The sequence below is a fragment of the Vicinamibacterales bacterium genome, assembly GCA_036504215.1.
GTDB lineage: Bacteria > Acidobacteriota > Vicinamibacteria > Vicinamibacterales > Fen-181 > FEN-299.
On the sequence record DASXVO010000059.1, the window covers coordinates 173,015 to 230,685 of the forward strand.

The following is a 57,671-nucleotide window of genomic DNA, read 5'->3' on the forward strand; positions in this document are numbered from 1 at the left end:
ACCGGGAAATCGAGCCGAACTGCGACTCGTTGTAGAGGTAGCGGTTCGTGACCGTGTCAACGACGTTGAATTGTCCGTCACCGCCGCCGACGGTCTGCCAGTCCTCGAACGCGATCGGCCGGCCGCCGCGCTTGCTGCTGGGTCCCCGCACCGACCCGTTGTCCTGGAGGCCGCCGTAGACGTTGTACGGCACCTGGTTGTCGTAGCCGACCGCGTAGAGTTGCGCGAGCGGCAATTCGTCCGGGTGATACCAGTTCTTGCCGCCGTCGTAGGTGATCCCCATGCCATGGTCGTAGCCCAGGATCATGTGGAGGGAGTTCGCAGGGTCGATCCACATCGCGTGATTGTCGCCGCCGAAGCGGAACGCCGGGTTCCAGGTCTTGCCGCCGTCCTTCGATTCGAGCACGCCCACGCTCAGCACGTAGACGTGATTCGCGTCGTTCGGGTCGACGCGGATGTCCATGTAGTAGTAGCCGGGGCCGCCGCCAATCTTCTGCTTGTCGGGGCTCACCTTCTTCCACGTCTTCCCGCCGTCGTCGGTGCGCCATACTTCCTCGCCGATCATCCCGTCGCTCGACTTGCCCTCGCGAAGCTCTTTCTCCCGGTCGGCGTCCGACATGCCGGGCTTGTTGGCGTTCTCGATGTTCGCGTAGAGGATGAGCGGGTTCTTCGCGTAGATGTCGAGGCCGATGCGGCCAACCATGCCGCCCGGGAGGCCGCCGGTGAGCTTCGTCCAGGTCTTGCCGGCATCGATCGTCTTGTAGATGGCGCTGCCTGGCCCCGCGAGATTGAACGTCCACGGCTTGCGTTCCTTGTCGTAGGTCGCGGCGTAGAGCGTCTCGGGTTTCTTCGAGTCCATCACGATGTCAACCGCGCCAATCGCCCGGTCGCCGATCTTCACGTCGAGTGACTTCGTCCAGGTCTTGCCCCCGTCGATGGTCTTGAACACGCCGCGTTCGGCGTTCTCGCTGTAGAGGTGGCCCAGCGCCGCCACGTAGACGATGTCCGGGTTCTTCGGATGAATGACAATCCGTCCGATGTGGTGCGTGTCCTTGAGGCCCATGTTGGTCCACGTCTTGCCGGCATCGGTGGACTTGTACATGCCGTCGCCCCAGTAGGTGCTCCGAGAGGAGTTGGCCTCGCCCGTGCCCACCCAGACGATGCTGGGGTTCGACGCGGCGACCGCGACGTCACCAATGGAGATGACGGGCTGGTTGTCGAAGATCGACGCCCAGCTCACGCCGTTGTTCACCGACTTCCACAAGCCGCCTGAGCCGGTGGCCATGTAGATCGTCCACGGCTCGAGCGCCGGGACCGCCCCGTCCACGAATCGGCCGCTCTGCCTGGTCGGCCCGATGGCCCGGAAGCTGAACGCCTTCAGAATCTCAGGTGAAAGGGTCTGCGCCGCGATGTCGTTGGCGCACAGCGTGAGAGCCAGGATGATGGCGGACACCAGACCGAGAGTCCGAACCGCCGCACGTGCCTTCCTCATAGAACGCTCCTTGAACGGGAACTCCGAGCCGCGAGTGTACTTCCGGAAGCCAGGGGGAGGGAGCCGCACCGGCCGACACCGATGCTGACGGCACACAGTATCGTCGGGCCGGTCCGGCGTCAAGCCGCTGTCTTGTCGGCCTACACTTCGGTCGCATGCCGCGTCAGAACCTCATGCACTACAGTGCCAATTACGAGGGCCGCCGGGCGATCACGGGCCATTCCCGGCTGGTGCCGCTTTTGCTTACGCAAGGATGGACCTTTCGGAGTCGGCCCGCATCGGAATCGCCCCTCGGCGGCGGCGACTTGCCACGGGCGCTGGACCGACCGCCAGCCCGACAGGAGCGGCCGAAACCCTGTTGTCGGTGTTGGTCGAACGCCCCTTCGTGCGGGTCTGAACGCCATGGCCCATACCGTCTTGATCGTGGACGACTACCCGGACACGTTGGAGCTGTTGGAGCTGACGCTCAGGCTCGAAGGCTACGGGACCATCCTGGCCTCGACCGGGTTCGACGCCGTGCGGCTCGCCCAGGCCGACCACCCCGACATCGTCATCATGGACATCTTCCTGCCGCAGATGGACGGCATCGCGGCCTCCCTGGCGATCAAGGCGACCGTAGGGCTGGAACACGTACCCATCATCGGCTACACGGCGCGCACCGGACTCCCTGGCAACGACACAGCCGTGTTCGACGCGGTTCTTCCAAAACCATGCTCGCCCGACGTCCTCCTTGGCACACTCTCGAAGTTGCTCGCGGGTAGACGACCGGTTGCGGCTTCCTGAGGCCGGACGCGCCTGCGCGGCTCCACGCGTCGCGCTCCTGCGAGGTTGCGCCGAAGTCCGCCGTGAGATGGCGGCGGGCGCAGGCAGGACGAGAGCCGACCGAAGGTTCTCGCCCTCCGCGCGAGCGTGGCTCCCCTGGTTGTCGGAGCGGCAGGACCGGTCTATGCTTCGACGATGATCGCCGTCGGCCTGGCGCTCGTGTTCCTGCTTGCCGGTGCGGTCGGGCCTGGTTCACTCTCGGTCCACGACCAGCAGCCGCCGCGGCACGCCGAGCGTGTCGATGTGGCACGGGTGCTCATCGACGCTCGCGTGGTAGACGATGCGGGTCGGGTGGTGCACGGCCTGGTGGCGTCGGACTTCCGCGTGCGCATCGACGGGAGGCCGGCCAGAATCGAGTCGGCCGAATGGGTGGGCGAGCAGACCCGAGCCGCCGAATCGGTCGCCCCGGCGCCCGGGGCCAGCGCCGTCGATCCCGTGCGCGGCCGCCTCATCGTGTTCCTGTTCCAGAAGGATCTCGAAGCGTCGCGAATCGTCGGCCTGATGAGGATGCTGATCGAGACGCGCACGTTCCTCGACTCTCTGGGACCTCGCGACCGGGTGGCCGTCCTGTCGTTCGACTCGCACCTGAAGATCTGGCTCGACTTCACGAACCGAATCGACAGGGTCCGCGACGTGTTCGCCCACGGGATCCTGTTCGAGAATCCTCCGCCGATCGAACCCGTGCTGCCGCCCTCGTTGATGGCGACGCTCGACGTCGTCCGCGCGCACCGGGCGTATTCGATGGAGGATGCGCTGGCACTGCTCGGGCGGGCGCTCGAGCCGCTGCCGGGGTCCAAGTCTGTGGTGCTGGTCGGGTACGGATTCGGACGCCTCACCGGGAATACGCTGTTCTTCGACCGCTCGTACGGCGAGGCGCGGCGCGCGCTCCAGGCCGCGCGGGCGTCGGTCTTCTGTCTCGACGTCACCGATGCCGACCGCCACACGCTCGAAGCGGGCCTCGAGATGACGGCAGAGGACACCGGCGGGTTCTTCGCGCGGACCCACCTGTTCTCGACGCAGGCCCTCGACCGCCTCGCGGCGGCCCTGTCCGGTCACTACGTGCTGTTTGTCGAGGCGCCCGCGCCGGGAAAGCGGGGGCGCCACGAGATCGAGGTCGATCTGCCCGTGAAGAAGGGAACCGTCCTCGCGAAGCGGGCCTACGCGGACTGACCGAACCCGCCCCTCTGTGGCCACCGTGGCTTCGGTCGTGGTAGATTCGCCAGTTGCAATGGGCTCCTGAAGGGCGCCCCATCCAAGCCCGGTCCACTTCCTATTTCGTTCCAGCCGAAAGGCGAGTGATATGTCGAGACGGATTGCATTGTTCCTGATCGTGCTGATGGCGTTCGTCGCGCCCGTGTGGGCGCAGGCGGCGGCGCCAGCGCCAGCGCCGGCCCAGGCGGCCGTGCCGGCCGACAACCCGTTGCTCGAGGAATGGAAGACGCCGTTCCAGGTGCCGCCGTTCCAGGAGATCAAGCCGGAGCACTTCCTGCCGGCGTTCAAGGCAGCCGTGGCGCAGAGCCGCAAGGAGCTTGCGGTCATCGTCGACAACCCGCAGCCTCCGACCTTCGTGAACACCATCGAGGCGCTCGAGAACGCCGGCGAGCTGCTCTCGAAGGTGCAGGGAGTCTTCGGCGCGCTGCAGGGAGCCGAGACCAACCCGCAGCTCCAGGCGGTGAACCGCGAGGTGACGCCGATTCTGTCGGCGCTCCGTGACGAGACGCGCCTCAACCCGAAGCTGTTCGAGCGCGTGAAGGCGATCTACGACCAGCGGGCGAGCCTGAAGCTGACGCCCATCCAGAAGAAGCTGGTGGAGGACACCTTCAAGGGCTACGTCCGAAGCGGAGCCAACCTCGACCCGGCCAAGAAGGAGCAGCTCAAGAAGATCAACGGTGAGCTGTCGATGCTGAGCGTGAAGTTCGGCGACAACCTGCTCCGCGACACGAACGCCTACCGGCTCGTGATCGACAAGCAGGAAGACCTGAAGGGCCTGCCGCCGTCGGTCGTGGCCTCGGGAGCCGACGCGGCCAAGGCCGCCGGCATGGCCGGCAAGTGGGTCTATACGCTCCAGGCGCCGAGCATCTGGCCGTTCCTGCAGTATGCCGACAACCGCGAGCTGCGGCGGCAGATCATCGAGGCCTACACCACGCGTTGCGACCACAACGACCAGTGGGACAACAAGAAGACGCTCACGCGGCTCGCGACGCTGCGCGCCGAGCGGGCGCAGTTGATGGGCTACAAGACGTTCGCGGACTACGTCCTCGAAGAGAACATGGCGAAGACGCCGGCCGGCGTGTACGGCCTGCTGAACCAGCTCTGGACGCCGGCGCGCGCCGTGGCGCTCAAGGAAGCGGCCGACCTGCAGGGGGCCATCGACAAGGAAGGCGGCAAGTTCAAGCTCGAGGCGGGCGACTGGCGCTACTACACCGAGAAGGTGCGGAAGGCGCGCTTCGACCTCGACGAGCAGGCGCTGCGGCCCTACTTCAAGCTCGACAACGTCGTGCAGGGCGCGTTCGCCGTGGCGAACAAGCTCTATGGCATCACCTTCACGCCGCGAACGGACCTCCCGGTCTACAACCCCGAGGTGAAGACGTACGAAGTGAAGGATGCGGACGGCTCGCTGCTGGCCGTGTTCTACACCGACTATCATCCGCGGCCCGGCAAGCGCGTCGGCGCGTGGACTGGCGGCATGCGCGGCGGCTACGTGCGAAGCGGCAAGGTCGTGCGCCCGATCGTCACCAACGTCTGCAACTTCTCGCGGCCGTCCGGCGACGAGCCCGCGCTGCTGACGCTCGAGGAAGTGAACACGCTCTTCCACGAGTTCGGCCACGCGCTCGCGTCGTTCCTGGGCAAGGTGCCGTACTCGTCGATCTCGCGGTTCCCGCGCGACTTCGTCGAGGTGCCGTCGCAGATCATGGAGAACTGGTGCCTCGAGCCCGAGGTGCTGAAGATGTACGCGAAACACTACAAGACGGGCGAGGTCATCCCGCTGGCGCTCGTCGAGAAGATCGAGAAGTCGGCGCAGTTCAACCAGGGCTTCATCACCGTGGAGTACCTCGCGGCGTCGATGCTCGACATGGACTGGCACACGCTGACGACGACGCAGGAGCCGGACGCGACAGCGTTCGAGAAGGCGTCGATGGAGAAGATCAAGAACCTGCCGGAGATCCCGCCGCGCTACCGCAGCCCGTACTACAGCCACATCTTCTCGGGCGGCTATTCGGCCGGGTACTACGCCTACATCTGGAGCGAGGTGCTGGACAAGGACGCGTTCCAGGCGTTCAAGGAGGCCGGCAACCTGTTCGACCAGAAGACGGCCAGGGCGTTCCGGATGCTCCTCGAGCAGGGCGGCACCGAGGAGGCGATGACGGCCTACAAGAAGTTCCGCGGCCGTGAGCCGAGTGTCGAGCCGTTGCTCAAGGCGAGGGGACTGAAGTAGGTCCTGGATTGCCGGTGGCCAGTGTTCGGTGCGATCCCGAGATCCACCGAGGGCTGGCCACCTCCCGCCTTCCGCTTCATCCGTTCATTTTTCATCCTTCATCCTTCAGCTTTTGTTCTTCATCCTTCATCCTTCATCCTTTATCTTCTATATGTCCGTCTACCAGGCGACCCGCCTCGCATCCGCGTATGACGGCATCGACCGGCTGCCCGTGGTCGTGCTGCTCGACAACGTTCGCAGTCTCTACAACGTCGGGTCGTTCTTCCGCACGTGCGACGCGGTGCGGGTGCAGAAGCTGTTGCTCGCCGGCATCACCGCGACGCCGCCGAACGCGCAGATCGGCAAGACCGCGCTCGGCGCGGAGCAGTCGGTCGCGTGGGAGGCCTGTGCCGACCCGGCCGCGGCGCTCGAGGATCTCCGCGAACGAGGCGTCCAGCTTGCCGCGATCGAAACCAGCCTTCACGCCGTCGATCTGTTCGACTGGCAGCCCGCCTTTCCCGTCTGCGTCGTCTTCGGCCATGAGGTGGACGGCGTGCAGCCGGCCCTGCTCGACCGCTGCGACACGCACGTGCGAATTCCGACGCTGGGCCTGAAGCAGTCGCTGAACGTGGCGACCGCAGGCGGCGTGGTGCTGTACGAGCTGCTGAGGAAGTACCGGCAGTTGGGGGCCGGGCGGTGACCTATGCGACGGCCAACGAGACGGCGCTGGCCGGCCAGGATTACACGGCGACGGCAGGCACGCTGACGATTCCGCCCAACAGCGCGTCGGCGACGATCCCGGTCCCGATCCTGATCAATCTCACCACCGAACTCGCCGAGACCTTCTCCGTGACCCTGAGCCTTGCGATGCCCCATGACGGTGCCGTCGGGATGCCCTCAGGGCTCAGGGTGAGCGAGCGTGACGAGTGCAGGCGCGAGTCGAAGCCCGCACTTCGGCGAGCTCTCGCGGTGCGGTGAGCGAAGCCGAGCCTCGAAGGGCGAATGGCAACGCCATTCGGCTCGGTGCGCCTCGTCTTCGATGCGCAGGGGAACGTGAAAGGCCGCTCGGACTACCTGCCGTTCGGCGAGACGTTCAACCAGTCCGGCGGACTGCCCAGGCAACGGTTCACGGGACAGCCGCCTTCGCCTCCATCTTGACCGTGTTGACCCGTCGGCTTCGGCGGGCCAAGGGAGCGCGACGGCGAAGCGGGCATGGACTACTTCAACGCGCGGTCGCTGCAACTGCGCACCGGGCGATTCAACCGGCCGGACCCGCTGGCCGCGGGGGCGATGGGGAACCCGCAGGGGTGGAATCGATATACGTACGTCGGGAACAGTCCGTTGGTGTTCACCGATCCCACGGGTCTGACAAACGAAGATCCGGTCAGACAGAGTCCACTGCCGGCCTATCACACTCACACCATCGCCAGTGGTCTTCTCGGCTACACCCACATGTCGGGCTTGAACGGCTCAGACGATTCAGGTGATCACAACGCTTGGGCTGTCGCCCTAGCCCTGGGCATAGGCTCTGCTGTCGGGCGGGCGGGCGCTGCCGGGGTCCACGCCTTCGCGCGTGCCGGGCGGCCTTCAAGCAATACCACAGATGGCGGTGATACGGATGACCCCGGCGAGTCGGGAGGTGGCGACGACCGCGGCGACGATGGACAACAGAAGAAGAAGGAAGACCCGTGTGCAAAGCCACCCTATCCCGCCGGAACGAGCTTGGATCGCAACATTCGAGTGAGTTCAATCGCCATTCTGCCGGGGCAGCGGCTGTCGAACTTCGCCAGTTGGTTGGTGGCCGTCGCCCCACACAGCAGTTCGGACTACAAGAACCAATGTAAGACTCCGACAGGTACCTACGAAGCAGCCGGAAACCACAACTTCGGAGCGACGGGGGCTGCCATGGGCTTCTCCGCTGCTACCTTGCATGCCGCAGCTGGAATGGTGGCTCTGATGAGCGACTGGACAAGGGTGTTCACACAGTCGCCTCATTACTTCTGGGACAGTCCAGAGGACTGGGGCCAAATCCAGCGCGGCATTGACTACTACTCGAAAGGATGCAGTGCAAAATGAAACTGCTCCACCGCACGATGCTCCTTCCGCTCCTTTTGGTAACGGCCGTCGTGGCCTGTGTCGAGCTGAAGAGTCGGAGAGAGGTAGTTTCCCCCGACGGTAGCTACGTTGCGACGTGGTCCACTGCAGATGGGGGAGCGATGACGTCAACACAGACGTTCGTGAACATTCGCACGGTCGGGTCTCTGCACAGTCGGTACCTTGGACGCGTGTTTGCGGTTCATCGAGGCTGCGAAATCGGCCTGCAATGGCGCGGAACGACGTTGCAGATAGTCTGTGAGTACTGTGGTCCGGACGAGGCAAGCGTCAGGGAGACGCGGTGGCGGGATGTTGAGATCGTGTATCCCCGCTACGGCGCGAGATACGAACCCGTTGTGTACTCCCGCGTTCCGTAGAACGGAACACTCCAGTGCTCATTTTGACAGCAGGGTGCCTCGTACGTGGCGTCCGCGTGGGTACGCGGCGCGCCGAGGCGAGATCCCACTCGCGCTGGTGCGCGGATAGCGCCCTGTCGGAAGGGCGAATTGATGTCGATAGGATTCTCTCGTCCAGCCAGGGTCAGCGCGGGTGGTTGAAGATTCCGCCCCCGGTTGGAGACGCAAATGTTGTTCGCCGTCTTGCGCGCATGCACCCCCTTCGGCTTCCCAAGCCGACAGGCAGCAGTTGAGAATTCGATGGCACGATAAACTCGAACGGTAACCTCACGCTGGCGGCGTGGCGCTGCTCCGGCGAGTGATGCCGCACGTCGAACGCGGGCGCGTCGCCGGGTTTCTTGTTTCGGCTCGGCCAACCGCGAGCAAATACTCGTGCGCCTGGGATAATTGACCCAGACATCCAGAGCAGCAGCCCCTCGCGGGCGGCTCGCAACCTGGGACGGACAACCCGAGGTGCCAGGCGCAATCCAGCGCCGATGTGGCCGTCACGGACGGCAAGTAAGTGCCCAACCGGGCCGACCCCGATCCTCTGGATGTCCTCCGACGGGAGGGCACTGTGTCCGACGTATTCCGCGACCACAGACAATCTCTCGAAACAGGATTCGGTGGTCAGTTCATCTCGCCAGCGTAGAGGCGGAACAGATGCGCGCAGGAATCAATGCGCGTGTGAGCACTCTCGACCAGTAGCCCGAGAACCAGTTACGTGGGCTTCGGCGTTACGCTGAAGCCCGGGCCTGGAAGGCGATCGACTACGTTGATCGGGGCGTCTCTGGTACGAAGGACTCCCGGCCGACGCTCGACGCGATGATCAAGGACGCGCGACAGCGCGGGTTCGACGTCGTGGCCGTCTGCCGGCTCGATCGCCTCGGCCAGGATCTGCGCCGCCTCGCGGACAACGAGGAGGCGCTCGCGCTGTCGGTCGCGGATCTGGGCGTCCACGAGACGGACGGCATGGCGTCATTCGTCGTGTCGGTGTCACCGCAGAGCGAGCATGACGAATCGTGTCCGGAGTGCGCTCCATTCCCCTCGGGTGACGGCCCTCCGGGCCTTGAAGGGACCGGATCACAAACGGCTGCCTCGCGCCGCACGGATCGGAGACGAGGGATCATAATTCGGTGCGTGGTGTTCGTGACGTCGGGTCTCGTTACGCCGTACCCAACCACGACAGGCCTGTGACGGAACGGCCGATCAGGCGTGCGATGCTCGCTTGCAAGAAATTGCAAGCGGTTCCACAACAGGCGTCCACGACTGGCTGCGGACCACCGACAGGCGGGACAGCCGACCCCGATATTCCGGGGTCGGCTGCGTTCGACTATCTCTTCGTCGAGCCTCAGGAGCTAGTGGGCGCAAGCTCATCGGGGTTCAAATCCCCGCTTCCACCATTCGACTCGCTCCCCTGCAATCCTGCTCGCTCATGGCAGGCTCATTCGACGCGGTCGCTCACTTCGCCAACTCCCTCGCCAGACCCCCAGTTCGAGGAACTGTCTCAGTACGGCGAGCGGCTGTTCAGCGAGAATCCGCCGACGCCTGAGGGCGAGGCCGACATGGAAGCGGGGATCGACCGGAAACTGGCGCCCGTCCAGTTCAGCAGCGCCCACCCAGGATCCGCAGTCGACTCGCTGATCGTGTCCGTCCACACGAAGTCGCTGGCGCTGCCGGCCGGGCAGGTGCTGTGTCACGGCTGGCTAATGCCGCGGGCTGGTCCGTACGCGCCTGTCTGATAACGGGTCTTCTGCTGCCGCCCCGCGGGCCGATCACTCTAATGCGTCCTCAATGCGTCCTTGCTATCGTCTGCGAGAGTGCAAGCCGTGCGTGAAAGGCACTCGGCTGAGCGTTGAGTTCCTGCTGGAACTGGCGGCCGGCGGCGCAACGCAGCCTGACATTCTGGCGCGCTGCCCCCAACTGACGGCCGAGGGCTTGGCGGCCGCTTTTCGATTCGCCGCTCAGCGGGCAGGCGGCGAGCGCTCTTGCCGATGACCGTTTCGAGAGGACCGGGGTCAGCTGCGGCTGGACCACCGCGCTTCCTGGGCATCCCGAGCCGCACTCCACAGGCGCGTGAGCTATCACGGGCCCCAGAGGTCGAGCGATGAGTCACAACCTGCCGATCGATCCGGAGGCGGTGTCGGCGTTCTGCAGACGGCATCACATCGCGCGCCTCGCGCTGTTCGGATCGGTGTTGAGGGACGACTTCCGACCCGATAGCGACGTGGATGTCCTCGTGGAGTTCCTGCCCGGCCATGTCCCCGGACTGCGTTTCGTCACGAACGAGCGCGAATTTTCGGCACTTCTGCACGGCCGACGGGTCGACCTGGTCACACCGAAGTTCCTGAACGCGCGAATTCGGGAGCACGTCCTGAGCACCGCCGAGTCGCTGTATGTCGCCGCGTGATCTCGTCTTCGTCGGACATACTCGACACGGCGAGGAAGGCCGTTGGCAAGACGTCCGGCCTTTCGCACGACGCCTTCGACGCCGACGAGAACGTGCGCCTCGCGCTGACCCATCTGGTTCAAGTCGTTGGCGAGGCGGGACGTCGCGTTTCCCCTGAGTTCAGCGCGCGGCATCCGGAGATCCCGTGGCAGGAAATCGTCGGCATGCGCCACAAGGTGGTCCTCGACTACCTGCGTGTCGACGAAGACATCGTCTGGCAGGTGGTCACCGAGGATCTGCCGCCTCTCGTCGTCCTGCTCGAGAAAATCCTCGCGACTGCTCCCGGCAGCAACAGGTAGGCGTCCGCACCACACCACCTTGAGCAGCGTGGCGGGGTTCTGTGCCGCCACCAGGTTCGGCGTCGTGTAGCACGAGCCTGCCGAGCGCGGCCCGTCGGAACGCACCGTTGAACGTGGTGCACAGTTGTGCATATAATGTCCAAACCGATGTCCATCGAGTGGGATGGCCGAAAGGCCGCCTTGAATCTGCAGAAGCACGGCGTCGACTTCGCCGATGCGGTGACCGCGCTCGATGACGACCATGCGATCACGGTTCAGGACACGCTGAGCGGCGGTGAGATTCGCTACATCACCGTTGGCATGGATGCCATGGGCCGGGTTCTGACGGTGGTTTACACCTGGCGCGGCCAGAGCGTCCGGTTGATCTCCGCGCGTCCGGCGACGCCGGGAGAACGCCGCCAGTACGGAGACAGATCATGAAGCGAGAATACGACTTCAGTCATGGGAAGCGGGGCTCGGTCCTGAAGCCGGCGCCCGGCAAGACCCGGATCACGATTCGCCTCGACAACGAAGTGCTCGACTGGTTCAAGGCGCAGGTCCACCAGGCCGGCGGCGGCAACTACCAGTCCCTCGTCAATGCGGCGCTCCTGGAGCACATTCGCGCCAGCCGCGAGCCGCTCGAACAGACGATTCGACGCGTCCTGCGGGAGGAACTGCCGACTCGGCTGAAGCGCGCTGCGAACGAGTAACAGCGAACCTCCTCCTGGCGGTTGTGTGCGCCCTGAGCGAGTCTTCGAGTCGAAGGGCCCTCACCGCACGCGTCGACTGGGCAGGCCAGACTCGGTCGCCTGCGACCCAACTCCCTCGCTCATGGCAGGCTCATTCGACTCGGTCGCTCACTTCGCCAACTCCCTCGCTCATGGCAGGCCGGGCGGAGGGCGAATTCAGGTCGCCGCCCGACATCACCGCACCGCATCGGCAAATGCCGGTGCCCGGGATGTGGTTCGTGATTCGAAGGGCCGTGGACGACCCCACCAGGCTGGCGGCCGTCATCCGAATGGAGATCGCTGCCATCGAACCCACCCTGCCGCTCACCGACGTCACGACGGTGGACGAGATGGTGCCGGGTTCGATGGCGTAGCCGAAGTTCGTGTCGGCGTTGATTTCGCTGTTCGCGGTCCTTGCAGCCGCGCTGGCCCTCGTCGGAGTCGACGGTCTGACGACCTGCACAACGAGCCGGCAGCGGTGCGAACTCGGCATCCGGCTGCCGCCTGCGCGGCGATCCTGTTGGCGGCGTGGGCCGCCTGCTTCGCACCGGCCTCCCACCGCCTCGCGCGTGAACCCGATCGACACGCTGCCTCGTCTCGCCGAGCAATCGCTACCAGCTCTGCTACCAGACCGACTGCAACCTGGTGCTGAAGCGCGTCAGCGACCAGGTCGTGACGTGGCAGACGGGTACGGTGTGTACGCCGGGCTTCGCACAACTGGCGCCAGTGCCCACGGGGCGTTTCAACATCATGGACCGCTCGTCGAACTTCATCTGGTATGCCGGCTGGGCCACGCCCAACCAGACGCTGACCGTGGCGGACGATGGGCTCGTCCGGCTGGTCCACGCCAGCGGATTCACGATGTGGTCAGCCGGTCAGCAGGTGACGCCGCCGCCGCCAGTGACCGACCTCCCGGTGCCCGCGGACTACGACGGGGACGGCAAGCTCGATCTGGCCGTCTACCGGCCGACGACGGGGACGTGGTACGTGCTGACCTCCCGCTCGAACTACGCCCCTGGGTCGGCGCTGATGTGGACGTGGGGCACGTCGGGCGATGTGCCGGTGCCGGCGGACTACGACGGGGATGGGCGGGCGGATCCGACGGTGTGGCGGCCGGGCACGCCGGCGACCTGGTACGTGCGGCTGTCGAGCACGGACTACTGGGAGTCGGGGACGATCACGCACGGCCAGACGAGCGACGTGCCGGTGCCGGGCGACTACGACGGGGACGGCAAGGCGGACCTGGTCGACTGGCGCCCCGCGAACGGGACGTGGTACGGGCTGACGGCGAGCAGTGGGTTCGCGCCGGGGTCGCTGTGGTCGACGCCGTGGGGCGGGGAGGTGCCGGGGGATGTGGTGGTGCCCGGCGAGTACGACGGGGACGGGAAGATGGACCCGACGATCTGGCGATCGGCGAACGGGTACTACTACGTCCGGCCGTCGAGTACGGGCTATGTCGGGTGGATCACGTGGCCGCTCGGCAACAGCACCCAGGGCTGGGTGCCGGTGAGGGTGCGATGAGGGCGCGGGGCTGGACGGCACAGGAGCAAGCGTCGGTCCGTCAACCACTGCGCATCCCGATGGGGCACCCGATGAACAGGCACGACACCCGGACGGCGGGAGAGACGGATCAGAGGCGCGGCGACGGGCGGCGGGGGCTGTCTTGGCTGGTGTGCATGGTCGCGCTGACCGCCCTGCTCTGCCCTGCGATCGTGCAGGCGCAGACGAGTGAGGAGATCGAGTACTATGCGACCGATGCGCTGGCCCATTCGCCACGGCTCCATGAAACAGACCGGAGCCGGCTCAGGGCCACCCTGAGCGAGCGCCGCGATCGCCCGCGCGAGCCGAAGCCCGAAGGGCGAATGGCAACGCCATTCGGGTCGGGTCGGTGCGCCTCGTCTTCGATGCACAGGGCAACGTGAAAGGGCGCTCCGACTACCTGCCGTTCGGCGAGACCTTCAACCAGACCGGCGCGCTGCCCCGCCAGCGGTTCACGGGACAGCCGCCTTCGCCTCCATCTTGACCGTGTTGACCCGTCGGCTTCGGCGGGCCAAGGGAACGCGACGGCGAAGCGGGGATGGACTACTTCAACGCGCGGTCGCTCCAACTGCGGACAGGCCGCTTCAATCGGCCGGATCCGCTCTTCGCGGGGGCGATGGGGAACCCGCAGGGGTGGAATCGGTACGCGTATGTCGGGAACAATCCACTGAAGTACGTTGATCCGACCGGCAACAACCTTGAAATCGTCGTCAATGTTGTGGGGAGGATGCCGCCACCGGATCCCACGGCTACCCTGGACCCCACGAATCAGTGGGCAAGCTGGGCCGGGTACAAGGCGTGTGGGACGGACTGCGACTTGGCTGGCGGATCCTACGACGCGACACCAATTGAGGAATCTGCCGGAAGCAGTGGCGGCGGTGTCCTGCCGTCAAAGCCAGTCATCCCGCTGGTGACCCCGCCGGTGATGCCGCCGACGCTGCCGGGCGGTGACACTGTTCAGAAGAACGTGGAGTTGACGATGGCGAGAGTCCGCGAAGTCGGCCAGGTGAAGGCATTCCTATGGTGGAAGAGCATGGTGCAGTCCGGAGGGAGATGGGACTGGTAGTGGACATCCATCCTCCGAGTGCCAGACCGACACTGTGGGAGAGAGCGCTTCAGCTCAGAAAGGCTGATGAAGTGTGTCTGCGTTGGCGGTCGCCGCGTCACCTGGAGATTACGTATCCGTCGAGCGCCTCCCTCATGCAGTCGAGCACGAAGGTGTCGGTTGGGGATGAGATCAAGATCACGGTCAAGACAGCGCCAGGTCGAAATGGGGTGTTCATTAGCGATCAGTGTCAAGGTTGCCGAGCCACGATGGACGGGCTCCAGTCCCCATGGCGTTGGTGCGACTCGACTAAGTAGCCTGTGCACCGGCTGACAGAGATGAGTGCCTGTCAGCTGAAGGTGACTCAGACGACGTGGAGTCTGGCCACGCTCATCATGCACGCCACCACGGTGGTGGCGTCGTCTCCTGGCGCCCAGCCCCTCGCACCAAGCATGGACCCGGCACGGCCAGCCGAGGTGCTCTCCGCGCGATTGACGCTCGCAACGCTTGGTGGATTTCCTTTGATTGTGGTCGTGCTGCTGTTTGCGGCTCTCAATCTGCTCGCCGCCAGATTTGGCAAGCGGTCGCCTGTACTCGACAGATTCTCGCGGGCCGTGGTCGCGATGGTCGGCATTCTCGGCGTTTCGGCCATGGTCGCGATCGCGCTCAGCACGTGAATCTGGACGCGTTCGATTCCCATCTGCAGGACGCTGTCTGGATTCGAGAGATCCTCCGGCCGGAGATCACCGGTGGGGAATCCGAAGGCGACAAGCGCGGTGAGCAGGTGCTCGGCGTTGTCCGCGGTGGGCCGGATGAACACGCCGATGTCGCCCGTGAAGCGCGGCGCACCGTGATAGGCAAGGGCGTACGCGCCGACGATCAGGAACTCAACGTCGTGGGCGATCAACGAGCCGAAGAACTCGTCGAAGTCTGGCGCCAGTTCCATTTTGTTGCCTCCGCAAGAACTCGACAGCAGCCAGGCGTTCCTCGACGGGCCGGGTCAGCCAGTATCGATGCGCCTCGCCCGCCGACGCGTGCGATGCCGCGCTCGTCACCCGGAGCAGCCGCTGGAGCTTGAATTCCACAGGCGCAGTCTACCGCGTCGACAGCGCTATTCGAGCCGACCTGGTGTGCGACGCAACGGCGCTCAGGGTTTAGAATCCCCCAATGCCGATCCGCCTCATCGGTCGCGTCTGCCTTGCAGTCGTCATCGCACTCTTGTTCAGCGACCGCGGCGAGGCCGCCAAGGTGATTGCCCTCGACAATGGACGACTGTTCGCCCGGTTCGGCGACCGCGGCCTGACACGCATCTCGACGAGCACTGCCGGCTCGATTCAGTTCCAGCAGGACGACTTCCTCGTCGTCATCGGCGGAACGACGTACGACAGCGCGAAGCTGCCCGCACCCGCCAGGATCGCGACGCCGGGCCGCGTGATCTACACGTGGACTGCGCCGCCGTATCGCCTGGTCGTCGCGTACGAACTGGCCCGGGACTGGCGATTCGTCAGCAAGCAGATCTCGATCGCGGCATCAGCGCCGCGCTTCCACGTGGACGACATCGTCGTGTTCCAGGCGCGCATCGCCGAGCCGATCTCGGGCCACGTCGTGCCGACGAGCGCCCGGCCGAACCTGGCCACCGGCGACTACGGCGCCTGCCTGCGCCTCGATGGCCAGCGGAGCCTGCTGGCCGTCGCCCAGAATCCGTTCCTCGATTTCACGCGCGATGGGCAGACGTTCTCGCTTCGCTACAAGCCGGACATGGACTGGTCGAGCGCCGACGGGCCATTTGTCGCCGACCGCGGCCTGCTCGCGACCGCGCACCTGACCGGCCGCGTGCTGCCGGCGCGCATGCAGCCGGAGTGGAAACTCGGGCCGGCCGACGCGACGCCGGGCATGGACGAGGCGGAGATCGCAGCCTTCACCGACATGGTGCGCGCGTTCCTGCTGGTGAAGCCGGCCAAGCCGTCCAACGTGTTCGTGCCCTGGTGCCTCAACGACTACCAGATCGATATCGCCACGCCCGAGGGTCGTGCCGAGTACAAGCGCATGCTCGACAGCGCGGCCGAACTGGGCGCCGAGCACGTGATTTTCGCCCCGACGAACTCGGACCTCGCCAGGCGAGAGGACAGCGCCGACGACTGGAGCTGGGAGAACCTGCTGTGGATCGGATTTGGCCAGAAGATTCGGAAGAACGAGTGGAGTCCGAAGACGGGAGCCATTCCCCCCTCCGTGCAGGAAATGCTGGACCACGCAAAACAGAAGCACCTCACACTCCTCGCATACGTTTACCCCGTGCTGGCGTTCTCACAGAACCCGTCGTGGCTCGTCTCGCGCAAGGACCGTCCGAACCGACAGTACGCGAACCTGGGCTTCCGCAGCCTGCAGGATTGGCTGATCGACACGCTCGTCACGTTCCACGATCGGCTCGGCCTGGGCGGCTACTCGTTCGACCACACGTTCCTCAACTTCGATGGAACGAGCCGCTATGCGCAGTGGTTTGGCTGGCGCCGCGTGATGGAAGAACTCCGCCGCCGCATCCCGGACATCGTCATCGACGGCCGACAGGCGTATCACCTCTACGGGCCGTGGGGATGGCTGGCGGGCACCTACCCGCATCCGACGTTCAACGACGAGCAGCCGGAGAGCTTCGTGCCGTTTCCGGACCTGCACTTCGACCGCGTGTCGGCCGACCGCGAGCGATTCACCGCGTATCGCTATCGGAACTACGAGTTCGCGCCAAGCGAAATCGTCCCGGGCTTCATCACCCACCAGACGTCACGCGGCGACGACACGGGCGACATGCCGCAGAAGAAGACCGATCGCGGCGTGATGCTGCTGCCCTTGCGAACGCGCGACTGGGACTATCTCGGCTGGCGATACTCGCTTCTCTCGTCGATCGCGATCGCGGGCTGGAACAACGTGATCGACATGATTCCCGCGCGCGACATCGAGGAGCACCGAAACTTCTCGGAGGCCGATCGGCGCTGGTTTCGCCGGTGGATCGACTGGACGGCGACCAACAAGGAGTACCTGCGCCACACCCGCACGATCCTCGGCCAGCCGGCCATCGGCAAGATCGACGGGACCTCGGCGATTGTCGGGAACCGTGGCTTCATCTTCCTGTTCAACCCGAATGGCCGGCGTCTCGACGCGGAGTTCGCCCTCGACGCCACGATCGGCCTCGACGCGACCGGTCGATTCCTCCTCAGGGAACTGCACCCGTTCGAAGGGCGGCTCGTCGGCAAGGCAGGTGCGGGCCCCTGGTCGTCCGACGATCGCGTGCGCGTCACACTCGACGGCGGCTCGGCCTTGGTGCTCGAACTCCAGCCGGCGCCGACCGCGATCGTCGAGCCCCTGCTCTTCAATTCGCCTGGCACCGTGGCGCTCGTCCAGGGGGCGCTCACGCTCGACAACGTGCTCGGCTCGGCCGGCACCGCAACCGAGTTGCTCGTCGTCATACCCGCCGGGCAGGCGGTGACATCGGCCGCGGTCAACGGGCAGGCGGTGGCGCCGCGGCATGTCGGTCCATCGCTGTGGTCGCTCGACGTGACCTTCGACGGCGCGGCGTTCGGCCCGTACCACCCCGTCGGTCCGGTCGATCCGGCGTTTGCCGGCGGCACGTTCGCCGCGCGGTTCACGGTGCCTCGCCGCGTGTTCGACCAACTGGCGGCGCGTCGTCTGGCGTGGCCGATTCCCTGGACGGCCGAGGATTACCGAACGACCTGGCTCGCGCCCGAACGGCTGCTGCTCTTCGTTCAGATTGCCGAACCGGATAGTCGCTGGGAGGCCAGCCTGAGGATCGACGGCCGATCGATCGAATTCAGGAAGGCCTACTCGGCCGTGCGATCCGAGCCGGGCACGTTCGTTGGTTTCTACGCCGACCTGTCGCTACTCTCCGCCGACGTCGAACACACGCTGGAACTCGAGTTGCCCGCACTCAGGCCCGGCCAGCTCCAGGGTGTCTTCCTCGAGAACATCGAGCCCGAGTACACGCGTCTGTGCCGCCCGACCGTCGCGAAGCGGTGACGCTCGAGTTGACCCACTTCGCGGGCCGGAGTATCGTGCCTACCCGGCCCTCATCTCGCCCCTCCGTTCGACTCCTGCATCCAAGGAGAATGGCCGTGCTGAAGAGACTGCTCATCGCCTGCGCGCTGGCGGTGCTGGCGTTCCCGACCTCGGTCCTGGCGCAGAGACCGCAACAGGAAGTACCGTACCTGTTCGACGCGCCCGCACGAGTGGCCGGCGCGTCGGGCCGGGCCGAGGCACCGAAGGACACCTACGTCGATCGCACGTCGGACACGACGCACGTGACCCGCATCGGTGGACAGGAGATTCGCTACACCGCCACCGCCGGATCGCTGCCGCTCGTGGACAGGGCCGGCACCGTGAAGGCGCACATGTTCTTCGTCGCCTACACGAAGGACGGCGTGACCGACCCTGCCACGCGGCCGGTGACCTTCGCGTACAACGGCGGACCCGGATCGGCGTCGGTGTGGCTGCACATGGGCACGCTCGGTCCCAAGCGGGTTCAGATGGCCGATGATGGATTCCAGCCGGCCCCGCCCTTCAAGCTCGTGGACAACGAAGAGTCGCTGCTCGACGTGACCGACATCGTGATGATCGACGCGATGTCCACCGGCTACAGCCGGCCGGCGGCGGGTGAGGACCCGCGGCAGTTCCACGGCTCGGCCGCGGACATCCAGACGTTCGGCGAGTTCATCCGGTGCTACATCACGAAGTTCAAGCGCTGGCCGTCGCCGAAGTTCCTGTTCGGCGAGAGCTACGGCACCACGCGGTCAGCCGGCCTCTCGGCCGAGTTGCAGCAGCGCCACGGCATCGAGCTGAGCGGCATCGTCCTGGTGTCGGCCGTGGTGGATTTCGGATCGCAGGAGTACGCGCCGGGTCATGACCTCGCCTACGCAACCTATCTGCCCACGTTGACCGCCACCGCGTGGTACCACAAGAAGCTCGCGCCCGAGCTGCAGGCCGATCTGAAGAAGACCGTCGCGGAGGCGAAGGGCTTCGCGCTCGGCGAGTACCTGACCGCGCTCGCGAAGGGCAACCGGCTGACCGAGGTCGAGCGGAAGGCCCTGGCGAAGAAGCTGTCGCGCTATCTCGGCGTGTCGGAGAGCTTCATCCTCAGCTGTCACCTGCGCGTGACCGACGCGCGCTTCCGCAAGGAGTTGCTCCGCGACCGCGGGCTGATGGTGGGACGCCTCGACGGCCGCTTCACCGGCCTCGACGCCGACTACGCCGGCGAGCGCCAGGAATTCGACCCGGCGAACACGGCGCTCCAGGGCGCGTGGACCGCGATGTTCAGCGACTACGTGCGCCGCGATCTGAAGTACGAGAACGACATCAAGTACGACACCTCGGGCAACGTGCGGCCGTGGAGCTACGCCGAGTTCCAGAACCGGTACGTGAACATGACCGAGCCGCTGCGGTCGGCCATGGCGCGCAATCCGTTCCTCAAGGTGTTCGTGGCCAACGGGTACTACGACATGGCCACGCCGTTCTTCTCGACGGAGTTCACGTTCGATCACCTCGGCTTCGAGCAGACCTATCGCGACCGCGTCAGCATGGGCTTCTACGAGGCCGGCCACATGATGTACATCCGTCCGAGCGCCCACAAGGAACTGAAACGCGACGTCGCGGCGTTCATCAGGAGTTGTACGAAGTAATCAACCGGTGCTGGAGGTGCCAGGGGTGCTGAAGGTGCCCAGCACTGGCACCTGAAGCACCCATAGCACCCGTGGCACCATCAGCACCGACATGGATCCAATATCCTCCGTTCTCTCCTCTCTCGAGTCCGACGCCTCGATCGAAACCGCCCAGGCGTTCGCTCGCCTGGTCGTCGACTACCTGGCCGCGACCCGCACGTCAGAGGGTCGCGTCTCCACCGGCCTGTCCCCGTCCGAACTCGCCCGCCGATTCGACGAACCGCTGCCGGCTGGCGGGCATCCGATCGATGAGATCCTCGCCCGCCTCGAACGCGACGTGCTGCCCGATTGCAACCGCCTCACACACCCTCGCTCGATGGGGCACCAGGTGTCGGCGCCGGTGCCGGTCGCGGTGTGGACCGAGGCGCTGACGGCGGCGTTGAACCAGTCGGGCGCGGTCTGGGAAATGTCACCGGTCGGCACGGTCATCGAAGCACGGGTGATTCGGTGGATGTGCGATCTGGCCGGGCTCGGTCCGGCGGCCGGCGGCACGTTCACCTCCGGCGGAACCGAAGCGACGTTCGCGGGCCTGCTGGCCGCGCGTCAGGCCGCCCTGCCAGATGCCTGGAAGCGGGGCGTTGGCGGTCGCCCGCCGGTCGTCGTCTGCGGAGAGCACTCCCACTACGGTGTGGCGCGGGCGATCGGCGAACTTGGTATCGGGACCGACAATGCCGTCATCGTGCCTTCGGCCGATTTCCGCATGGACGTTGCGGCCCTCGGACGGCACCTCGACCGTCTGCGTGCCGAATCACGTGCGGTCATGGCCGTCGTCGCGACGGCCGGCACGACGGCAACCGGGTCGTTCGACGACATCGACGCGATCGGCCGCCTGTGCGAGGCGCGAGACCTTTGGCTCCACGTCGATGGGGCGCACGGGGCCTCGGCGCTGTTCTCGCCCTCGCACCGCCACCGCCTGTCCGGAATCGAGCGGGCGCGCTCGATCGCGTGGGACCCTCACAAGATGATGCTCATGCCGCTGACGGCCAGCGTCGTCCTGGTCCGCGACGAGCAGGACCTCGAGGCCGCATTCAGCCAGCGCGCACCGTACCTCTTCCACGCGAGGGAAGGCGAGCGAAACTGGGATCAGGGGCTGCGGAGCTTCACCTGCTCACGGCGAATCGACGCGCTGAAGGTGTGGGTGGGCCTGCAACGGTACGGCGCCGCCGGCCTCGGGGCGCTCTACGACCACCTGTGCGGAAACGCGAGGGCCCTGCACGACGCTGTCGCCGCGCGCCGTGACTTCGCCACGCCGCACGTTCCCGAGTCGAACATCCTGTGCTTCCGGTACGTCGGCGATGGCTCGCTGAACGACGAACAACTGGACGTGCTGAACCTTCGCCTGCGCGAGGAGTACAACCGCAAGGGCACGGGCTGGATCACGACGACGATGCTGGCCGGACGCCGGGTGCTGCGGGCCACGCTCATGAACCCACGGACGACGAGACGCGACCTCCACGACATGGTCGAGGAGGTGGGGGTTATGGCGGAGGAACTGCGCTAGGTGCTACGTGCTAGGTGCTACGTGCTGAGAGGTCGGCATGATGAATGTCCTGGCGTTTCTTGTGGCGGTTGCGTCGGCCCTGGTGGCGGCGCCGTTCTGGCAAATCCAGGCGAGCGGGACGCAGGAACGGCTGCGGGCGGTGAGCGCGGTCAGCGATCGCGTCGCGTGGGCGAGCGGGAACAAGGGCACGGTGCTGCGGACGACCAACGGTGGCGCGTCGTGGATGCGCCTGATCGTGCCAGGGACCGACGACCTCGACTTCCGAGACGTCGAGGCCTTCGACGCCTACATTGCCTACGTCCTCAGCATCGGCCCTGGCAACCGCTCGCGCATCTACAAGACGACGGATGGCGGGACGTCCTGGAAGCTGCAATTCACCAACGACGACCCGAAGGGGTTCTACGACGCCATCGCGTTCTGGGATGAGAAGCATGGCGTGGCCGTTGGCGATCCGGTGGACGGACGGTTCGCAGTCATCCGTACCTCGGACGGCGGCACGACCTGGTCCCCGGTACCGCAGGACAGCCGCCCACAGGCCCTCCCCGGCGACGGAATGTTCGCGGCCAGCGGCACGTGTCTGGTCGTGCAAGGGCGCTCGAATGCGTGGATCGGAACAGGCGGCGGCGCGCGCGCACGGATTCTCCGCTCGACCGACCAGGGTGCATCCTGGTCCGAAGCCGACACGCCGATTGCCGCAGGCGCCCCATCAGCCGGCATCTTCTCGATTGCCTTCGACGATGGCTTGAAGGGCGTGACCGTCGGAGGCGACTACCGCAAGGAGCAGGAGCCGAGCGACAACCTGGCGCGAACGACCGACGGCGGCAAGACGTGGTCGAGAATCGCCGCGACGCGTCTCCGCGCCTTTCGATCGGGTGTGGTCTTCGTGCCGGGTTCGAGTGGCAACCGGTTGATTGTGGTGGGTCCATCCGGCACCGACCTGTCAGTCGACGGCGGTGCCACGTGGTCGTCTCTCGGGGACGTCGGCTTCCACGCGGTCGGCATCGAACGTGGCGGCCGAACGGCGTGGGCCGTCGGCGACCAGGGGCGGATTGGGAAGCTGACAATCTAGCGGAACAGCGGCCCAAGCGACACGTAGAGGCGGTTCTGTCCGCCGAAGGCCACGCTGCCGCCTGCGAACACGGGCCCGATCAGGGTTTCGACGACGACACCGACCGCCACGTCGCCGTGCCATGCGGCGGTCTTCCAGTCGGCGAACGCCGATCCCGCCTCGATCCAACCGCCAACGAAGACGTTCCCGCCGATGACGTCGGTCAGCCTTCCCGTCCGCCTGAGGTACCCGGCCACACCGAGCAGGTAGTTGGCGCCACGAAGTTCGTCGGTGTTGAACGCTCCCATGCGCATTGGTCCGCCGAGCGAGAAGTCGTCGTACAGCGGATGCGCGCCGAACGACGTGCCGCCGCCCGCGATGCCGAAGACGCGATCCTGGCCGCGCACGCGCTCGAATGCCGAAGCCCGCACCTCGGCCTGCCAGAAGCGCCGCGGCGAGTTCTCGTGTGCCGTTAGAGTGCCCTGCGCGACCGGGTTCGGCTCCTCGAAGTACCGCTTCAGTGTCATGCCAACGCGGACGCCGTGCGAAGGCACGATCGGGCTGTCCTGCCCGTCGAGCAGCATCTGGGCCGTCGCGACCTGTTCGAGGCCGACGACCTCGGGCAGAGTCGGATTTCCCACGTTCAGCCGTGCGCGCACATCGGCGATGTCGTAGCCCAGGCGCAGCTCGGCGTATCGGCCGCCGCTGATGCCGACATCGATGCCGCCGCCCGCCCGCTTGACCCAGTGCTCGGCCACGAGAGCTTCGTCCACGTACTCGTTGCGTCCCGCCCGGCTGAAATATAGCCGTGGCGCCACGAACAGGGGCGTCGCGGCGATCGGCTTGTACAGTTCGGCTCCGACGGCCTGCCTCGTGCCGAGCACGAAGTTCGTCCGCAACTCGGAGCCTGCGCCGAAGCGGTCGTAGGTGGTGACGCGGCCAGCCAGGTTGAAGGCGAAGTTGGTCGAATCGACATTGTTCAAGTCGATTCCGACATCGAGGAACGGCGGCCCGTGGCTCTTCGGGTGTACGGTCACCAGCAAGCTGGGGCCGTCCGGGCTCTCAACGACCTCATACGTGAGGTGCTCGTAGCGGTCTGTGCCGCCGATGCGGAGGATGTCGAGCGCCAGCCGATCGGGATCGACGGGCCGTCCGACATTGTGCGCCAGTTCCTCGCGGATGTACTGCTGTTCTCGGGACAACACGCCGACAACAGTGACGGACTCAGGCGTTGGCGCCGCCGTGCGCTGGCGCGTTCGGCGGGCGGCCACGAACGCCGAGTATTCCGACTCGCTCACGGCGTACCGGAGCAGCTTTGCCGACATCGCCGCCGCGGCCTGGTAGCCCCGGTTCGCCAACTCGTCGCTCTGGCGCCAGGACATCGAGTCGAGACCTTTCAGATTCGGAACGATGACGAGGTCCGCCGACGCGAGGCTCTTCCTGACCTCCGCGGCCATCACGGTGTCGATCGTCCGGCCGAGCAGCGTGAAGAGCGACTGGTCTCCGGCCCCCGACGTGTCCAACTCGCCGCTGACGTTCACGGCGATTACGACGTCGGCACCCATCTGGCGCGTCACGTTCACGGGAACGTTGTTCAACGCGCCGCCATCCACGAGCAGCCACCGGTCGTAGGTCACCGGCGTGAACACGCCGGGGATCGCCATCGTGGCGCGCATCGCGCGCGACAGCGGCCCTCTGCCCAGCACGATCGGCTCGGAACTCTTCAAGTCCGTGGCCACGCAGCGGAACGGCGTCGGCAGATCGTCGAACGTGGCGATGGCGTAGTACGGCAGGGCGATCCGGTCGAGCATCAAGGCGACTTGCTGCCCGGGATTCAGCCCACCGGGCAGAGTCACGCCATTCTTGAGGCCGAACTCGAGCGGCGAGGGAAACGCCCGCTTATCCTGCTTCCGCCGGAACGTCTTGAACTCGTAGGGCGAGTCCGACTGGAACATGGCGTCCCAATCGGTTGTCCGCATGAGCTGACGGATATCCGCGGGCGACATTCCCGTCGCGTAGAACCCGCCGACCAGGCCACCCATGCTCGTGCCGGCGATCTCATCCACCGGAATGCGGTGCTCGTCGAACCACTGGAGTACGCCGATGTGCGCGAATCCCCTTGCACTGCCGCCGCCGAGCGCGAGGCCGAACCGAGGGCGGACCCCCTGCTCAGCCGAAGCCGCCGGCTGGGCCGACGCCAGCGAAGGGATGAGGATCGAAGCCAGCGCGACGAGCGCGCGGAGAGCGGAGGTGGGATGATGCAGCATCGGCGGCAGTCGGATCAGAACTTGTAGACGACTCCCATCACGAGCGCGATGTCGTTGCTCTTCATCTTCGGGTCGGGGGGCTTTGCCTTGTAGGTGTCGAGCATCTCGACTTTCAACTGCGCCTGGCTCGTGATGCTGGCAGCCAGGTTCACGCCGAAGGCATACAGCGCGTCGCCCATGTCGCTGGTCTTCCACAACCCCGAGAACGCCTGTCCCGCCGTGGCCGTCTTCGTGAGCTTGTGCGTGAACTTCTCGTCGAAGGTCAGCGCGCCGCTCGCCTGCACGTCGAAGCCAATGTCCTTCTCCCACACGCCGCCGGCGCCGACCGACACCGACAAGGCCGTCGTCGGAACATCGATGACCTTGTAGCCGATGCCGGCCGACGGCGAGTACAGATAGCTGATGCCCTTGAAGTGGTCGTGCAGGTAACGGAGGTCACCGAACACGAACGCACGCGGGTTGAAGGAGTACTCGTCGCGAAGCGTGAGCCCGTACTGCTCGGCCGACAGTTCGTCGCCCGTCTTGCCGTACAGGAACAGGCCGGACGTCTTGAACACGTTCTTCGTCTTCGGATCGTACTTGGCCTCGAACCCGAGGTTGAAGTTCGTGGTGTCCTTGTTGCCGTTGGTGAGCGAGAGACCGAAGCTGACATTCCCCGACCACGGCTTCGGCGGCGGCGCGGGGGGCGGAGCGCCCGATGCGGCAGGCGCCTGGGCGAACAGCGGGGTGGTGGTCAGCGCCAGCACGAAGACCGCCGCAGCAATGATCTTGCGCACCACACATCCTCCTTGTCTTCCAGTGGGGCCAACAGCCGGAGCGTGTTGTTGCGGACCAGGTGAGAAGCAGGGACTCAACCATCCTACGACCAACGGGGGAGGATTGCGATTGCGGGCTTGCGAGGGCAACCCCGGGGCGACAAGCTCTGTCACCCCGGCGCTGCGTGTTGACGGGTTTCGGTAAACGAGCTACTTCAGGCCTTCCGGAACCGGCATGCCGAGAGCACCCATGATCTCGGCCGCCTTGCCTTTCACCGCTGTGGCCTTGGCCACGGCATCCTTCAGGTTGCCGCCCCCGAACGCGGCCGTGGCGGCGGTCCAATTCTGCTTGACCTCCGCCAGGCCGGTCTTTGCGGATTCGAACTTCGCCTTGTCCATGCCGGCCGGGAGCTTCTTCGCCTTGGACAGAATGTCCACGCGGCTCTGGATGGCCTCGACGACCTTCGGCAGACCCGCGCTCATGCCTTCCCAGCCCTTCGTCAACTCGTTCTTCTTGGCCGTTGCAGCCGTGGCGAGGGCCGTCACCTTTTCGGGGATCGCCTGGGCCGCCGTCAGCGCGGCCTGGTAGTCGCCCTTGGCGAACGCGTCCTTCGCGCTCTTCAGCGCCTCTTCGACCCCGGCGATCTGATCGGGCGCGTACGCAGTCGCCTCGCCCTTCACCGCGTCGAATGCCTGTTCGGCCGCTTTGATCGCGGCTTCAGCCGGAACCTTCTGGGTGGCGCAGGCAACGCCGAACATCGCGACCAGCACGACGAGCATGAGGCCGGCGGTACGTTTCAGCATCGATCCTCCCTCCACGGTGGTTACGGAATGCGGAGTTTCTGGCCAACCCGAATCAGGTTCGGGTCATCGAGGACGTCACGATTCGCCTCGAAAATCTGGGGGTAGAGTGCCGGATCGCCGTAGTACTTCTCGGCGATCTTCGAGAGCGTGTCTCCCGGCACGACCTCGTGCCACTGCGTGGCATCAAAAGCGTCGGGAGCCTTGGGAGCGTCGGGCATCGAATCGTCCTCCTCGGCGCCGGGGTGACCCACAGCGTTCGGGCATGGGGGGCGGCGCCAGCTCAAGGAGATTATAGGACCTTGAACGCGGCAGTGCCACTGGACCAGGACGGGTACCTTCGACTACAGTCAACCCGTCCCGGACGAGTCGCTTCCAGGGCTTTCCATCCCATGCTTCGCGTGTCCGCGCTCTGCCTGGCGGTCGTCATCTTCGCAGGTTCCGTCCGGGACGGCGCCGCGCAGGCGGTCGTGCAACCGGCACCCGCCGCCAAATCGCCTCCGGCCGGCACGTCGGAGGAGACGATGGATCTCCTCGACCTGGTGCGCGTCCTCCGCCACAAGGAACCGCACACCCTCGGCCCGGCTTCGTGGGAACCGCTGAAGCCGATGATCGCGTCCGCCCCGGTTGTCGGCTACAAGCCGTCGAGCGGCGGGCTGGTCGGGCTGGCCGGCAATGTGGCGTTGTTCCACGGGGATCCCGGCAACACCCGTATCTCCTCTGCGGTGGCGAGCCTCACGTATTCTTCGAAGAAACAAGTATCGGCCCTGGCACGGTTCAGCATCTTTGCGCGGGGTGACCGCCGCCGCCTGGACGGTGACAATCGCCTGCAGTGGACCTCGGAGGACACGTACGGCCTCGGCACGGAGACCACCCCGGCGGACCGAACGAATGCGAGGTTCGACTTCTTCCGCTTCTACGACACGGAGTACTTCCGGGTCCACCACGACCTGTTCGTCGGCGTCGGCCTTCACTACAGCCGCCACTCCAACGTCGCGGCCGGCGAGGGCGCGAGTGAAGGCTGGGACACGTCACCGTATGTCCGGTACAGCCGGCAGAACGGGTTTGCGCTCGACGGTCAGACGTCGGGAGGGCTCAGCGCCAACCTGCTGGTGGACACTCGTGACAGTGCGATCAACGCGCAGCGCGGATGGCTGGTCAGTGCAACCTACCGGCCGTTCATCCGGGGGTTCATGGGCGGGGACTCGACCTGGCACGAGGCCAAATTCGACATCCGCACCTACCTGAAGATGTCGGACGACGGCCGTCATCGCGTGGCGCTGTGGCTGCTTGGCGACGTCATCGTGAGCGGCGTGGCGCCGTTCTTCGACCTGCCCGCCACCGGCCTGGACACGTACGGCCGGTCGGCGCGGGGTTACTCGGAAGGGCGCTTCCGCGGCGAACGGTTGCTGTACGGCGAGATCGAGTACCGCGTGTCACTGATGCGGAATGGGTTGCTGGGACTGGTGGTCTTCGCGAATACGACGACGCTCAGCAACCTCCAGGCGCGTGAGCACCTGACCGACTCGTTTCTCGGCGCGGGAGGGATCGGCTTGCGCATGTTGATCAACAAGCGATCGAGGACCAACCTCTGCATCGACGTCGGCGTCGGCCAGAAAGGATCGCACGGGTTGTACCTGGCCATCCAGGAAGCCTTCTGAGCCGCTGAGGTCACGCAGGCACGAGCCAGGACGCCCGGATCGCGCGGGGCGGATCAGGCGGCGCGCATGCGCAGCCTGGTGAACAGACCCACGCCGATGAGGCCGTAGGCGGACGAGAGCACCACCAGAGCGGTCAGTTCGAACCAGACCTCCCCGAGGCCGGCGCCGAGCGTGAGCACCTTGTTCAGGGCGATGACAGCGTGGGTCGGCGGGAGCAGGTCCCAGATGGCCACGGCCCGTCCGGCGACGGTGACGAGCGTGGGGCGCGGCACCGGGAGCATCGCGCCCGAGAAGAACATCAGCAAGCCGAGGGGAAAGTTCGCGACGACGAAAGCCTGTGTGACCGTCCTGCAGAACGCCGCCACCATCAGTCCCACGCCGATGATCGAGACGGTCGTCACCGCGCCGACGACAACGGCCAGCCACATCGGTCCCTGGCTGTGGAAGCCGAAGGCGATTGCCGTGAGGAACGTCACGACGACCGAGGCGATCCCGATGGCGACGAGCACGATGCTCGTCCCCCCGAGCAGATCCCACGCGGTCATCGAAGTCATCCGCAGCCGGCGCAGCGTGCCGCTCTCCGCCTCGCGCGTCACCCACATGGCGGTCTGGAACACGAGCATGATCACGGCGAAGACGAGGATGCCCGGCACCGCCATCTCGAAGTCACTTCGAACTCCGGAGCCGCCCATCGGCTCCTCGTGAACGGCGACGAGAGAGGGCGCGCCGAGGGTCGAGCGGACGAATCCGTCCAGTGCGGCGTTGGCGAGCACTGCGGCGACGGCGTACGTCGGGCTCGAGAGATCGCCAACGAAGGTGATCACCGGGGCCGGGGAGACCGCCTCGCGGTCGTCGCGTGCTGCCGCGATCGCTTCGGAGAAACGAGGACCGATCACCACCAGCGCCGATACCTTCCGGTCCGCGATCTGGCGGAGCGCGGCGCGGCGATCACTGACCCGCTCGACGTGGAGCATCGCGCGACCGCTGGCGTCCATCTGCGCGGCCAACCTGGCGGTCAGTTCGCGCGCGCCATCGACGGCGACGCCGGACGCGAGCGCGGACGGGGTGTCCTCGGACAGCACCGCGACGCCGTAGCTCGGGATGAAGGAGGGGAACGTCAGCCAGTAGAGGAACACGAAGAACGGCGCGAACGAGACCGACAGGGCGATCAGCAGCTTGTCGCGCTTCGCCTCACGCGCGCACTTCCGGCAGACGGAGAGCACCTTCATGATCGCAACCCCCGGCCGGTCAGCGCGACGAAGACGTCCTCGAGCGAGGCCGAGCGGAGCCGCACGTCGCCCACCGGCACACCGGCGGCGCGCAGCGCGTTCAACGCGTCGCCAAGGTGCGAGAGCGCATCCCGAGAACGCAAGGTCGCCACGTTGGCCGTGACGCGCACGACGGCAACCGACGTCAAGCCGGCGAGCGCCGCCTCGGCGCGTCCCGGGTCGTCGTCGGCCGCCAGGCCGATCTCGATGAGATCGCCTTCACCAACCCGCCGCTTCAGGCCTTCCGGCGTGTCGAGCACGAGCAGCCGCCCGTGGTCGATGATCGCGACCCGGTCGGCCAGACGCTCCGCCTCGTCCATGTTGTGCGTCGTGAGGACGACGGTCTTCCGGCGGGCGAGCGAACGAATGAACTCACGGACGGTGATGCGGCTCTGCGGATCCAGCCCGGCCTCGGGCTCGTCGAGCACCACGACGTCCGGATCGTGAACGAGGGCGAGGGCCAGGTTCAGACGGCGCTTCATCCCGCCCGAGAGCGTGGCAGCCAGGGCGCCGGCTTTCTCGGTCAGACCGAGCGTCTCGAGCAACTCCCGGCCGCGTCGTCGCGCTTCCGCGCGAGGGACGGCGTACATCTCGCCGACGAACTCGAGCTGCTCGAGACACGTGAGGCGCTCCCAGATCACCACGTCCTGCGGACAGACGCCGATCGAGCTCCGGGTGCCCGCGCCGGCCGTCATCAGACGACCGTGCACCAGCACGCGTCCGGCATCGGGCGCAAGGAGCCCGCAGATCATCGAGATGGCGGTCGTCTTCCCGGCGCCGTTCGGACCGAGGAACCCGAACACTTCTCCGGCGCGGACGTCGAAGCTGAGATCCTCGACGGCGACAAGATCCCCATAGCGTTTGACGAGACCGTCCACGGCCAGGACGATCTCGGCGTCGGTTGTCGCGTGCGTGTTCACGCTTCGCCCCGTCATCGCCGGACGATGCTGCCGTCGACCAGCGCTCGCACGTTCGGGTCGAGCGTGATCGTCGTGCGCTGGCGGCGGTCGGTCAACGCCATCTTCTCGACTCGCAGCGGCTGCGTTTCGTCGATCCTGATGCCGAACTCGAGCGGCAGTTCGAACGGATCGTCCTGCTGGGTTTGTGACACCTCGATGTCGAGCGCATTCCGCGCCGCGTCGTAGTGCCACGTGGCGGCGACGGCCGGGACTCCTGGACGGTTCAGCCACTGCCGGAAGAACGCCGAGAGATCCTGGCCGGACGCGGCCTCCATCACCTGGCGGAACCCGTCGGTGGTGGCGGTCCGGTTCAGGTACCGCTGGTAGTACGTCCGCAGGCCGGTTCGAAAGCTCTCGGCGCCGATCCGCTCGCGCAGCATGTGAAGAACCCAGCCGCCCTTCTGGTAGACGAACGTGTTCAGCACCTTGTCCAGGTTCGAGAGGTTCCGATGGATGATTGGCGTGTCGGGGCTCTTCTTCTCGGCGGCGATGACACGGTCGCGGTCGCGCGCCAGCGCGGCGGTGAACGCGTCGTGTCCATTCACGTGCTCGACGAACAGGTTCGTCAGGAACGTCGCGAAGCCCTCGCTCAGCCACACTTCGTCCCAGTCGCGCTCGGTGACGCCGTCGCCGAACCAGGCGTGCGCGATCTCGTGCGCGACCAGCGTCTGAATCGGCCGTCCGTCGATCGCCGCCTCGCCGTAGGCAATGGCCGTCGCGTGCTCCATGCCGCCGCCGAACCCGGAGGCCTCGACGTTCGCCAGCTTCCGATAGGGATAGGGACCGACGAGATCGCTGAAGAACTCGATCGCCTGGCGGGCGGGCAGCTCGAACGCCTTGCGCCCGGCGTCGCGGTCGCGCGAGAACACCCATGTCTCGAGGGGTGTTCCCATGACGGCGTCCGCATGATGGACGGCGAAGCGGCCCACGCCAATCGTGTAGAGCCAGGGCGCGATCGGTTCCGGCTGTCTCCAATGCGTGCGGCGGAGATCGCCGGGCAGATCCATCTCCTCGACCAGCACGCCGTTGGACACGACCTGGTAGTGCGCGGGAGCCGTGACGACGAACTCGCCGGTGGCTTTGTAGGAGATGTGGTCGATGGTCGGAAGCCACTGCCGCGCCTTGTCCGGCCAGCTCTCGCCGAAGAAGCAGCGCTCGCCGAACTTGTTCGCGCCGATTCGCAGTCCCGAGACCGGCACGCCGCGGTACTTGACGACCACCGTGACGCTTTCCAGTGCCCGCGAGGGCGAGGGCAGCGAGATTCGCAGCCGGCTGTTCTCGTGCGCGAAGCGAAGCGGCCGGCCACCGGCGGAAACCTCCGACACCGTCATGCCCTTGCCACCCGCAGCCGACGCGAGATCGAACGAGACTTCAGTGACGCCCTGTTCGAGCAACTCGAGCGTTGCGGCCGTCTCACCGGCAATCTCGTCGGTATCGTCCCTCAACTCGAGATGGAAGACGTAGTGGATGGCGCCGATCGGCTGGCGTGGATAGGTATCCGCCGCCGCCAGGTTCACCGCCGCCAGTAGCGCAATCGCAAGCAGGATTGTTCTTCGCATCATCGTCACGCCTCAGTTCCTGGACGTCGTCTGCCGCTGTGCCGGGCTGGCCGGGTGCCGCATCGACTCGGTGGCTGCCCGACCGGCGTGGGCGGCTGCCGCCTGCTCCAGATGTTCCTGCACGACGCGCAACTCGACGAGGCCAGGGGTGGTCTTCCCGGCGCGGGCGCGAAATCTCACCGTGATGGCCGTTCGCCCGCGCGTCAGCGCGTCCGGCACGCTGACGGTCGTCGAGCACGGTTCCGAACCAGCGCGGCGTGAAGCGTCCGCCTCCAGTGTCGCGTCCTCGACCATGATGTCGAACGTGGGCCGGTCGAGCACGGGGTCCGCCCACACGCAGACGAGTGTGACCGGCGTGTCGTCGTACACGCGGACCGTGTACTCGAACCACTCGCGAGACGCGCGCCAGTTCCGGCTGCCGTATCGCCCTTCGAACGCGGCGACGCCCCGGTAGTGGTGCGCCTGTTCGCTGGCCGGGGAACCGACGTCCACCGCGTCCACCACCCGCAGGCCCTGTGCCAGCGACCCGCCAGAGGTCAGGCCGGCAACGCCCCACGCGCACACAAGGAGCAATCCCACCTGCAGCACTCTCGGCACCCGCACCTCCAGCACTCGCACCTCCAGCACTCGCACCTCCAGCACCAGCACCTCCAGCACCGCACCTCCAGCACCAGCAGCACCTTCAGCACCCCCAGCACGGCACCTTCAGCACCAGCAGCACCTCCAGCACCCCCAGCACCAGCCCAGCCTCCCTCTCTCTTCTACTTGATCAAGTGCATCCCCGTCTGCCGCTGGTCGAGAAACTTCACACCGTCCTTCGTCAGCACCGCGTCCTGCTCGAGCGGAAAGCGGACATCCTGGTTGCCCCATTCCGGGACGGCCGATATCACGTTCAACTCGATCGAGTGGACCGTGTCCTCGAAGAACCGCAAGTCGCCGACGCCAGGCACCCCGCCCTGCATGTCCCACATGCCCACGAGCGTCCCGGCGGCGTGGCCATGGGTGCCGAGCGGATGCGTGTAGATGCTCGGTCGCAGCCCCTCGGCCTTCGCCCGCTTCAGCGCGGCGGCCAGCACTTCATTCCCGGTTCGCCCGGGCTTCATCTCAGCGAGGTGAATGTCCTGCAACTTGTTGCCCGCCGCGAGCCCGTCCTTCAGGCCCTTCGGCGCATCGGTCTCCCCCTCCCTGAGCACGTAGGCGAGCTGCTGCGTGTCGGTGCACAGCCGCAGGTAGACGATCCCGAAGTCGCAGTGGAGGAGATCGCCGCGATGGATGACCGGGCTGTCCTTGTAGGGGCTGTCCTTGGGCCGCTGGATGTCCACGGTCGGGTGGAACCAGTTGGTGAGCCCGAGTTGTCGCGAGCGCTCCCGCATCCACCACGCCACGTCCTCACCGGTGGTCACGCCAGGCGTGATGACGCCGCGCGTGAACGCCTCCGCGATGATGCTGTGCGCGATGGACACGATGTGGGGGTAGGTTTCGAGTTCCTCGACGGACCGGCGTTCCAGCCAGCGAATGGCGAGGTGCTCGGACGACTGGACGCGGGGCACGAAGTCAGGGGGCAGCGATGCGAGCAGCTTCTTCTTCAGCGAGGCGGTCATGCCGTCGCCATAGTTGTCCACGTCCGACTCGTTGATGCCGATCTTCTTCGGATTGCGTTCCTTGATTACCTGCACCAGCCGGGCCCACTGTTCGATCTTCTCCGGCTCCCATACGCTCTTGTACAACCCGCCGATGCCCGATCGGCCGACCGTCAGCCGCTCCACGCCCTCGACGCCGCGGTCGAAGAAGACGAGCATCGTGGTGCGGCTGGCGTAGAGGTTGTTGAACGGCACCAGCGAAGAGAACACCGGGTCCTCGTTGTTCTCGCGGCAGATCACGAGCCACATGTCGAACCCTTCCTGCCGCATCAACTCCGGCAGGATCTTCTCGAGCCGGTTCTTCAACCAGGTGTTGTAGACAGCCGCCTGTTCTCGGAGGGTGAGAATGGCTGGCGTGCCGCCGGCCGCGTGCGCCGGCTCCGGCGCCAACACCGCGAAGCCCACCAGGACGAGGAATATCGTTCTCAGTCGCCAATTACGCATGGAGTGTCCTTTCGCCTCGAACCACGAGAACCACCAACACCTCGTGCTATTTCTGCTTCGCCGGGCCGTACAGGATCCGTCCGGGGCGGGCGGGGGTCATCGCGCCCTTCTCGTAGATGATCTGCCCGTTCACGATGACGTGCGCGAATCCTTCGGCGTACTGATGCGGGCGGTCGAAGGTCGCGGTGTCGCGGACCCGCACGGGGTCGAACACCGCGATGTCGGCCTTCATCCCAGGGCGGAGGATGCCGCGGTCCGGCAAGCCGAGGCGCCAGGCGGGCAGCGACGTCATCTTCCGCACGCCCTCCTCGAGGCTGAGCACGCCCTTCTCGCGCACGTAGACGGCGAGCACGCGCGCAAACGTGCCGTAGCTGCGCGGATGCGGCGCGTTCCTGCCGAAGACCGGCACCTCGCCATCCGACGCGATCATCGTCACCGGGCACGCGATGATCCGTTCGAGGTCCTTCTCGTCGATGGCGTGGAAGATGCCGCTCGCGCCCCCCTTCTCGACGATCCACATCGTGGTCTCGGCGGCGTTGTCGATCGTCGGATCCTGTCCGCGCAGGCGGGTGATCTCGGCGAGATTCTTCCCGGCCAGCGACGCGTCCCACGGGCACGACGAGACACTGATGTTCTTCGGGTCGCCGCCACCCCGGTCGAACTTGATGTTGTCGATGACGGTCGCCTTGATCCGCTGCCGCTGGGCCGGATCGTTCAGCCGGCCGACCACGTCCGCCCGGCCGCCCTCGAGAGCCCAGGGCGGGAAGAGGGCGTTGATCCCGGTGGCGGACGCCGTGTAGGGGTACTGATCGATGGTCACATCGACGCCGCGCGCCCGGGCGTCGAGCACGAGCTTCACCGTGTCGACGCTCTTGCCCCAGTTCTGCACGCCGATGATCTTGTGGTGCGTGACCTGCGTGGGCAGGCCGCCGCGTTCGCCGATGGCAATCGTCTCCCGGACACTGTCGAGCACACCCGTCGCCTCATTGCGCATGTGCGAGACGTGAATGCCGCCCATGGCCCCGGCCACCTTGGCCAGTTCGACGACCTCGTCGGTCGGTGTGAAGATGCCGGGCACGTAGAACAGGCCGGTGCTGAGGCCAACGGCGCCGTCGAGCATCCCCTGGCGCACCAGTTCGCGCATTCGGTCGATCTCGGCTGGCGTGGCCTTCCGGTCGACGGTGCCGATGACCTGCTCGCGGGCCGATCCCTGTCCGACGAACGTGCCGAAATTCGGCGACACGCGGGTGGCGGCGACGCGGTCGAGGAACGCCTTGATCGGCAGTGGCGAGCTGCCATCCGGGCCCTCGTAAATCGTTGTGACACCCTGCCGCGTATAGTTGTCCGCCGTCGGCACCTCGAAGATCCCGCGGCGTGCGTGGGTGTGGATGTCGATGAACCCTGGCGAGACGACCAGGCCCGTGACATCGATGACGCGCGCGGCCGGACCGTCGATGCGAGGCGCGATCGCCACGATCGTGTCGCCGGTGACGGCGACGTCGGCTTTGACCCACGGGCTGCCCGTACCGTCGATGACGTGTCCGCCCCGCAGCAGCAAATCGTAGCGGCGTGCCTCCTGCGCGGGGACGCCCATCGTCGTCCACCCGGCGAGCACCGCGCCGGCCAGGGCCACCAATCCCCAGCGCATGGCCGGGAGGGAAGTCGAGCGTGCAAACCTACGGCTGTCGGCCATCGCGTGCCTCCATGTCAAACCGCGCGGGATCGGTGATCGCCATCATCGCCTCGAGTTCCGCCAGGATGTCGCCGGTATCGCTGCCCGCCCTGATTTCTGCCCGAGCGCGGACCGCACGCTGAGAGGAGAACGTGATTCGGCCCGTGATGACGAGGCGCATCCCGACACGTGCCGACACCCGGAACCGCGCATCGGCCTTCGCCGTGACGCAGTACAACCCGGCGAAGGTACAAGCCGAGGCGACCGCCTCGTCCATGAGTGTGAACAACAGACCGCCATGGATGATCCCCGGCCAGCCGACGTGTTCGGGCTGCGCCACGTATTCGGCGCGGCTGCCACCCGCCGGATCGGGCGAGAACGGGACGTGGAGACCGGCCTTGTTCTCGGCCCCGCACACGTAGCAGTGGGGAAACGTCCGGACCCTGGTTTCCGACACGAAAGCTCCTCCACTCGGATCGGACTCGTCGAGCACCCGCGACTCGCCGGCGTACCGCCCATGGCGCACCTGGAAGGCGGCTCCTCCGGCCGGCGACATTCTATCCGCTTCCTCCGAATCTGCTAAAGTGCCACAGGATGTCCACGCTCGTCATCGTCAACCCGGTGTCCGGCGGACGTCGTCGCGGTCTGACCTGGGAACAGCGCCTTCGCATCGCGAGGGCGGCGCTCGACCGACACGGCGACGGCGGGCGCGTCGTGATGACCGAGCATGCCGGGCACGCGCACGAACTGGCTCGATGCGGCGTGGCCGAAGGCCGCCGGGCCGTGGTCGCCTGGGGTGGCGACGGAACGATCAACGAAGTGGCGTCGGCCGTGGCGGACACCGACGTGGCGCTCGGCGTGGTCCCGGCCGGTTCCGGCAACGGCCTGGCCAGGGAGCTTCGCCTGCCCAGGTCTCCGGTGGAGGCGCTCGACATCGCGTTCGCCGGCAGCGAGCGCCTGATCGACGCCGGTCGAGTCAACGGGCACTGGTTCGTGAACATCGCCGGCGTGGGTTTCGATGCCGCGATGGCCGAGGCGTTCAACGCGCTGGGACAGCAAATCCGCGGACCGGTCCGGTACGTCCTGTCGGTGGCCCGAGCGGGATTCACGTACCAGCCCGTTGAGTATCACATCGATGTCGACGGCCGGCACATCCGCGTTCACGCCCTGCTCGTGGCGCTGGCCAACCTGCGGCAGTACGGCATCAACGCGGTCATTGCGCCCGCCGCGCGGCCAGACGATGGAGCGATGGATCTGGTGATTGTCGAGTCCCGGGGAATACTGGGCCGCCTGGCGCTCGTTCCGCGCCTGTTCAACCGGACGATCCACCGGGCGCCCCGCGTCACCATCCTGCCGGCGCGCCGCGTTACGATTCGCGCTGCACAGCCGATGGTCTTCCACTGCGACGGCGAGACGTGGACGGCGCCCGACCGCGTCGAAGCCGTCACCCATCCAGGCGCCCTGCGGATCCGCGTGGCAGCCGGAGCCGAAACGAGTGTGAACCATGCCTGACCAGTCCAAACTGCGCGTCCAACAGGTCGATCGCTTCATGCGCCTGATCCGGCGTCAGGACGAGACGTGGCAGGGCGACGTGGTCGGCCTGCCGTTTTTCGACGACGACCCCGCGAGCGGTGAACCGCGGCGGGAGTACTCGGCGATCTGGGTCAATGCATCCACGCAGGTTGCCGCGCTCAGCACGACAGTCGGCACCGGTCCAGGCGGATGGAGCGACGCTCTCAAGGCATTCCTCGACCTGGGTCTGAAGAGCCGCAAGGAGCGGGACGGGCGGCCCGCGCGTATCGAGGTGCGGGACGGCGCGCTTGGCGCGTTCATCAAGGAGTCGATCGGCGATCCCGAACTCGAGGTGGCGATCGTGCCGGACGTGCCGCTGGTGCGCGAGGAGGCGAGCGCGCTGGTGCGCGGAGCCATCGAAGGCAGCATCCCGCCGTCCGCCATGGAGGCGCCCGGCGTGAACCTCGACCGTATGCGCGCGTTTGCCGAGGCTGCGCGAGATTTCTACCTGCGCGGGTTGGCGGAAGAACTGACCGACCAGGACCTGATCCAGGTGGAAGCACCCGATGCGCCTCACGGACTGAAGTGCTGTGTGGTTCGTCCAGACGGCGAGACGCTGAACGTCGATTTCTACGCCACCCGCGACGAGTTCGAAGAGGACGAGGAGGACGAGGAGGAAGAGGAAGAGGAAGACGACGACCACCACCACGCCGGTCGTGAGGAGGACGAAGAGGACGACGACGAGGAGGAAGAAGACGACGAAAAGGTAGACGGGGACGATGACGAGGACGAGGAAGAAGTTGACGCAGAGGACGATGAGGTATTGACCGGCGAAGACGGGATTGAGTGGACGCTCACATTCGGAGCGGCGCCCGATCTGCCACCGTTCGACGTCGCGCTGTGGCTCGATCGGGACCTCCCGGTGGCCGGGCCGGCGGCCTATCCGTCGATCGTCGGTTGGATGGGACCAGCCCATTACGACCGTCCCGACGGCGGCCAACTCGCCTTCCTGGAAGGGCTCCTTCGAGCGCTTGGCGCGACGACCGAAGCGGAGATTGATTCCGGACGCTGGACCAGGAAGGTGCTGACGGCCGAAGGGGAGGTCACCTACCGCCTGTCTCTCGCGTCGATCGTCGGTGATGGCGACGCAACCGGACCCGAGGCGACGGCTGAACGCGAGGAACAGGAACGCGTCGGCGGCTGCCTCTCGCGGATTCTTGCCGAGGGTGGGTTCTCGGATCTCGACGAAGCCGCGGAGTCGCTCAGGGCCGCCGTGAAGGCGGGGCGCTTCGAGGCGCCGCCAGCCACCACGCCACTCGAGCGGGCTCAGGAATTGGCGTATCGGGCGCATGGCGCGCCAGGGCGCCGACAATTGCAGCTCGTTCGCGACGCGCTCCGGCTGTCGCCCGATTGCGCGGATGCATATCTCACGCTCGCCGAGCGTCAACGCGAGCCTGAGCGAGGGCTCCCGCTGTTCAACCAGGCCACGGAAGCCGTCGAGCGGATCCTTGGCTCCGAGGAGTTGAAGCGCCGCAAGGGCCATTTCTGGGACTCACCGCAGACGCGGACGTACCTCCGGGCGCGCTTCGGCGCCGCCGCGGCGCTCCGGGCCCTCGACCGGGTGCCGGACGCGATTGCCGAATACCGCCGCCTGATCGAACTGGATACCGATGATCACGCAGGCGCCGGCTACTACCTGCTTGCCGTGCTCCTGGAGACCGGTCGTGATCAGGAGGCGGTCGAGTTGCTCGACGAGTACGAGGACGACGGCCCGGAGTGGGCGTACGGACATGTGCTGTGGATGTTCAGGAACCGCCCGGTATCTGCGGCGCACGAGGCGCTCAAAGAAGCGCTCGCGTCGCATCCGGTCGTCGCACTGCTGTTGTCCGAGCCTGAAGATGCCGACCCGGATGACGGCGAGCAGACGGATCCTCTCAGGGGGCTGGCGTCCGAAGACGACGAGATCGAAGAGGCGCTCGACTGCCTGACGTTGTTCCGCCGGGCGTGGGAACTGACCCCCGGCGCGGTCGAGTGGCTGAGGGCCGAACTCGACCGCCGCCACCGATCTCGGCGCGGCAGGAGCGGCCGTCGCGGCCATCGCGTCCACTGATGTCGTGACAGGGTGGCGGCCGGCAGGCACGGCCGCGCCACGGCCATTCACAGCCTGTGGGCTGGGCTATACTCCCACTATGACAACGCACGCCGACGACAGCCGCAAGGTCCGTCAGGCGGCCGACTCGTCTTCGGCCTCCGCGCCGCTCGACTTCATCCGCGAAATCATCGCCGAGGACCTGCGGGCCGGCCGGCACACGCAAGTGGCGACCCGGTTTCCCCCCGAGCCCAACGGCTATCTGCACATCGGCCACGCCAAGTCGATCTGCCTGAACTTCGGCGTCGCCCGCGAGTTCGGCGGCACCTGCAATCTGCGTTTCGACGACACGAATCCTGCCAAGGAGGACGTGGAGTACGTCGACTCGATCATCGAGAGCGTCCACTGGCTGGGCTTCGACTGGGGCAAGCGGCTCTTCTACGCGTCCGACTACTTCGAGCGGATCTACGCGTACACGGTCGGTCTCGTCCGTGACGGGAAGGCGTACGTCGACGAATTGTCGGCAGAGGAGATCCGCGAATACCGCGGGACGCTGACCGAGCCTGGCAGGGAAAGCCCGTGGCGGAACCGGCCGGTCGAAGAGAACCTCGATCTGTTCGAGCGGATGCGGAAGGGCGAGTTCGAGGACGGCGCCAAGGTGCTGCGGGCGCGGATCGACATGTCGTCGCCGAACTTCAATTTGCGCGACCCGGTGATCTACCGCATCCGTCACGCGGCGCATCACCGGACGGGTGACGCGTGGTGCATCTACCCGATGTACGACTACACCCACGCCATTTCCGACGCGATCGAGCAGATCACGCACTCGCTCTGCACGCTCGAGTTCGAGGACCACCGGCCGCTCTACGACTGGACGGTCGAGAACCTGCCCGTGCCGAGCCGGCCGCGTCAGATCGAATTCGCCCGCCTCAACCTCACCTACACGGTGATGAGCAAGCGCAAGCTGCTGCAGCTCGTCCAGGAGGGCCTCGTGTCGGGCTGGGACGATCCGCGGATGCCGACCATCGTCGGCCTGCGGCGGCGCGGCTTCACGCCCGAGTCGATCCGGGACTTTGCGGCGCGCATCGGCGTGGCGAAGCGCGAGAACATGGTGGACGTGGCCCTGCTCGAGGACGCCGTGCGCGACGATCTCAACAAGCGCGCGGCCCGCGCGATGGCCGTGCTGCGGCCGCTGCGCGTCGTCATCGAGAACTACCCGGAGGGGCAGGTCGAGGAGATCGAGCTCCCGAACAACCCGGAAGATCCTGCCATGGGCAGCCGCAAGGTGCCGTTCTCGCGCGTGCTCTACATCGAACAGGACGACTTCCGCGAGATGCCGCCGCCGAAGTACTTCCGCCTGTCGCCTGGCCGCGAGGTGCGCCTGCGCGGCACGTACTTCGTCACGTGCGATCGCGTCGTCAGGGACGAGACGAGCGGCGAGATTGTCGAACTGCGCTGCACCTACGACCCGGCCACGAAGAGCAGCTCCGCACCGGACGGCCGCAAGGTGAAGGCGACGATTCACTGGGTGTCGGCCGCACACGCGCTCGACGCCGAAGTCCGCCTGTACGACAGACTCTTCACGGTGCCGGACCTGCACGACGCCGAGGAGGGGCGGGACTGGAAGTCGTATCTCAATCCCAACTCGCTGGAGGCCCTGCCGCACTGCAGAATCGAGCCGAGCCTGGCCGGCGCGGCCCCGCTGTCCCGCTTCCAGTTCGAGCGCCTCGGCTATTTCTGTGTCGATCCCGAAACGACCGGCGATCGCCTGGTCTTCAACCGTACCGTGCCGCTCCGTGACTCGTGGGCCCGAATCGCCGGCAAGATCTGAGGCGCCTCATGAACCAGAAGCTGCAGGACAAGCAGGACATCATCGCCCAGTGGTCGTTCGACACCAGGCCGATCCTCGGCCGCTTCCACATCTGGCTCGACGATGTGGAGATCGAGTGGGTGAGGGGGGAGCCTTCGAAGGAGTTCACGCGCGAGCTGGCGTTCATGGACGGCCGGATGGAGCGGCTGTTCGCGATGACCGGTGCCGTGACGGCCATGGGCACACAGGTGTTCGGCCGGCCGGGCGCGGGCGCGAATCTCGACAAAGCCGCCCTCAACCAGGTGAAGAAGGACGCGGACGCGATCTCGGCGTACGCGATGAGCGAAAGCCTGTGGTATCTCTCGCGGCAGCTTCCCGAGAACCACGCCATCATGGTGTGCCTCGGCGAAGGCCTGATGCCGAAGGCCGGCGAGACGCCGGAAATGGGGTCGAATCCCCAGATCGGATTCGGCCGCGTCTACGCACGACCGGAGGTCGCCCGCTGGCTCGACCAGCGCGTCGTCCGCCTGCTGAACGACCCCAGCTACGGTTGGCCGGGGTTCTATGGTGAGATCAAGTCGTCGGGCATCACCGTCTGGGGTGCGGCGATCGACACACTGGAAAACACCTCGCGGTTCGCGAAAGGCAGCCCGAGCGGGCCGATGACGGTGCTCCACCTGTTCAATCAGCCGCTGCTCATCTCCCGGCCGTACGAAGGTTACGTCGGGATGGTGATGCTGCCGAAGGCGGTCGTGGAGCGGGCGGCCGAGCATGCGGTGCTCATCGACTTCCGCACGCCCCGCGGCGTGATCGTCGAGGCGATCAAGGCCACCTACCCGGGCATCAAGACCGAGCACATCCACGTCTGGACGCTGGGGGGCAAGAGCCGTGCACCTCGGATCTCGAGCCTGTGGAAAGCCTGGCTGGACAGTGGCGTCCACGTCGTCGAGGAAGGGTGGATGCTGCCGAGTGGCAGTCCGGCGTTCACCGAGTCGGGCACCTACGCCCCCACGTTTCGCGTCGGCACCTGGAACGACGCGAACGGCGACTTGCACCTGTTCCTCTGCGACGGCTACGCGGCGTCGGCCGAGGCGGTCCAGTCGGCCAGTCTCGCACCGATGCTCGGTCTCAACGTGTCGATGGTGCCGTTCACCTCGCGCTTCGACCTGCCGTACGAGAAGGAACAGGACGTCATGCGCCTCGACCCCGAGGCGTCCAACTTCGAACAGAAGCTCGTGGACCTGGCCGGCGCGCCACTCGACGCGAAGACCGTGGGCAACTACCGGCGGATGATTCGAGAGGCGAACGACGCCGGTCTGTTGCCCGGCCGCCTGACGCTCACCGCCGATGATTTCTTCCCCGAGAAGCGCTGGGAGGTTCTGGCCATCTCCGGCTACATGGGACCGGATCCCTATTCCGGGGCGCCCGGTGTGCAGGAGGTCTCCCCCGGCATCTACCGGGTGACGGTGAGGCTTGCGTCAGCCGCCGGCGACAAGCGCATCACGCTGACGCTCCGCCTGGGCGAGACGCTCGAACAGAGCCGGCTGGTGTTCAATCCGCTGCTCAATCGCTTCCTGGCCGGCGAGTCGTTCGACACGCGGCCGGTGAAGATCTCGGACTCGGGACGGATCCGCAACGAACTGCAGACGTTGTGCGCCGAGGCCCTCGAGTTCGTAGATTCGCGATCGATGCGCCTGCACTTCGACCGCATCCCGCCCGAAGTCATTCCGCTCGACAAACAGAAGAAGCTGCTCGAGGTTCTCCGGTGGTACAAGAAGCGACACCCGATGTGGTTTGCCTGGATGGAGCTGGTGGAATCCACCAGCCGGTGACCCTCACGGCGGGCGCGATTGCCGCGCTCGTTGGCGGTCGCGTCATCGGCGATCGGTCGAGAGCGGTCGAGCGGCCGGCGACGCTGTCGGCCGCGACTCCGCGCGACCTCTCCTTCGTGGACGACGCGAAGAAGTGGCCCGACGCGGAGTCGTCGCGCGCCGGCGTCATCATCGCGGGTCCCTTTGCCGAGTCGTCGGCCCGCGAGGGTGCAACCGTCATCTGCGCCCAGCCCCGCCTCGCTTTTGCCCGCGTGGCGCGCCAACTGTGTCCACCCGTCCCGCCGCCCCGCGGCATCCATCGGACCGCGGTCGTCGACCCGGCAGTGAAGTCTGGCCAGGACGTCTCGATCGGGCCGTATGCCGTGATCGAGGCGGGCGTGACGCTCGGCGACCGGGTAACGATCGAGGCCGGCGTCCTCATTGGCCGGGGCGTCACGATTGACGCCGACACCACGCTGAAGGCCAATGTCGTCGTCTACGCCGGCACGACCATCGGGCGGCGCGTCGTGGTTCAGGCCGGGACCGTGCTCGGCAGCGACGGCTTCGGCTACGTGCGCGACGACGCAACGGGTCGATACGAGGGGTTCCCGCAGGTGGGCCGGCTCGTGATCGAGGACGACGTGGAACTTGGTGCGCTCTGTTCGGTGGACCGCGGCGCGCTGGGGGAGACGCGGATCAAGCGAGGCACCAAGCTCGACAACCAGGTGCACGTGGCACACAACGTCGAGATCGGCGAAGACGTCGTCATTGCCGCACAAACCGGAGTCGCCGGCAGTTCCGTGATCGAAGACAAGGTCGTTGTGGCCGGCCAGGTGGGAATTGCCGACCACGTGCGCATCGGGACCGGCGCCATCCTCGGTGCGCAGGCCGGAGTGCCCACCGGCAAGGTCATCGCGGGGCCGGGCATCCTCTTCTGGGGCACGCCGGCGAGGCCGATCAAGGAATATCTCAAGCAACTCGCGGTGCTGGCGCGGCTCGCGAGGAGGCAACAAAAGAAGGATGAAGGATGAAGGATGAAAGAGGAATGATGAAGGAGGAAGGATGAAAGACCTGGCGTCACGCACACGTGAGTTCGCTGTTTGCATCGTCCGCTTCTTTGCGACGTTGCCAAAGACGACAGAGGCACAGGTGATTGGCAAGCAGATGTTGCGGGCTGGAATGTCAGTGGGAGCTCACTATCGCGAGGCGACTCGGTCGAGATCGAATGCAGAGTTCGTCAGCAAGATTGAGGCAGGGCTTCAAGAGCTCGAAGAAACCCAATATTGGATCGAAATCCTGAGGGACGTTTCCATGGGCAAACCAGAAGACCTGTCGGCGCTGGCCCGAGAAGCCGATGAACTGACCGCAATCCTCGTCACCGTGGTCAAGAAGCGAAAGGCGGCAAGGTAAGACTCTTCCTCCTTCCGTCTTCATCCTTCATCCTTCATCCTTCTCTCACTACCCCCCCCATCCCCGCATCGCATAGTCGCTCAGGATCAGCACCAGCAGGATGCCGAGCCAGAACACGGCGGCACCGCCGATGATCCAGGTCAGGCGCGAGCTGTATTTCATGTGCATGAAGAACAGCACGACGAGCGAGGCCTTGAGGACGGCAATGCTCAGCGCGACGATCGGGTTGGCGAGCCCAAGGTCGAAGAACGCCACGAACGTCGTCAGCCCCGTGAGGACTATCAACGCCGCGAAGATCGTGAAGTACATCGAGCGCGGCACGATGACGTGCGACGCCGCGTGTGCCTGTTGGTTCATGCTTCCGTCTTCATCCTTCCCCCTTCCGACTTCATCTTTCCTCTGTGCCTATTCCTCCTTGCTCCTTTCCGTCTTCATCCTTCATCCTTCATCCTTCATCCTTTCTATCTGTGCCTGTCCACCAGGTACAGCAACGGAAACAGGAAGATCCAGATGATGTCGACGAAGTGCCAGTAGAGGCCGCTGATTTCGACGGGCGTATGCCACGCTTCGGTGAACCTGCCTCTCCAGGCCATATACAGAATCACCGACAGGATGCCGAGGCCGATGATCATGTGCAGTGCGTGCAGGCCCGTCATCGCGAAATAGAGCGAGAAGAAGAGGTTTGCGCGTTCCGGCGCCTGGCCTTCGAACCGGAAGTCGAGACCAGGGACGTGGTGTTCGGCGAACTTCTGGTAATACTCGAAGCTCTTGATCCCCAGGAACGCAACGCCCAGGACCATCGTCACGACGAGGAACGACATTACCTTGCGCCGTTCGTTCGTGGCGGCGGCATGCACGGCGAGCGCCATCGTCAGGCTGCTCGTGATGAGGACGATCGTATTGACCGTCCCGAGCGTGATGTCGAGTGTGCGGCTGGCGTCGCCCCACGTGCCCGGATACCAGACGCGATAGATCATGTACGCGGAGAACAGGCCGCCGAAGAACATCACCTCGGTCGCCAGGAAGAGCCACATGCCAAGCGTGGCCGCCTCGTGCTGCTGGGCGAGGTCGTCGAAGTGGTGCCTGAGCGCCGGGTCGGACGCCGGCGCGGCGTTCTCGTCGGGGACGAGCGCGCTGGACGATTCATGCTTAGGCAAGCTTCTTCTCCACCGTGTCGTACGCGTACGCCGGCTCGGTGACCACGGGCGTCTCGTCGAAATTGAACGTCGGCGGCGGAGATGGCGTCGTCCACTCCAGCCCCTTGGCGCCCCACGGATTCGGCCCGGCGATCGGGCCGTACTTCAACGACCAGAACAGGTAGATTGCCGGCATCAGGTAACCGATGCCCATCACCGAGGCGCCCGCCGTGGACAAGACGTTCAACGCCTGGAACTCGGGCGGATAGGCATGGTAGCGCCGCGGCATGCCCAGGTAGCCGAGGATGAACTGCGGGAAGAACGTCAGGTTGAAGCCCAGGAACGTGACGACGGCGGCGACGCGCCCCCAGAGATCCGGGTACATTCGGCCCGTCATCTTCGGCCACCAGTAGTGGAGACCGCCGAGATACCCCATCAGGGCTCCGCCGACCATGATGTAGTGGAAGTGTGCGACGACGAAATACGTGTCGGTCACGTGGACGTCGATGCCGAGCGATGCGAGGAACAGGCCGGTCAGGCCGCCAATCGTGAACAGGCCGATGAAACCGAGCGCGTACAGCATGGGGGTCTGGTACGACACCGAGCCCTTGTACAGGGTGGCCGTCCAGTTGAACACCTTCACGGCCGACGGCACGGCCACGAGGAAGCTCAGGACGGAGAAGATCATCGCGCCGTAGACCGACATTCCGGCCACGAACATGTGGTGGCCCCACACCAGGAAGCCGAACACCGCGATCGCCAGGCTCGAGAAGGCGACGAAGGTGTAGCCGAAGATGTTCTTTCGCGAGAAGGCGGCGATCAGTTCGCTCACGATGCCCATGGATGGGAGAATCATGATGTAGACGGCCGGGTGCGAGTAGAACCAGAACAGGTGCTGGAAGAGCAGCGGGTCACCGCCGTAGGCGGGATCGAAGATACCCAGGTGGAACGCCCGCTCGAGCGCCACCGACACGATGGTGATGGCCAGGACCGGGGTGCCGAGGACGTTGATCAGGCTCGTCGCGTACATCGCCCACAGGAACAACGGCATCCGGAACCAGGTCATGCCCGGAGCCCGCATGGTGTGGATCGTGACGATGAAGTTCAACCCCGTGAGGATCGACGAGAACCCCATGATGAAGATGCCGACCGCAGCGGCCATCACGTTGCTCGTCGAGGCCATCGTGCTGAAGGGCGTGTAGAACGTCCAGCCAGTGTCCACGCCGCCGGTGACGATGGCGTAGAGCGTGAAGCACCCGCCAATCATGAAGATGTACCAGCTCAGCAGGTTCAGCCGCGGGAACGCGAGGTCACGCGCACCGATCATGATCGGCACGAAGAAGTTCCCCATCACCGACGGAATCGACGGGATCAGGAACATGAAGATCATCACGATGCCATGCATCGTAAAGAGCTTGTTGTAGGTGTCGTCCGACACGAGATCGCCAGGCGGCGTCAGCAGTTCGAGGCGGATCATCCCCGCGAAGATCCCGCCGAGCACGAAGAACATCGAGATGCTGCCGAGGAACAACAGGCCGATGCGCTTGTGGTCGGTCGTCAGGAGCCACGACGCGAGGCCGAACTCCGCGTTGAGATAGTGCGTCCGAGGGAGTGCGAGAGTATCCGTGTCCATGCTGCTCACTTCTTGGTGGTGTTCAGCTCGCGGCCCTTGAGCGATTTCACGTACTCGATGAGCGACAGCAGTTGCTCTTCGCTGACCAACCCCTGGAAGGTCGGCATGATCGGCTGAAAGCCTGCCACGACTTTTGCCGACGGCGACAGCACCGACTCGCGGATATACGCATCGTCGGCAACGACGATGCGGCCATCCACCAGATCGACCTTGGAACCGTACACGCCGTCCAGGATCGGGCCGCGACCTTCTCCATCCGCTCGGTGGCAGGTGATGCACGCGAGATCCTGGAACAGCTTCTGTCCCTGCGACACGAGCGACCCTTCGCCGCCCCCGCCGGCCAGCCAGGCCTGGTACTCGCTCGGCTCCATGACGACAATCGTGCCGATCATGCCGGAGTGCCTGGTGCCACAGTATTCGGCGCAGAAGAGGTGGTAGCGCCCGGTCTTGGTCGCGTTGAACCAGAGCGTTGTGTATCGGCCCGGGATGATGTCCGCCTTCATGCGGAACGCCGGGACGAAGAACGAGTGGATGACGTCCTCGGATGTGCCCGTCAATCGCACCGCGCGCCCGACCGGCACGTGCAGTTCGTTGATCTCGCGCTGACCGTCGAGGTGCTGGAACCTCCACATCCACTGCTTTCCGACGACATAGATGTCGAGCGTCTCGGCGGGCGGTCGCGACTCGACGAAGTACACGTTCGCGCCCCAGAAGAACATCACCAGGCCGAGGCCGAGCGGGATGATTGTCCAGGTGAGTTCGAGTGCCAGCGATGGGATGACCTTCGCGCCGACTTCGCCGTGCGCGCGGCGGCGGTAGCGGATCGCAAAGAAGATGATGAGGGCCGCCACGAGCACCACGAAGAAGGCGCTCACCGAGACCAGGAAGAAGTAGAGTGCATCGACCTTCCCGGCCATCGTGGAGGCTTGCGTCGGAAACAGCGGCAGCTCGGGCATAAGTTCAGTTCGCCACCTGCGAGGGCGGTCCGCTCTGCCCGGCGTGGATCCGCCTTTCGCGCGATCGCATCAGCAGGATGAATGCACCGAGCGACACGAGGGTGACCAGCCCACCCAGCCGGATGACGTTGAGCAGGACCAATCCGTACTTCCCGCTCGTCGGGTCGTAGTGATAGCAGTAGAGCAGGAGCCGGTCGACCGGCGTGCCGACCTTGTGGTCGGACGCTTCCACGAGCGCCAGCCGAATGTCGCGCGGCCCGTAATCGATACCGTAGATGTATTTCGACGTCTTGCCTTCAGGCGTGAGCACGATGATGCCGGTCGGATGGGCGTACTGCTTGGTCGGCGCATCGTAGACGTAGTGGAACCCCACGGTGTCGGTCAGCAGGCGGATCGACGCGTCGTTGCCCGTCAGAAAGTGCCAGGCGTCGGCCGTGCCGGGCTTGTTCAGCCTGGCGACGTACTGATCCTTCTTCCCGGCAGCCTGTGTTGGCGTCTCGTTCGGGTTGAAGCTGACCGTGACGATGGCGTAGTCGCGGCCGGGCTCGAGGGCCAGCACCTTCAGCGACTTCGTCAGGCCGTTGAGCGCCTGCGTGCAGAGCATCGGGCACTCGTAGTAGACGAGCGCGAGGACCACCGGCCGGCCGGTGAAGTACTGGCGCAGATGCACGGCGCGGCCGGTTTCGTCGATGAACGGGAGGTCGAGCGGTACCTGGACGCCCAGGTTCTGATCGAACGCGACCTTCTTGAGTTCATCGGGGGTGATCCCGGCGGGGGCCGACCCCTTGGTCATCATCCCCGAGCGGGGCACGCCGTTGTACTGCGCCCACCCGCCGTGGGCCACGAGCAACGCGACGACCATGAACGAGGCGACAGCCGAGAATCGGTGATTCATGATGGCTACTTCCGCACGGATTCGCCCACCGCGCGCCCTGAACTCGAGCGATCCGGCGGACCACCGGGTTCATCGGCCGGTGCCTGGGCTCGCACCGGCAGTCCGTGTTCGAGCGTCAGTCGCATCGCCTCGTCAATCGGAATGTGCACCACGGCCGCCGTGCGGTCGAGCCAGCCGTACGAGTGGAGAACCTGTTCCTCGTCGGCACGCATCTGCTCGAACTCCTCGCGAGGCTTCGTCTGCAGCCGCGGTGCGGGCGGTTGCCGGGGCGCGCCGACCTGCGCCATCGGATACTCGCGCGGGTAGGCCTTGTCGTTCAGGCTGCCGAAGTACAGAAACAGCAGCCAGATCGCGGCAAATACCACGACCGCGCCGACCATCAGCGCGGTGGCGAAGATGACCACCACACGTGTCGAGACATCCCGCGTCTCGTGCCCTGCGCCCGGTGCGGGCCCGTTCGCCTCGTGCATCTCAACCATAAGCCGTTGCGTGCGTCTTCTGAGCCGCGGTCAGTGTCTGCGTGCCAGCGCCGGCGCCAACTCTGGATCGTTCGGCGGCAGCAGTGGCCGTGCGCCGAGGCGCCAGATGAACATCGTCAACCAGAGACCGCCGAGGCCGACGAGCGCCGTCAGATCCAGCCAGTGGACGCTCAGATGGTCCCGGTAGAACTCGGGCGCAATGAGGAAGAACACGTCGAAGACCCGCGCGATGATGATGCCGACCGCGACGATCGTCAGCCGGTAGTGCTGTCGCTTGTTGTTGCGGCCGAGCAGGACCAGGAACGGCACCGCGAAATAGAAGACGGCGAGCACGATGGCGATGTAGTTCCAGCCGCCGGCTATCCGGTGGAGGTACCAGGGAATCTCCTCCGGCAGGTTGCCCGCCCAGATGATGAGCAACTGCGAAAAGGACAGGTACGCCCAGATCATCACGAACGCGAGCAGGAGGTTGCCGAGGTCGTTCAAGATCGTCGGCGCGAGCACTCGCCCGAACTCCGGCCGCCGCGACAGCAAGTACGCGATGGCAATGACGAAGGCCATCGCGCCAAGACCCTGGCCGCCGAGGAACAGCAGGCCGAAGATCGTCGAGAACCAGTGCGGTTCGAGCGACATCACCCAGTCGAACGCCGCGAAGGTGACCGTGAACCCGAGCAGCACGATTCCGCCCCCGCTCAGCTTGCGCATGCGGACGGCGAGTCGAGGATCGCCCGTGCGATCCTGTGCGCCGGACCAACGGTCGAGGAAGTGGGCCAGCGCCAGCCAGGCGACGAAGTAGATCGCGGCGCGGGTGACGAAGAACGGCACGTTCAGATACGCGACCTTCCTGCTCAGCACGGGGTCGGCCATCATCGCGCGCGTGTCGGTCCACTCGTAGATCTGCGGGAGGCCGAACAGCAGGGGCACGAACAGCAACGCCATCAGAGGCAGCGTCGCGGCACCGGCCTCCACCAGCCGGCGCACGGCGACGCCCCAACCGCCACCGGTCAGGTGGTAGATCATGCTGATGGCCAGGCAGCCGATGCCAAGACCGAACCAGTACACGTAGGCGAACAGGTACGAATGGAAGAACTGCGCCGGGCTGAAGAACGCGCCGACGAGCGACGCGAGTACACCGCCGGCGCCGAGCACCAGCGCGGCGATCCGCAGGCCAGCGAGTTCGGGCAGAGACGTGGCGTCGTTCATCGACCGGTTCCTGGTGCGAGTCTGTTCCGTTCTTCAACCGGAACGTCGTTCAGTGTCGCGTGCTGACTGAGTTGCAGCGCCCGAATATAGGCGACAATCGCCCAGCGATCGCGGACCGGGATCTGCGTCCGATAGTCGGACATCGCTCCGAAGCCGTTGGTCATGACATCGAAGAAATGGCCAATCGGTGCCTGACGGAGACGGTCGATGTGATAGGACGGCGGCTGCCGGTACCCCCGGCGTACGATCATCCCGTCGCCGCGGCCCGTCCTGTCGTGGCAGGGCGCGCAGAAGATGTTGAAGCGGTCCTGGCCGCGCGCCATCGTGTCGGCCGTGACCGGGAAGGGGAACTCGGTCGCCAGTTGGCCGTTCGTCTTCCCGGTGTTGAGCAGTTCGTCTTCGGCGAGAAAGCCGCGCGCGACCGTGCCTTCGACCACCGGCCTCGCCGACCGGTGATCGGCATAGAAGTCGCTCGCGCGGAGCGGGATGAACTTCGGCTGGTTGTGCATGTCCTGCCGACAGCCCCCCGCGACGAGCAGGGCCGCCAGCCCCGCCAGAGCCAGCGCACGTCGGGGATGATGGTCCTTACGCCTCAACGTCGGTCACCTCGCGAGGAGCGAAGCTCTCCAGGAACCGGCGCGTCGATTCCCGGTCGAACTTCGGATCGGCCGCCTCGATGCAGAGGAAGAACCTGTCGCGCGTCGCCAGCGCAAACCGCGGCACGTTGAACACCGGGTGGTACGGCATCGGCAGCTTGTTGAGCGCGAACATGCCGAACACCGCCGTCAGGGCGGCCACGAGCACCGTCATCTCGAAGGTCACCGGGATGAACGACGGCCAGCTGTGAAGCGGCCGTCCACCCACATTGAGCGGATACGCGATCGTCGCCACCCAGTACTGCAGACCGTAGCCCGACAACCCGCCCACGATTCCGCCGATGAGCACCAGCAGCGGCACCTTCGTCGAATGGAGGCCGAGCGCGTCGTTCAGTTCCTCGACCGGGAACGGCGTGTACGCGTCCATGTTGCGGTAGCCCTCGACCCGTGCGCGGCGGCTTGCCGCGACGAGCGTGTCGGGGTTGTCGAACTCCGCCATCAAGCCATAGAGCCGCGGCTCGTGCGGAACTGCGATGTGCGCCATGGGAGTTGCTACACCTTCTCCTTGACGTGCGATTCCGGCAGCAGCGTGCGCATCTCGAAGATCGAGATCATCGGCAAGAAGCGCAGGAACAGGAACAGCAGCGTCACGAACAGACCGAGGGTCCCCACATACGTGAACCAGTCCCAGATCGTCGGGTAGTACATGCCCCACGAGGACGGCAGGAAGTCGCGGTGCAGGCTCGTCACCACGATGACGAAACGCTCCAGCCACATGCCGGTGTTCACAATCAGCGCGATGCCGAACAGCAGCGGCGTGTTCCGTCGTACCTTCTTCAGCCACAGCAACTGCGGGATCGCGATGTTGGTCGCAATCAGCGCCCAGAACGCGGGCCAGTAGGGACCGGTGACGCGGTTCCAGTACATGAACCGCTCGTACGTGTTGCCGCTGTACCACGCCATGAAGGCCTCGAGGCTGTATCCGTAGGCCACGATCAGGCCCGTGGCCAGCATGATCTTCGCCATGTTCTCGAGGTGGCGATCGGTGATGAAGTCCTTCAGGCCGTACGCGGCGCGGATCGGAATGGCCAGCGTCAGGACCATGGCAAAGCCGGAGTAGATGGCCCCCGCCACGAAGTAGGGCGGGAAGATCGTCGTGTGCCAGCCCGGAACGATCGCAATCGCGAAGTCGAAGCTGACGACCGTGTGAACGGAGATGACGAGCGGCGTGGCCAGTCCCGCCAGCAGCAGGTACGCCGTCTCGTAGCGGGCCCAGTGACGCGCCGAGCCACGCCAGCCCAACGCGAGCACGCCGTAGATCACCCGCCCGACAGGCGACGTCGACCGATCACGCAGCGTCGCGACGTCGGGCACGAGACCGACGAACCAGAACAGCGCCGACACCGTCGCATAGGTGGACACGGCGAACACGTCCCAGATCAACGGACTCCGGAACTGCGGCCAGACCGACATCGAGTTCGGATACGGGAACAACCAGTACGCGAGCCAGGGGCGGCCGGTGTGGAGGATCGGGAACACCCCCGCGCAGGACACGGCGAACAGCGTCATCGCTTCCGCGAACCGGTTGATCGACGTCCGCCATCGCTGGTGCAGGAGCAGCAGAATGGCGGAGATGAGCGTGCCCGCATGCCCAATCCCGATCCACCAGACGAAGTTGACGATCGCGAAGCCCCACCCCACGGGAATATTGATGCCCCAGATGCCGACACCCTTGATGAACAGCCAGGTGACGGCCAGGAGGAACAGCGCCGTGAGCGCCATTCCGATCGCCAGGCCAATCAGCCAGCCGACGGGCGTCCGCCGCGTGAGGACGATCGCGCTGATCTTGTCAGTAATCGTGGCGAAGGTGTGGCCCGGCGCAATCACCGGCGGCTCGGCGAGCGCCGCCGACGAGGGCGGATCGGGCGGGTGCTGGTGCGAGACAGGGGACATCAACCGTTACCTCTCCGCCCCGACCGTGCGAGCGTCCGGCATGTCGGGATTCGGATTCCTGACCGCCGCCAGGTAGGTCGTGCGCGGCCGCGTATTGAGTTCCTCGAGCAAGCCGTAGTTCAGCGGATCGGCCTTGAGCTTCGCGACCCGGCTGCCCGGATCGTTCAGATCACCGAACACGATCGCCTGCGCCGGGCACACCGCCTCGCACGCGGTCACGATCTCTCCATCCCGCACCGGGCGATTCTCCGTCTCGGCCTCGATCTTCGCCGCGTTGATCCGCTGCACGCAGTAGGTGCACTTCTCCATGACGCCCCGGCTCCGAACCGTCACGTCCGGATTGCGGAGCATCTTCAGCGTCGGGGTGTTCCAGTCCTGGTACAGCAGGAAGTTGAACCGCCGCACCTTGTAGGGACAGTTGTTCGAGCAATATCGCGTCCCCACGCAGCGGTTGTAGACCATGTCGTTCAACCCCTCCGCGCTATGGACGGTCGCCGCCGTCGGGCAGACCACCTCGCACGGTGCGTTCTCGCACTGCATGCACGGCACGGGCTGGTTGAACGCCGTCGGGTTGTCCGGCTCGCCGGTGTAGTAGCGGTCGACGCGCAGCCAGTGCATCTTGTGGCCGCGGCTGACCTCGGTCTTGCCGACGACGGGAATGTTGTTCTCCGCCTGGCAGGCCACCACGCACGCATTGCAGCCGATGCACGTGTTCAAATCGATGGCCATGCCCCACTTGTAGCCGTTGTAGGCGTGCTCGGGATACAGCGTGTCATCCTTGCGAGGCGCCTCGCCCTGCAGGTGCGCGAAGCCCGGCGTCTTCAGGAATACGTCGAGCGGTGCGGACCTCACGATTGCGCGGCCCTGCATCGCTTGCTCGTTCTGCGTGGACGCCAGTTGCGCGCGTTCGCCCGTCGGTCTGATCTCGAGGCCGCGCTCGAACCAGAGCGCCCGGCTCGTCCGAATCGTGTAGGCGCTGAACCCGGCGCCCGTCCCAACACGGCCCGCGCGGGTCCGGCCGTAGCCGAGATGCACGGTGATCGAGTCTGGCGCCTGGCCCGGCAAGACCCACACCGTGCCTTTCACGTGCCGTCCGCGATAGCCGAGCTCGACCACGTCCTCCTGATGCACGCCGAGGCGATCGGCCGTCGACGGGCTGACCAGGACCGCGTTGTCCCACGTGAGCTTCGTATGCGGCTTCGGCAATTCCTGCAGCCAGCCGTTGTTCGCGAACCGGCCGTCGAACACCGAAGGGTCGGCGCGGAACACGATCTCGCGCCCATGGCCGGGCCGCGGAATGGCGGTCGGATCCACCGGCTTCGCGCTCACCAACTTCACCGCCGCCGCCGTGTCCGGCACCATCCCGTCGTGAAGCGACTTGCGCCAGAAGCGGTCGAACACCGCGCCTTCGGTGCCGATCCGCTGCTGCCAGTACGCCCGCACCAGGTCGTGCGCGGACTGACCGGCCGTCCGCGACGACATCGCGCCGATGACTTCGTGCGCGGTCCGGCCGTTGTAGAGTGGCGCGATCAGCGGCTGGATCAGCGAGACGGTGCCGTCGGCCGCGCGAGCGTCGCTCCACGACTCGAGATAGTGCGCGGCGGGAACGTGCCAGTGACAGAGCGCCGCAGTCTCGTCGTGGTAGAGGCCGACGTGAATCCGTCGCGACACCTTGCCCATCAGGCGTTCGCCGAACGCGAAATCCGCCGGCGCCGTGTAGACCGGGTTGCTGTCGACGATGATGAGGGTGTCCACGTGGCCCGCCTGCATGTCGGCTACGAGCTGCCGCAGGGAGGCGAGCTGATCGGTGGGACTGGCCTCGACCGGCGTGATGTAGGTGACCGTCTGGCCGACATTGCCGAGCGACTGGTTGATCGCGTGGACCAGCGCATGAACCGCGGCCGGCTGTTCGTCACCGGCAACCACGAGGCCCGTGCCCCGGTGCCGCTGGAGATCGCGCGCAATCGGCCCGACCCAGTTCGCGAAGCTGCGCACCGACGCGGGATCCGGAGCGCCCGGCACGCCGAGCGCCGCCGCCAGTGCCAGCGCGAAACTTCCGACCGCGCTCGCCTGGATCGGCAACCGATGATCGGCAACCGAACCGGTCTGCGACGGCGTGCACTCGACGACGTACAGCCGGTTCATCTCCCGGCGGCCGCCAGTCAGACGGCGGCCGGTGGCGAACGCCCGCGCGTGACGCAGGCTGTCAGGGCCGCAGCCGAGGACATCCGCGTCGAGCGTCAGGATCACCTCCGCCCGGTCGAGGTGGTACTGAACGTCCACGTATTCGCCGAACGCCAGCCGGGATCCCTCGCGCGCCTGGTCGCGGCCAGCCGGTTCCCATTGGTGCCACTTGAGCGCCGGGAATTCGGCCACGAGTTGCTGGAGTTGGCTCGCAAGCGTCGGCGACGTAATCGAACCGGTGAGAACCCGGATGCCGTCGCCACCGACAGCGCGCCTGGCGTCCACCGCGGACGTGATGGCGCTCAGGAACGCACCCCAGGCCCTGATTTCGCCGCGATACGTCAACGTCTGCGACCGGTCGGGGTCGTAGAGGCCGAGAATCGAGGCCTGAGCGAAGACGTCGGTCGAGCCGCGCGTCACGGGGTGTTCAGGGTTGCCCTCGATCTTCGTCGGACGCCCTTCGTGGCTCTCGACGAGCACCGGCACGGCATACCCCGCCAGCGGCATGGCGGTAGCGAAGTACAGCGGCCTGCCCGGGACGATTTCCTCGGGCTGCCGCACGTAGGGCACGATCGTCTCGGCGGGCTGCCGCGTGCAGGCCGTGACACCGGCCAGCGCGAGCGAGGCGCCCATCAGCTTCACGAAGGTACGACGACTCACGGGATCGATCATCTCGGACGCGCCCTGCGGAAATTCCCGGTGCAGCAGTTCCTGGAATTCCGGCGTGTCGGCCAACTCGTCGAGGCTCCGCCAGTACTCTGGGCCGCTCGTGCCCTGCAGCCGCGAGCGCACCACCTTCAGATCGAACGTCTTCGCGTCGTCGTTCATGAGATGTTCGCTGACCCCCGGTCCCGGCATTCCTCCTACCTGTGGCACGTCGAGCAACTCGTCAGCTTCTGGATCCTGTATTCCGCAACCAACTGGCGGCCGAGCGCGAGTTGGTCGGACGGCGCCCGATAGTTCATCTGATAGACCGCCGCCCGTGGTCGGACGTATTGCTCCGGGTTCCGGTGGCATTCGAGGCACCACGACATCTGGAGCGTCTGCACCTGGAACATGAGCGGCATTCGGTCCACGCGCCCGTGGCAGGTGGAGCAGCCCACACCCTTGTTCACGTGAATGCTGTGATTGAAGTAGACGAAATCTGGCAAGTCGTGCACCCGCGTCCACTCGATCGACCGATTCTCGCGGAAGCTCGCGCGCACCGGCTCGAGGAAGGGCTGGTCCGCGAAGATCTGCGAATGGCAGTTCATGCAGGTCTTCGTCGGCGGAATCCCCGCGAACGCCGACGTCTCGACCGACGTGTGACAGTAGCGGCAGTCGATGCCGTTACCGGCCACGTGCCGCTCGTGGCTGAACTGGATCGGCTGCGCGCGCGCATCGAAGGCGCGCGTCACCCAGGGCGAACTCTGGAGCGCGTACGCCAGACCGACCAGGCCTCCGACGAGGAGGACCAACCCGATCAGGCTCACCACGAAGATGGTGTTCGCGCCGCGATGGAAGGTTTGCGCCATCGTGCGAGTCGAGAGAGACAAGCGTCGCGCCGCCGCCCGAGCGCACAGGCGCTCGGCCGACACGACCCAGCATTACGGACCGACTGGTTGAAAACCCATCTCCAGCTTACCGACTTTCACGAATGATTGCGAGATCCCGCCCGGAATCTGCCACACGGGATGTAGCAGGAAACAACCGCAGGTGTCAAGGTTCAGCTGGTCTTTCGCGATACAATGGGCCAGCGATGAGTGACCGCAAGTACCGTCAACGTGGGTACCAGGACGACGAGCGCGATCGGAAGCCGGCGGGTGGCCCCAGGCCACCAGGTGGCGCGCCGGGTTCCCGGCCGGAGCGCCCGGAGGGGCCGCGGACGCCGAACCTGATGGCGGCGCGTCAGGTGGTGCGCTGCGCGCGCTGCGGCGGCGAGATCACGTCGCCGTTCACGTTCGACAGCCGATGCGGGAAGTGCGGGTCGGATGTCCACGCCTGCGCCCAGTGTGTCTACTTCGATCCAGGCGCCCGGTTCCAGTGCATGCAGGCGATTTCCGAGCGCGTCCCGCGCAAGGACATCAAGAACAGTTGCACGTTGTGGGAGCCGCGGAAGACCGTCGAGCGCGAGACTCACTCCGTGGCCACCAACTCGGCCCGGCAGGCGTTCGACGATCTGTTCAAGTAGGCTGGTCGCTCGCCTTCGTTGCTCCGCAACTCCGGTGCGCCCGCCCGGTCCTTGTCGCCCTCCGTGCCTAGTGGCCATGGTTCTTGGCGGTCTCTGCGATCTTCGGTGTCGACGATCAGACGGCGGGCCAGCGGCTACCGTTCCGGGAACAGCACGCCGGGAGAGAGCTTGCCATCGGGGTCGAGCGCGTGCTTCACCGCGCGCATCTCGGCAATCCCCCGCTCTCCGTACAGCTCGCGGAGGAGGGCCTGCTTGATTGCGCTCCGGCCGACGCCGTGCTCG

General features: G+C 66.0%; 54 protein-coding genes and 2 pseudogenes (2 of these 56 running past the window's edge). 29 read left to right on the forward strand and 27 right to left on the reverse strand.

The window, feature by feature from the left end; all coding sequences use genetic code 11:
- Positions 1–1,492 carry the 5' portion of a hypothetical protein gene (locus tag VGK32_17745; GenBank protein ID HEY3383612.1) on the reverse strand. The gene continues 1,241 nt to the left of window position 1, outside the view, so 1,492 of the gene's 2,733 nt are visible here — the first part of the coding sequence; it begins with the start codon at positions 1,490–1,492; its stop codon lies beyond the left edge, outside the window.
- Between the two features lie 402 nt (positions 1,493–1,894).
- On the opposite strand from VGK32_17745, the gene VGK32_17750 reads away from it, so the two are divergent.
- From VGK32_17750 to VGK32_17785, 8 genes and pseudogenes are all read left to right on the forward strand, one after another.
- Positions 1,895–2,275: a response regulator gene (locus VGK32_17750; protein HEY3383613.1), complete on the forward strand. Its 381-nt coding sequence runs from the start codon at positions 1,895–1,897 to the stop codon at positions 2,273–2,275.
- Between the two features lie 174 nt (positions 2,276–2,449).
- Complete coding sequence (locus VGK32_17755) at positions 2,450–3,484, forward strand: hypothetical protein (protein HEY3383614.1); 1,035 nt, start codon at positions 2,450–2,452, stop codon at positions 3,482–3,484.
- 130 nt (positions 3,485–3,614) lie between these two features.
- Positions 3,615–5,750, forward strand: a complete 2,136-nt coding sequence (locus tag VGK32_17760) for a M3 family metallopeptidase (protein HEY3383615.1) — start codon at positions 3,615–3,617, stop codon at positions 5,748–5,750.
- 151 nt (positions 5,751–5,901) lie between these two features.
- A complete protein-coding gene (locus VGK32_17765) occupies positions 5,902–6,429 on the forward strand; it encodes an RNA methyltransferase (protein HEY3383616.1) in 528 nt (175 codons plus the stop codon).
- Entirely contained in the window at positions 6,426–6,707 is a 282-nt protein-coding gene (locus VGK32_17770; protein ID HEY3383617.1) for a Calx-beta domain-containing protein, read from the forward strand. The genes VGK32_17765 and VGK32_17770 overlap by 4 nt, the downstream gene beginning before the upstream one ends.
- A 24-nt stretch (positions 6,708–6,731) precedes the next feature.
- Entirely contained in the window at positions 6,732–6,887 is a 156-nt protein-coding gene (locus VGK32_17775) for a hypothetical protein (GenBank protein HEY3383618.1), read from the forward strand.
- A gap of 27 nt (positions 6,888–6,914) precedes the next feature.
- A pseudogene (locus tag VGK32_17780) lies at positions 6,915–7,085 on the forward strand (RHS repeat-associated core domain-containing protein).
- A 96-nt stretch (positions 7,086–7,181) separates the two neighbouring features.
- Positions 7,182–7,805, forward strand: a complete 624-nt coding sequence (locus tag VGK32_17785; protein ID HEY3383619.1) for a polymorphic toxin type 44 domain-containing protein — start codon at positions 7,182–7,184, stop codon at positions 7,803–7,805.
- A 1,133-nt stretch (positions 7,806–8,938) separates the two neighbouring features.
- Here VGK32_17785 and VGK32_17790 read toward each other — a convergent pair.
- Entirely contained in the window at positions 8,939–9,178 is a 240-nt protein-coding gene (locus VGK32_17790) for a hypothetical protein (protein HEY3383620.1), read from the reverse strand.
- A gap of 605 nt (positions 9,179–9,783) precedes the next feature.
- Between VGK32_17790 and VGK32_17795 the strand changes: the two genes are divergently transcribed.
- The 9 genes and pseudogenes from VGK32_17795 (at position 9,784) to VGK32_17835 (ending at position 14,278) form a co-directional block, all read left to right on the forward strand.
- Positions 9,784–9,960, forward strand: coding sequence for a hypothetical protein (locus tag VGK32_17795; GenBank protein HEY3383621.1), 177 nt, complete (start codon positions 9,784–9,786; stop codon positions 9,958–9,960).
- Between the two features lie 365 nt (positions 9,961–10,325).
- Complete coding sequence (locus VGK32_17800) at positions 10,326–10,628, forward strand: nucleotidyltransferase family protein (GenBank protein HEY3383622.1); 303 nt, start codon at positions 10,326–10,328, stop codon at positions 10,626–10,628.
- Complete coding sequence (locus VGK32_17805; GenBank protein ID HEY3383623.1) at positions 10,625–10,966, forward strand: HepT-like ribonuclease domain-containing protein; 342 nt, start codon at positions 10,625–10,627, stop codon at positions 10,964–10,966. The genes VGK32_17800 and VGK32_17805 overlap by 4 nt, the downstream gene beginning before the upstream one ends.
- Before the next feature lie 147 nt (positions 10,967–11,113).
- Positions 11,114–11,386 carry a BrnT family toxin gene (locus tag VGK32_17810; protein HEY3383624.1) on the forward strand — a complete coding sequence of 91 codons (273 nt, stop codon included), beginning with the start codon at positions 11,114–11,116 and terminating at the stop codon, positions 11,384–11,386.
- Entirely contained in the window at positions 11,383–11,655 is a 273-nt protein-coding gene (locus VGK32_17815) for a BrnA antitoxin family protein (protein HEY3383625.1), read from the forward strand. Before VGK32_17810 ends, VGK32_17815 begins: the two co-directional genes overlap by 4 nt.
- Positions 11,656–11,912: 257 nt before the next feature.
- On the forward strand, positions 11,913–12,047 hold the full coding sequence (locus VGK32_17820) for a hypothetical protein (protein HEY3383626.1): 135 nt from the start codon (positions 11,913–11,915) through the stop codon (positions 12,045–12,047).
- Between the two features lie 271 nt (positions 12,048–12,318).
- Complete coding sequence (locus VGK32_17825) at positions 12,319–13,194, forward strand: VCBS repeat-containing protein (GenBank protein ID HEY3383627.1); 876 nt, start codon at positions 12,319–12,321, stop codon at positions 13,192–13,194.
- A gap of 367 nt (positions 13,195–13,561) precedes the next feature.
- On the forward strand, positions 13,562–13,696 hold the full coding sequence (locus VGK32_17830) for a hypothetical protein (GenBank protein ID HEY3383628.1): 135 nt from the start codon (positions 13,562–13,564) through the stop codon (positions 13,694–13,696).
- A gap of 27 nt (positions 13,697–13,723) precedes the next feature.
- Positions 13,724–14,278: pseudogene (locus VGK32_17835) on the forward strand (RHS repeat-associated core domain-containing protein).
- 343 nt (positions 14,279–14,621) lie between these two features.
- Here VGK32_17835 and VGK32_17840 read toward each other — a convergent pair.
- Positions 14,622–15,203, reverse strand: a complete 582-nt coding sequence (locus tag VGK32_17840; GenBank protein ID HEY3383629.1) for a hypothetical protein — start codon at positions 15,201–15,203, stop codon at positions 14,622–14,624.
- A gap of 221 nt (positions 15,204–15,424) precedes the next feature.
- Between VGK32_17840 and VGK32_17845 the strand changes: the two genes are divergently transcribed.
- The 4 genes from VGK32_17845 to VGK32_17860 all read left to right on the forward strand — a co-directional run bounded on the left by VGK32_17845 (position 15,425) and on the right by VGK32_17860 (position 22,547).
- Positions 15,425–18,283, forward strand: coding sequence for a hypothetical protein (locus VGK32_17845; protein HEY3383630.1), 2,859 nt, complete (start codon positions 15,425–15,427; stop codon positions 18,281–18,283).
- Between the two features lie 95 nt (positions 18,284–18,378).
- Positions 18,379–19,938, forward strand: a complete 1,560-nt coding sequence (locus VGK32_17850) for a hypothetical protein (protein HEY3383631.1) — start codon at positions 18,379–18,381, stop codon at positions 19,936–19,938.
- A 91-nt stretch (positions 19,939–20,029) separates the two neighbouring features.
- Positions 20,030–21,478 (forward strand): pyridoxal-dependent decarboxylase, encoded by a 1,449-nt coding sequence (locus VGK32_17855; protein HEY3383632.1) that lies wholly within the window; start codon positions 20,030–20,032, stop codon positions 21,476–21,478.
- Between the two features lie 37 nt (positions 21,479–21,515).
- The gene (locus tag VGK32_17860; GenBank protein ID HEY3383633.1) at positions 21,516–22,547 is read left to right on the forward strand and encodes a hypothetical protein; all 1,032 of its coding nucleotides are present in this window, start codon (positions 21,516–21,518) and stop codon (positions 22,545–22,547) included.
- On the opposite strand, the gene VGK32_17865 is transcribed toward VGK32_17860, so the two are convergent.
- The 4 genes from VGK32_17865 to VGK32_17880 form a co-directional block, all read right to left on the reverse strand.
- The gene (locus VGK32_17865) at positions 22,544–24,793 is read right to left on the reverse strand and encodes a patatin-like phospholipase family protein (protein HEY3383634.1); all 2,250 of its coding nucleotides are present in this window, start codon (positions 24,791–24,793) and stop codon (positions 22,544–22,546) included. The genes VGK32_17860 and VGK32_17865 overlap by 4 nt on opposite strands.
- A gap of 14 nt (positions 24,794–24,807) precedes the next feature.
- Positions 24,808–25,569 carry a DUF481 domain-containing protein gene (locus VGK32_17870; GenBank protein ID HEY3383635.1) on the reverse strand — a complete coding sequence of 254 codons (762 nt, stop codon included), beginning with the start codon at positions 25,567–25,569 and terminating at the stop codon, positions 24,808–24,810.
- A gap of 189 nt (positions 25,570–25,758) precedes the next feature.
- Positions 25,759–26,352, reverse strand: coding sequence for a hypothetical protein (locus tag VGK32_17875; GenBank protein HEY3383636.1), 594 nt, complete (start codon positions 26,350–26,352; stop codon positions 25,759–25,761).
- A gap of 20 nt (positions 26,353–26,372) precedes the next feature.
- Positions 26,373–26,570: a LysM peptidoglycan-binding domain-containing protein gene (locus VGK32_17880; GenBank protein HEY3383637.1), complete on the reverse strand. Its 198-nt coding sequence runs from the start codon at positions 26,568–26,570 to the stop codon at positions 26,373–26,375.
- A 171-nt stretch (positions 26,571–26,741) separates the two neighbouring features.
- Between VGK32_17880 and VGK32_17885 the strand changes: the two genes are divergently transcribed.
- The gene (locus VGK32_17885) at positions 26,742–28,010 is read left to right on the forward strand and encodes a BamA/TamA family outer membrane protein (protein ID HEY3383638.1); all 1,269 of its coding nucleotides are present in this window, start codon (positions 26,742–26,744) and stop codon (positions 28,008–28,010) included.
- 53 nt (positions 28,011–28,063) lie between these two features.
- On the opposite strand, the gene VGK32_17890 is transcribed toward VGK32_17885, so the two are convergent.
- The 7 genes from VGK32_17890 to VGK32_17920 all read right to left on the reverse strand — a co-directional run bounded on the left by VGK32_17890 (position 28,064) and on the right by VGK32_17920 (position 36,108).
- The gene (locus tag VGK32_17890; GenBank protein ID HEY3383639.1) at positions 28,064–29,239 is read right to left on the reverse strand and encodes an ABC transporter permease; all 1,176 of its coding nucleotides are present in this window, start codon (positions 29,237–29,239) and stop codon (positions 28,064–28,066) included.
- Positions 29,236–30,213, reverse strand: coding sequence for an ABC transporter ATP-binding protein (locus VGK32_17895; GenBank protein ID HEY3383640.1), 978 nt, complete (start codon positions 30,211–30,213; stop codon positions 29,236–29,238). The genes VGK32_17890 and VGK32_17895 overlap by 4 nt, the downstream gene beginning before the upstream one ends.
- Positions 30,210–31,799 (reverse strand): M1 family metallopeptidase, encoded by a 1,590-nt coding sequence (locus VGK32_17900; protein ID HEY3383641.1) that lies wholly within the window; start codon positions 31,797–31,799, stop codon positions 30,210–30,212. Before VGK32_17900 ends, VGK32_17895 begins: the two co-directional genes overlap by 4 nt.
- A 9-nt stretch (positions 31,800–31,808) precedes the next feature.
- A complete protein-coding gene (locus VGK32_17905) occupies positions 31,809–32,453 on the reverse strand; it encodes a DUF6805 domain-containing protein (GenBank protein HEY3383642.1) in 645 nt (214 codons plus the stop codon).
- A gap of 104 nt (positions 32,454–32,557) precedes the next feature.
- Positions 32,558–33,880 (reverse strand): M24 family metallopeptidase, encoded by a 1,323-nt coding sequence (locus tag VGK32_17910; GenBank protein HEY3383643.1) that lies wholly within the window; start codon positions 33,878–33,880, stop codon positions 32,558–32,560.
- A gap of 46 nt (positions 33,881–33,926) precedes the next feature.
- Positions 33,927–35,573, reverse strand: a complete 1,647-nt coding sequence (locus VGK32_17915; GenBank protein HEY3383644.1) for a D-aminoacylase — start codon at positions 35,571–35,573, stop codon at positions 33,927–33,929.
- Positions 35,557–36,108: a PaaI family thioesterase gene (locus VGK32_17920; protein HEY3383645.1), complete on the reverse strand. Its 552-nt coding sequence runs from the start codon at positions 36,106–36,108 to the stop codon at positions 35,557–35,559. Before VGK32_17920 ends, VGK32_17915 begins: the two co-directional genes overlap by 17 nt.
- A 38-nt stretch (positions 36,109–36,146) precedes the next feature.
- On the opposite strand from VGK32_17920, the gene VGK32_17925 reads away from it, so the two are divergent.
- The 6 genes from VGK32_17925 to VGK32_17950 all read left to right on the forward strand — a co-directional run bounded on the left by VGK32_17925 (position 36,147) and on the right by VGK32_17950 (position 44,184).
- The gene (locus tag VGK32_17925; GenBank protein ID HEY3383646.1) at positions 36,147–37,064 is read left to right on the forward strand and encodes a diacylglycerol kinase family protein; all 918 of its coding nucleotides are present in this window, start codon (positions 36,147–36,149) and stop codon (positions 37,062–37,064) included.
- A complete protein-coding gene (locus VGK32_17930) occupies positions 37,057–39,174 on the forward strand; it encodes a hypothetical protein (GenBank protein ID HEY3383647.1) in 2,118 nt (705 codons plus the stop codon). The genes VGK32_17925 and VGK32_17930 overlap by 8 nt, the downstream gene beginning before the upstream one ends.
- Positions 39,175–39,253: 79 nt before the next feature.
- A complete protein-coding gene (locus tag VGK32_17935; GenBank protein HEY3383648.1) occupies positions 39,254–40,984 on the forward strand; it encodes a glutamine--tRNA ligase/YqeY domain fusion protein in 1,731 nt (576 codons plus the stop codon).
- An 8-nt stretch (positions 40,985–40,992) separates the two neighbouring features.
- The gene (locus VGK32_17940; protein HEY3383649.1) at positions 40,993–42,795 is read left to right on the forward strand and encodes a hypothetical protein; all 1,803 of its coding nucleotides are present in this window, start codon (positions 40,993–40,995) and stop codon (positions 42,793–42,795) included.
- On the forward strand, positions 42,792–43,805 hold the full coding sequence (gene lpxD, locus VGK32_17945) for a UDP-3-O-(3-hydroxymyristoyl)glucosamine N-acyltransferase (protein HEY3383650.1): 1,014 nt from the start codon (positions 42,792–42,794) through the stop codon (positions 43,803–43,805). The genes VGK32_17940 and lpxD overlap by 4 nt, the downstream gene beginning before the upstream one ends.
- 31 nt (positions 43,806–43,836) lie before the next feature.
- Positions 43,837–44,184, forward strand: a complete 348-nt coding sequence (locus tag VGK32_17950) for a four helix bundle protein (GenBank protein ID HEY3383651.1) — start codon at positions 43,837–43,839, stop codon at positions 44,182–44,184.
- Positions 44,185–44,232: 48 nt separating this feature from the next.
- On the opposite strand, the gene VGK32_17955 is transcribed toward VGK32_17950, so the two are convergent.
- From VGK32_17955 to VGK32_18010, 12 genes are all read right to left on the reverse strand, one after another.
- Complete coding sequence (locus VGK32_17955; GenBank protein HEY3383652.1) at positions 44,233–44,541, reverse strand: cytochrome C oxidase subunit IV family protein; 309 nt, start codon at positions 44,539–44,541, stop codon at positions 44,233–44,235.
- A gap of 104 nt (positions 44,542–44,645) precedes the next feature.
- On the reverse strand, positions 44,646–45,341 hold the full coding sequence (locus VGK32_17960; protein ID HEY3383653.1) for a cytochrome c oxidase subunit 3 family protein: 696 nt from the start codon (positions 45,339–45,341) through the stop codon (positions 44,646–44,648).
- Entirely contained in the window at positions 45,334–46,953 is a 1,620-nt protein-coding gene (ctaD, locus tag VGK32_17965; protein HEY3383654.1) for a cytochrome c oxidase subunit I, read from the reverse strand. The genes VGK32_17960 and ctaD overlap by 8 nt, the downstream gene beginning before the upstream one ends.
- A 5-nt stretch (positions 46,954–46,958) precedes the next feature.
- Entirely contained in the window at positions 46,959–47,909 is a 951-nt protein-coding gene (coxB, locus tag VGK32_17970; GenBank protein HEY3383655.1) for a cytochrome c oxidase subunit II, read from the reverse strand.
- Positions 47,910–47,913: 4 nt separating this feature from the next.
- Positions 47,914–48,804, reverse strand: a complete 891-nt coding sequence (locus VGK32_17975) for an SCO family protein (protein HEY3383656.1) — start codon at positions 48,802–48,804, stop codon at positions 47,914–47,916.
- 5 nt (positions 48,805–48,809) lie between these two features.
- Positions 48,810–49,283, reverse strand: a complete 474-nt coding sequence (locus tag VGK32_17980) for a hypothetical protein (GenBank protein HEY3383657.1) — start codon at positions 49,281–49,283, stop codon at positions 48,810–48,812.
- Positions 49,284–49,313: 30 nt separating this feature from the next.
- The gene (locus tag VGK32_17985; GenBank protein HEY3383658.1) at positions 49,314–50,486 is read right to left on the reverse strand and encodes a hypothetical protein; all 1,173 of its coding nucleotides are present in this window, start codon (positions 50,484–50,486) and stop codon (positions 49,314–49,316) included.
- On the reverse strand, positions 50,483–51,082 hold the full coding sequence (locus VGK32_17990; protein HEY3383659.1) for a cytochrome c: 600 nt from the start codon (positions 51,080–51,082) through the stop codon (positions 50,483–50,485). Before VGK32_17990 ends, VGK32_17985 begins: the two co-directional genes overlap by 4 nt.
- A complete protein-coding gene (locus VGK32_17995; protein ID HEY3383660.1) occupies positions 51,072–51,626 on the reverse strand; it encodes a DUF3341 domain-containing protein in 555 nt (184 codons plus the stop codon). The genes VGK32_17990 and VGK32_17995 overlap by 11 nt, the downstream gene beginning before the upstream one ends.
- Positions 51,627–51,634: 8 nt before the next feature.
- Positions 51,635–53,035 (reverse strand): NrfD/PsrC family molybdoenzyme membrane anchor subunit, encoded by a 1,401-nt coding sequence (nrfD, locus tag VGK32_18000; protein HEY3383661.1) that lies wholly within the window; start codon positions 53,033–53,035, stop codon positions 51,635–51,637.
- A gap of 6 nt (positions 53,036–53,041) precedes the next feature.
- A complete protein-coding gene (locus tag VGK32_18005; protein HEY3383662.1) occupies positions 53,042–56,047 on the reverse strand; it encodes a TAT-variant-translocated molybdopterin oxidoreductase in 3,006 nt (1,001 codons plus the stop codon).
- A gap of 35 nt (positions 56,048–56,082) precedes the next feature.
- Entirely contained in the window at positions 56,083–56,733 is a 651-nt protein-coding gene (locus tag VGK32_18010; GenBank protein HEY3383663.1) for a cytochrome c3 family protein, read from the reverse strand.
- 224 nt (positions 56,734–56,957) lie between these two features.
- Here VGK32_18010 and VGK32_18015 point away from each other — a divergent pair, with 224 nt between their 5' ends.
- Positions 56,958–57,389, forward strand: coding sequence for a hypothetical protein (locus tag VGK32_18015; protein ID HEY3383664.1), 432 nt, complete (start codon positions 56,958–56,960; stop codon positions 57,387–57,389).
- A 134-nt stretch (positions 57,390–57,523) separates the two neighbouring features.
- On the opposite strand, the gene VGK32_18020 is transcribed toward VGK32_18015, so the two are convergent.
- A protein-coding gene (locus tag VGK32_18020) for an FAD-binding oxidoreductase (protein ID HEY3383665.1) crosses the window boundary here: on the reverse strand, positions 57,524–57,671 show its final stretch. 1,460 nt of this gene lie beyond the right edge of the window; 148 of the gene's 1,608 nt are visible here — the last part of the coding sequence; its start codon lies off the right edge, out of view; its stop codon occupies positions 57,524–57,526.

Bases quoted from the DNA above. Each gene is read 5' to 3' on its own strand.
- VGK32_17750 (HEY3383613.1), top strand. From the start codon at position 1,895: ATGGCCCATACCGTCTTGATCGTGGACGACTACCCGGACACGTTGGAG.
- VGK32_17755 (HEY3383614.1), top strand. From the start codon at position 2,450: ATGATCGCCGTCGGCCTGGCGCTCGTGTTCCTGCTTGCCGGTGCGGTC.
- VGK32_17760 (HEY3383615.1), top strand. From the start codon at position 3,615: ATGTCGAGACGGATTGCATTGTTCCTGATCGTGCTGATGGCGTTCGTC.
- VGK32_17765 (HEY3383616.1), top strand. From the start codon at position 5,902: ATGTCCGTCTACCAGGCGACCCGCCTCGCATCCGCGTATGACGGCATC.
- VGK32_17775 (HEY3383618.1), top strand. From the start codon at position 6,732: ATGGCAACGCCATTCGGCTCGGTGCGCCTCGTCTTCGATGCGCAGGGG.
- VGK32_17785 (HEY3383619.1), top strand. From the start codon at position 7,182: ATGTCGGGCTTGAACGGCTCAGACGATTCAGGTGATCACAACGCTTGG.
- VGK32_17795 (HEY3383621.1), top strand. From the start codon at position 9,784: ATGGAAGCGGGGATCGACCGGAAACTGGCGCCCGTCCAGTTCAGCAGC.
- VGK32_17800 (HEY3383622.1), top strand. From the start codon at position 10,326: ATGAGTCACAACCTGCCGATCGATCCGGAGGCGGTGTCGGCGTTCTGC.
- VGK32_17810 (HEY3383624.1), top strand. From the start codon at position 11,114: ATGTCCATCGAGTGGGATGGCCGAAAGGCCGCCTTGAATCTGCAGAAG.
- VGK32_17815 (HEY3383625.1), top strand. From the start codon at position 11,383: ATGAAGCGAGAATACGACTTCAGTCATGGGAAGCGGGGCTCGGTCCTG.
- VGK32_17840 (HEY3383629.1), bottom strand. From the start codon at position 15,203: ATGGAACTGGCGCCAGACTTCGACGAGTTCTTCGGCTCGTTGATCGCC.
- VGK32_17845 (HEY3383630.1), top strand. From the start codon at position 15,425: ATGCCGATCCGCCTCATCGGTCGCGTCTGCCTTGCAGTCGTCATCGCA.
- VGK32_17855 (HEY3383632.1), top strand. From the start codon at position 20,030: ATGGATCCAATATCCTCCGTTCTCTCCTCTCTCGAGTCCGACGCCTCG.
- VGK32_17860 (HEY3383633.1), top strand. From the start codon at position 21,516: ATGATGAATGTCCTGGCGTTTCTTGTGGCGGTTGCGTCGGCCCTGGTG.
- VGK32_17865 (HEY3383634.1), bottom strand. From the start codon at position 24,793: ATGCTGCATCATCCCACCTCCGCTCTCCGCGCGCTCGTCGCGCTGGCT.
- VGK32_17875 (HEY3383636.1), bottom strand. From the start codon at position 26,352: ATGCTGAAACGTACCGCCGGCCTCATGCTCGTCGTGCTGGTCGCGATG.
- VGK32_17880 (HEY3383637.1), bottom strand. From the start codon at position 26,570: ATGCCCGACGCTCCCAAGGCTCCCGACGCTTTTGATGCCACGCAGTGG.
- VGK32_17885 (HEY3383638.1), top strand. From the start codon at position 26,742: ATGCTTCGCGTGTCCGCGCTCTGCCTGGCGGTCGTCATCTTCGCAGGT.
- VGK32_17890 (HEY3383639.1), bottom strand. From the start codon at position 29,239: ATGAAGGTGCTCTCCGTCTGCCGGAAGTGCGCGCGTGAGGCGAAGCGC.
- VGK32_17895 (HEY3383640.1), bottom strand. From the start codon at position 30,213: ATGACGGGGCGAAGCGTGAACACGCACGCGACAACCGACGCCGAGATC.
- VGK32_17900 (HEY3383641.1), bottom strand. From the start codon at position 31,799: ATGATGCGAAGAACAATCCTGCTTGCGATTGCGCTACTGGCGGCGGTG.
- VGK32_17910 (HEY3383643.1), bottom strand. From the start codon at position 33,880: ATGCGTAATTGGCGACTGAGAACGATATTCCTCGTCCTGGTGGGCTTC.
- VGK32_17915 (HEY3383644.1), bottom strand. From the start codon at position 35,573: ATGGCCGACAGCCGTAGGTTTGCACGCTCGACTTCCCTCCCGGCCATG.
- VGK32_17920 (HEY3383645.1), bottom strand. From the start codon at position 36,108: ATGTCGCCGGCCGGAGGAGCCGCCTTCCAGGTGCGCCATGGGCGGTAC.
- VGK32_17925 (HEY3383646.1), top strand. From the start codon at position 36,147: ATGTCCACGCTCGTCATCGTCAACCCGGTGTCCGGCGGACGTCGTCGC.
- VGK32_17930 (HEY3383647.1), top strand. From the start codon at position 37,057: ATGCCTGACCAGTCCAAACTGCGCGTCCAACAGGTCGATCGCTTCATG.
- VGK32_17935 (HEY3383648.1), top strand. From the start codon at position 39,254: ATGACAACGCACGCCGACGACAGCCGCAAGGTCCGTCAGGCGGCCGAC.
- VGK32_17940 (HEY3383649.1), top strand. From the start codon at position 40,993: ATGAACCAGAAGCTGCAGGACAAGCAGGACATCATCGCCCAGTGGTCG.
- VGK32_17950 (HEY3383651.1), top strand. From the start codon at position 43,837: ATGAAAGACCTGGCGTCACGCACACGTGAGTTCGCTGTTTGCATCGTC.
- VGK32_17955 (HEY3383652.1), bottom strand. From the start codon at position 44,541: ATGAACCAACAGGCACACGCGGCGTCGCACGTCATCGTGCCGCGCTCG.
- ctaD (HEY3383654.1), bottom strand. From the start codon at position 46,953: ATGGACACGGATACTCTCGCACTCCCTCGGACGCACTATCTCAACGCG.
- coxB (HEY3383655.1), bottom strand. From the start codon at position 47,909: ATGCCCGAGCTGCCGCTGTTTCCGACGCAAGCCTCCACGATGGCCGGG.
- VGK32_17975 (HEY3383656.1), bottom strand. From the start codon at position 48,804: ATGAATCACCGATTCTCGGCTGTCGCCTCGTTCATGGTCGTCGCGTTG.
- VGK32_17980 (HEY3383657.1), bottom strand. From the start codon at position 49,283: ATGGTTGAGATGCACGAGGCGAACGGGCCCGCACCGGGCGCAGGGCAC.
- VGK32_17985 (HEY3383658.1), bottom strand. From the start codon at position 50,486: ATGAACGACGCCACGTCTCTGCCCGAACTCGCTGGCCTGCGGATCGCC.
- VGK32_17995 (HEY3383660.1), bottom strand. From the start codon at position 51,626: ATGGCGCACATCGCAGTTCCGCACGAGCCGCGGCTCTATGGCTTGATG.
- nrfD (HEY3383661.1), bottom strand. From the start codon at position 53,035: ATGTCCCCTGTCTCGCACCAGCACCCGCCCGATCCGCCCTCGTCGGCG.
- VGK32_18005 (HEY3383662.1), bottom strand. From the start codon at position 56,047: ATGAACGACGACGCGAAGACGTTCGATCTGAAGGTGGTGCGCTCGCGG.
- VGK32_18010 (HEY3383663.1), bottom strand. From the start codon at position 56,733: ATGGCGCAAACCTTCCATCGCGGCGCGAACACCATCTTCGTGGTGAGC.
- VGK32_18015 (HEY3383664.1), top strand. From the start codon at position 56,958: ATGAGTGACCGCAAGTACCGTCAACGTGGGTACCAGGACGACGAGCGC.